The organism is Rhodopseudomonas palustris, assembly GCF_034479375.1.
Classification (GTDB): domain Bacteria; phylum Pseudomonadota; class Alphaproteobacteria; order Rhizobiales; family Xanthobacteraceae; genus Rhodopseudomonas; species Rhodopseudomonas palustris_M.
The window spans coordinates 860,636-917,594 of the sequence record NZ_CP140155.1 but is presented as its reverse complement, the minus strand read 5'-3'; the positions used below and the strand labels follow the sequence as shown (position 1 = coordinate 917,594).

General features: G+C 65.5%; 53 protein-coding genes and 1 riboswitch (2 of these 54 cut by a window edge). Of the genes, 23 read left to right on the top strand and 30 right to left on the bottom strand.

What is annotated here, in order from left to right; genetic code table 11:
* Window positions 1-386 carry the 5' end (the start) of a TonB-dependent receptor gene (locus SR870_RS04030; protein WP_322516763.1) on the bottom strand. The gene continues 1,981 nt to the left of window position 1, outside the view, so the window shows 386 of its 2,367 coding nt (coding positions 1-386); the start codon lies at window positions 384-386; its stop codon lies beyond the left edge, outside the window.
* A 374-nt stretch (window positions 387-760) separates the two neighbouring features.
* Between SR870_RS04030 and SR870_RS04025 the strand changes: the two genes are divergently transcribed.
* The 3 genes from SR870_RS04025 (at window position 761) to SR870_RS04015 (ending at window position 3,758) form a co-directional block, all read left to right on the top strand.
* Window positions 761-1,519 carry a Crp/Fnr family transcriptional regulator gene (locus tag SR870_RS04025; RefSeq protein WP_322516762.1) on the top strand — a complete coding sequence of 253 codons (759 nt, stop codon included), beginning with the start codon at window positions 761-763 and terminating at the stop codon, window positions 1,517-1,519.
* Between the two features lie 75 nt (window positions 1,520-1,594).
* Window positions 1,595-2,176 (top strand): DUF3365 domain-containing protein, encoded by a 582-nt coding sequence (locus SR870_RS04020; protein WP_322516761.1) that lies wholly within the window; start codon window positions 1,595-1,597, stop codon window positions 2,174-2,176.
* Window positions 2,177-2,336: 160 nt separating this feature from the next.
* Window positions 2,337-3,758 (top strand): sensor histidine kinase, encoded by a 1,422-nt coding sequence (locus tag SR870_RS04015; protein WP_322516760.1) that lies wholly within the window; start codon window positions 2,337-2,339, stop codon window positions 3,756-3,758.
* Window positions 3,759-3,792: 34 nt separating this feature from the next.
* Here the strand turns inward: SR870_RS04015 and SR870_RS04010 are convergent, their stop codons facing one another.
* The 4 genes from SR870_RS04010 to SR870_RS03995 all read right to left on the bottom strand — a co-directional run bounded on the left by SR870_RS04010 (window position 3,793) and on the right by SR870_RS03995 (window position 8,398).
* Window positions 3,793-5,814, bottom strand: coding sequence for a hypothetical protein (locus SR870_RS04010; RefSeq protein ID WP_322516759.1), 2,022 nt, complete (start codon window positions 5,812-5,814; stop codon window positions 3,793-3,795).
* Window positions 5,815-5,933: 119 nt separating this feature from the next.
* The gene (locus SR870_RS04005) at window positions 5,934-6,686 is read right to left on the bottom strand and encodes an SDR family NAD(P)-dependent oxidoreductase (RefSeq protein WP_322516758.1); all 753 of its coding nucleotides are present in this window, start codon (window positions 6,684-6,686) and stop codon (window positions 5,934-5,936) included.
* Window positions 6,687-7,988, bottom strand: coding sequence for an FAD-binding oxidoreductase (locus SR870_RS04000; RefSeq protein WP_322516757.1), 1,302 nt, complete (start codon window positions 7,986-7,988; stop codon window positions 6,687-6,689).
* Window positions 7,985-8,398, bottom strand: coding sequence for a GtrA family protein (locus SR870_RS03995; RefSeq protein WP_322516756.1), 414 nt, complete (start codon window positions 8,396-8,398; stop codon window positions 7,985-7,987). The genes SR870_RS04000 and SR870_RS03995 overlap by 4 nt, the downstream gene beginning before the upstream one ends.
* Here SR870_RS03995 and SR870_RS03990 point away from each other — a divergent pair.
* Complete coding sequence (locus SR870_RS03990) at window positions 8,398-9,366, top strand: decaprenyl-phosphate phosphoribosyltransferase (protein WP_322516755.1); 969 nt, start codon at window positions 8,398-8,400, stop codon at window positions 9,364-9,366. The two genes, SR870_RS03995 and SR870_RS03990, sit on opposite strands and share 1 nt — an antisense overlap.
* Before the next feature lie 97 nt (window positions 9,367-9,463).
* Here the strand turns inward: SR870_RS03990 and SR870_RS03985 are convergent, their stop codons facing one another.
* On the bottom strand, window positions 9,464-11,752 hold the full coding sequence (locus SR870_RS03985; RefSeq protein ID WP_322516754.1) for an adenylate/guanylate cyclase domain-containing protein: 2,289 nt from the start codon (window positions 11,750-11,752) through the stop codon (window positions 9,464-9,466).
* Window positions 11,753-12,061: 309 nt separating this feature from the next.
* Here SR870_RS03985 and SR870_RS03980 point away from each other — a divergent pair, with 309 nt between their 5' ends.
* On the top strand, window positions 12,062-12,460 hold the full coding sequence (locus SR870_RS03980; RefSeq protein WP_322516753.1) for a hypothetical protein: 399 nt from the start codon (window positions 12,062-12,064) through the stop codon (window positions 12,458-12,460).
* A gap of 25 nt (window positions 12,461-12,485) precedes the next feature.
* On the opposite strand, the gene SR870_RS03975 is transcribed toward SR870_RS03980, so the two are convergent.
* The 3 genes from SR870_RS03975 to SR870_RS03965 form a co-directional block, all read right to left on the bottom strand.
* Entirely contained in the window at window positions 12,486-14,225 is a 1,740-nt protein-coding gene (locus SR870_RS03975; protein ID WP_322516752.1) for a FecR domain-containing protein, read from the bottom strand.
* An 11-nt stretch (window positions 14,226-14,236) separates the two neighbouring features.
* A complete protein-coding gene (locus SR870_RS03970) occupies window positions 14,237-15,565 on the bottom strand; it encodes a tetratricopeptide repeat protein (RefSeq protein ID WP_322516751.1) in 1,329 nt (442 codons plus the stop codon).
* Window positions 15,566-15,786: 221 nt separating this feature from the next.
* Complete coding sequence (locus SR870_RS03965; protein WP_322516750.1) at window positions 15,787-16,503, bottom strand: Spy/CpxP family protein refolding chaperone; 717 nt, start codon at window positions 16,501-16,503, stop codon at window positions 15,787-15,789.
* Window positions 16,504-16,630: 127 nt separating this feature from the next.
* On the opposite strand from SR870_RS03965, the gene SR870_RS03960 reads away from it, so the two are divergent.
* The gene (locus tag SR870_RS03960; RefSeq protein ID WP_322516749.1) at window positions 16,631-17,116 is read left to right on the top strand and encodes a DUF1772 domain-containing protein; all 486 of its coding nucleotides are present in this window, start codon (window positions 16,631-16,633) and stop codon (window positions 17,114-17,116) included.
* Window positions 17,117-17,121: 5 nt separating this feature from the next.
* Here the strand turns inward: SR870_RS03960 and SR870_RS03955 are convergent, their stop codons facing one another.
* The 3 genes from SR870_RS03955 to SR870_RS03945 form a co-directional block, all read right to left on the bottom strand.
* A complete protein-coding gene (locus SR870_RS03955; RefSeq protein WP_322516748.1) occupies window positions 17,122-17,472 on the bottom strand; it encodes a helix-turn-helix transcriptional regulator in 351 nt (116 codons plus the stop codon).
* Window positions 17,469-17,777, bottom strand: coding sequence for a type II toxin-antitoxin system RelE/ParE family toxin (locus tag SR870_RS03950; RefSeq protein WP_322518182.1), 309 nt, complete (start codon window positions 17,775-17,777; stop codon window positions 17,469-17,471). Before SR870_RS03950 ends, SR870_RS03955 begins: the two co-directional genes overlap by 4 nt.
* An 801-nt stretch (window positions 17,778-18,578) precedes the next feature.
* Window positions 18,579-20,204, bottom strand: a complete 1,626-nt coding sequence (locus tag SR870_RS03945) for a peptide chain release factor 3 (RefSeq protein ID WP_322516747.1) — start codon at window positions 20,202-20,204, stop codon at window positions 18,579-18,581.
* Between the two features lie 153 nt (window positions 20,205-20,357).
* On the opposite strand from SR870_RS03945, the gene sugE reads away from it, so the two are divergent.
* A complete protein-coding gene (gene sugE / locus SR870_RS03940; RefSeq protein WP_322516746.1) occupies window positions 20,358-20,672 on the top strand; it encodes a quaternary ammonium compound efflux SMR transporter SugE in 315 nt (104 codons plus the stop codon).
* Between the two features lie 113 nt (window positions 20,673-20,785).
* On the opposite strand, the gene SR870_RS03935 is transcribed toward sugE, so the two are convergent.
* Complete coding sequence (locus SR870_RS03935; protein ID WP_322516745.1) at window positions 20,786-21,796, bottom strand: inorganic phosphate transporter; 1,011 nt, start codon at window positions 21,794-21,796, stop codon at window positions 20,786-20,788.
* A gap of 14 nt (window positions 21,797-21,810) precedes the next feature.
* The gene (locus tag SR870_RS03930; RefSeq protein WP_322516744.1) at window positions 21,811-22,455 is read right to left on the bottom strand and encodes a DUF47 domain-containing protein; all 645 of its coding nucleotides are present in this window, start codon (window positions 22,453-22,455) and stop codon (window positions 21,811-21,813) included.
* Window positions 22,456-22,976: 521 nt separating this feature from the next.
* Here SR870_RS03930 and SR870_RS03925 point away from each other — a divergent pair.
* A complete protein-coding gene (locus tag SR870_RS03925; RefSeq protein ID WP_322516743.1) occupies window positions 22,977-25,550 on the top strand; it encodes a DUF4407 domain-containing protein in 2,574 nt (857 codons plus the stop codon).
* 123 nt (window positions 25,551-25,673) lie between these two features.
* On the opposite strand, the gene SR870_RS03920 is transcribed toward SR870_RS03925, so the two are convergent.
* The 5 genes from SR870_RS03920 to SR870_RS03900 all read right to left on the bottom strand — a co-directional run bounded on the left by SR870_RS03920 (window position 25,674) and on the right by SR870_RS03900 (window position 29,679).
* Complete coding sequence (locus tag SR870_RS03920; protein ID WP_322516742.1) at window positions 25,674-26,648, bottom strand: branched-chain amino acid ABC transporter permease; 975 nt, start codon at window positions 26,646-26,648, stop codon at window positions 25,674-25,676.
* Window position 26,649: 1 nt separating this feature from the next.
* Window positions 26,650-27,513 carry a branched-chain amino acid ABC transporter permease gene (locus SR870_RS03915; RefSeq protein ID WP_322518181.1) on the bottom strand — a complete coding sequence of 288 codons (864 nt, stop codon included), beginning with the start codon at window positions 27,511-27,513 and terminating at the stop codon, window positions 26,650-26,652.
* 55 nt (window positions 27,514-27,568) lie between these two features.
* A complete protein-coding gene (locus SR870_RS03910; RefSeq protein WP_322516741.1) occupies window positions 27,569-28,315 on the bottom strand; it encodes an ABC transporter ATP-binding protein in 747 nt (248 codons plus the stop codon).
* Window positions 28,308-29,063 (bottom strand): ABC transporter ATP-binding protein, encoded by a 756-nt coding sequence (locus tag SR870_RS03905; RefSeq protein ID WP_322516740.1) that lies wholly within the window; start codon window positions 29,061-29,063, stop codon window positions 28,308-28,310. Before SR870_RS03905 ends, SR870_RS03910 begins: the two co-directional genes overlap by 8 nt.
* Window positions 29,064-29,298: 235 nt before the next feature.
* The gene (locus tag SR870_RS03900; protein ID WP_416221123.1) at window positions 29,299-29,679 is read right to left on the bottom strand and encodes an ArsC family reductase; all 381 of its coding nucleotides are present in this window, start codon (window positions 29,677-29,679) and stop codon (window positions 29,299-29,301) included.
* 193 nt (window positions 29,680-29,872) lie between these two features.
* On the opposite strand from SR870_RS03900, the gene SR870_RS03895 reads away from it, so the two are divergent.
* Window positions 29,873-31,351, top strand: a complete 1,479-nt coding sequence (locus tag SR870_RS03895; RefSeq protein ID WP_322516738.1) for a pyruvate kinase — start codon at window positions 29,873-29,875, stop codon at window positions 31,349-31,351.
* A gap of 171 nt (window positions 31,352-31,522) precedes the next feature.
* Window positions 31,523-33,325, top strand: coding sequence for an NAD(P)/FAD-dependent oxidoreductase (locus tag SR870_RS03890; protein ID WP_322516737.1), 1,803 nt, complete (start codon window positions 31,523-31,525; stop codon window positions 33,323-33,325).
* Window positions 33,326-33,436: 111 nt separating this feature from the next.
* Here SR870_RS03890 and SR870_RS03885 read toward each other — a convergent pair whose 3' ends face one another.
* From SR870_RS03885 to cobF, 3 genes are all read right to left on the bottom strand, one after another.
* Window positions 33,437-33,868 carry a DUF2023 family protein gene (locus SR870_RS03885; protein ID WP_322516736.1) on the bottom strand — a complete coding sequence of 144 codons (432 nt, stop codon included), beginning with the start codon at window positions 33,866-33,868 and terminating at the stop codon, window positions 33,437-33,439.
* On the bottom strand, window positions 33,847-34,329 hold the full coding sequence (gene fldA / locus SR870_RS03880) for a flavodoxin FldA (RefSeq protein ID WP_322516735.1): 483 nt from the start codon (window positions 34,327-34,329) through the stop codon (window positions 33,847-33,849). The genes SR870_RS03885 and fldA overlap by 22 nt, the downstream gene beginning before the upstream one ends.
* Before the next feature lie 403 nt (window positions 34,330-34,732).
* Window positions 34,733-35,494, bottom strand: coding sequence for a precorrin-6A synthase (deacetylating) (gene cobF / locus SR870_RS03875; protein ID WP_322516734.1), 762 nt, complete (start codon window positions 35,492-35,494; stop codon window positions 34,733-34,735).
* A gap of 238 nt (window positions 35,495-35,732) precedes the next feature.
* Here cobF and tcuA point away from each other — a divergent pair, with 238 nt between their 5' ends.
* The 6 genes from tcuA to cobJ all read left to right on the top strand — a co-directional run bounded on the left by tcuA (window position 35,733) and on the right by cobJ (window position 41,293).
* Complete coding sequence (tcuA, locus tag SR870_RS03870; RefSeq protein ID WP_322516733.1) at window positions 35,733-37,058, top strand: FAD-dependent tricarballylate dehydrogenase TcuA; 1,326 nt, start codon at window positions 35,733-35,735, stop codon at window positions 37,056-37,058.
* Window positions 37,045-38,184 carry a tricarballylate utilization 4Fe-4S protein TcuB gene (gene tcuB, locus SR870_RS03865; RefSeq protein WP_322516732.1) on the top strand — a complete coding sequence of 380 codons (1,140 nt, stop codon included), beginning with the start codon at window positions 37,045-37,047 and terminating at the stop codon, window positions 38,182-38,184. The genes tcuA and tcuB overlap by 14 nt, the downstream gene beginning before the upstream one ends.
* Before the next feature lie 142 nt (window positions 38,185-38,326).
* A riboswitch (cobalamin riboswitch) is annotated at window positions 38,327-38,537 on the top strand.
* Window positions 38,501-39,184, top strand: a complete 684-nt coding sequence (locus SR870_RS03860; protein WP_322516731.1) for a hypothetical protein — start codon at window positions 38,501-38,503, stop codon at window positions 39,182-39,184. It overlaps the preceding riboswitch by 37 nt.
* Window positions 39,181-39,810: a precorrin-8X methylmutase gene (locus SR870_RS03855; protein WP_322516730.1), complete on the top strand. Its 630-nt coding sequence runs from the start codon at window positions 39,181-39,183 to the stop codon at window positions 39,808-39,810. Before SR870_RS03860 ends, SR870_RS03855 begins: the two co-directional genes overlap by 4 nt.
* Window positions 39,807-40,535, top strand: a complete 729-nt coding sequence (locus tag SR870_RS03850; protein WP_322516729.1) for a precorrin-2 C(20)-methyltransferase — start codon at window positions 39,807-39,809, stop codon at window positions 40,533-40,535. The genes SR870_RS03855 and SR870_RS03850 overlap by 4 nt, the downstream gene beginning before the upstream one ends.
* Window positions 40,532-41,293 (top strand): precorrin-3B C(17)-methyltransferase, encoded by a 762-nt coding sequence (gene cobJ / locus SR870_RS03845; protein ID WP_322516728.1) that lies wholly within the window; start codon window positions 40,532-40,534, stop codon window positions 41,291-41,293. Before SR870_RS03850 ends, cobJ begins: the two co-directional genes overlap by 4 nt.
* Here the strand turns inward: cobJ and SR870_RS03840 are convergent.
* The gene (locus SR870_RS03840; RefSeq protein ID WP_322516727.1) at window positions 41,260-42,042 is read right to left on the bottom strand and encodes a cobalt-precorrin-6A reductase; all 783 of its coding nucleotides are present in this window, start codon (window positions 42,040-42,042) and stop codon (window positions 41,260-41,262) included. The genes cobJ and SR870_RS03840 overlap by 34 nt on opposite strands.
* Between SR870_RS03840 and cbiE the strand changes: the two genes are divergently transcribed.
* The 5 genes from cbiE to cobA are packed head-to-tail and all read left to right on the top strand — an operon-like array spanning window position 42,041 to window position 46,523.
* Window positions 42,041-43,264, top strand: coding sequence for a precorrin-6y C5,15-methyltransferase (decarboxylating) subunit CbiE (gene cbiE, locus SR870_RS03835; protein WP_322516726.1), 1,224 nt, complete (start codon window positions 42,041-42,043; stop codon window positions 43,262-43,264). The genes SR870_RS03840 and cbiE overlap by 2 nt on opposite strands.
* On the top strand, window positions 43,261-43,653 hold the full coding sequence (locus SR870_RS03830; protein WP_322516725.1) for a cobalamin biosynthesis protein: 393 nt from the start codon (window positions 43,261-43,263) through the stop codon (window positions 43,651-43,653). The genes cbiE and SR870_RS03830 overlap by 4 nt, the downstream gene beginning before the upstream one ends.
* Complete coding sequence (gene cobM, locus SR870_RS03825; protein WP_322516724.1) at window positions 43,650-44,429, top strand: precorrin-4 C(11)-methyltransferase; 780 nt, start codon at window positions 43,650-43,652, stop codon at window positions 44,427-44,429. Before SR870_RS03830 ends, cobM begins: the two co-directional genes overlap by 4 nt.
* Window positions 44,416-45,774, top strand: a complete 1,359-nt coding sequence (locus tag SR870_RS03820; RefSeq protein WP_322516723.1) for a cobyrinate a,c-diamide synthase — start codon at window positions 44,416-44,418, stop codon at window positions 45,772-45,774. The genes cobM and SR870_RS03820 overlap by 14 nt, the downstream gene beginning before the upstream one ends.
* Window positions 45,774-46,523: a uroporphyrinogen-III C-methyltransferase gene (gene cobA / locus SR870_RS03815; RefSeq protein WP_322516722.1), complete on the top strand. Its 750-nt coding sequence runs from the start codon at window positions 45,774-45,776 to the stop codon at window positions 46,521-46,523. Before SR870_RS03820 ends, cobA begins: the two co-directional genes overlap by 1 nt.
* On the opposite strand, the gene SR870_RS03810 is transcribed toward cobA, so the two are convergent.
* Window positions 46,520-47,689, bottom strand: a complete 1,170-nt coding sequence (locus tag SR870_RS03810; RefSeq protein ID WP_322516721.1) for a zinc-dependent alcohol dehydrogenase — start codon at window positions 47,687-47,689, stop codon at window positions 46,520-46,522. The genes cobA and SR870_RS03810 overlap by 4 nt on opposite strands.
* A 333-nt stretch (window positions 47,690-48,022) precedes the next feature.
* Here SR870_RS03810 and SR870_RS03805 point away from each other — a divergent pair, with 333 nt between their 5' ends.
* Entirely contained in the window at window positions 48,023-48,898 is an 876-nt protein-coding gene (locus SR870_RS03805; protein ID WP_322516720.1) for an SDR family NAD(P)-dependent oxidoreductase, read from the top strand.
* Between the two features lie 156 nt (window positions 48,899-49,054).
* Here SR870_RS03805 and guaA read toward each other — a convergent pair whose 3' ends face one another.
* From guaA to SR870_RS03775, 6 genes are all read right to left on the bottom strand, one after another.
* On the bottom strand, window positions 49,055-50,677 hold the full coding sequence (gene guaA / locus SR870_RS03800; RefSeq protein WP_322516719.1) for a glutamine-hydrolyzing GMP synthase: 1,623 nt from the start codon (window positions 50,675-50,677) through the stop codon (window positions 49,055-49,057).
* Between the two features lie 255 nt (window positions 50,678-50,932).
* A complete protein-coding gene (locus SR870_RS03795; RefSeq protein WP_322516718.1) occupies window positions 50,933-52,237 on the bottom strand; it encodes an RsmB/NOP family class I SAM-dependent RNA methyltransferase in 1,305 nt (434 codons plus the stop codon).
* A 38-nt stretch (window positions 52,238-52,275) separates the two neighbouring features.
* On the bottom strand, window positions 52,276-52,698 hold the full coding sequence (locus SR870_RS03790; RefSeq protein ID WP_322516717.1) for an MAPEG family protein: 423 nt from the start codon (window positions 52,696-52,698) through the stop codon (window positions 52,276-52,278).
* A gap of 63 nt (window positions 52,699-52,761) precedes the next feature.
* A complete protein-coding gene (locus SR870_RS03785; RefSeq protein WP_322516716.1) occupies window positions 52,762-53,787 on the bottom strand; it encodes an NADP-dependent oxidoreductase in 1,026 nt (341 codons plus the stop codon).
* A gap of 312 nt (window positions 53,788-54,099) precedes the next feature.
* Complete coding sequence (guaB, locus tag SR870_RS03780; protein WP_322516715.1) at window positions 54,100-55,596, bottom strand: IMP dehydrogenase; 1,497 nt, start codon at window positions 55,594-55,596, stop codon at window positions 54,100-54,102.
* Window positions 55,597-55,811: 215 nt separating this feature from the next.
* Window positions 55,812-56,060, bottom strand: a complete 249-nt coding sequence (locus SR870_RS03775) for a hypothetical protein (protein WP_322516714.1) — start codon at window positions 56,058-56,060, stop codon at window positions 55,812-55,814.
* A gap of 136 nt (window positions 56,061-56,196) precedes the next feature.
* Between SR870_RS03775 and SR870_RS03770 the strand changes: the two genes are divergently transcribed.
* Window positions 56,197-56,959 carry the 5' portion of an MFS transporter gene (locus SR870_RS03770; RefSeq protein ID WP_322516713.1) on the top strand. The gene runs 710 nt beyond the window's last position, so only the first 763 of its 1,473 coding nucleotides appear in the window; the start codon lies at window positions 56,197-56,199; its stop codon lies beyond the right edge, outside the window.

The window sequence follows — 56,959 nt, the reverse complement described above, 5'->3', positions numbered from 1 at the left end:
GCGAGCGTCGGATTGCCGCGATCAGCCATCTCCTGCCGGGACACCAGCGCAACGCCGCCGGGCAGCACCTCGAAGCGCTGACGGACGACATCCGCAGGCGTCACCAACGGAGCCGCCGCCGGGGCCGCAGGCGTCACATCGGTCGCCGCCGAACGCGGAGCCGACGGGCGCTGCCGGACGACGGAGCGCACCGGCTGCCGTGGCGCTTGAACGACGACCGGCTCCAGCGTGATCGTCGACCCGGGCGTCGCCGATTGCGCGAAGCAGGCCTGGCTGGTCGACGACAACAACACGGCGGCGGTGAATGTGCGCACAGATCCTCGGCGACCGGCTCGCCGAATTGCGCTGATCACTCCTTCGGTCTGCGTCTGCCCAGCTACGTTCATCGGAATGCCCCTCATCGTGCATGACGCGGCGTGTCCCCGCCGCGATGCCGTTCCACTGCTTCAAAAATGAAAAGCCGCCCTCGCCCGCAGAACGAAGACGCCTGCGCGGCCCAGCGACGAGTTTGACTTTTCGGATTTGATCTCGATGGCAACCGGGCTTTCTCGATCGCGGCCGACCATACAGATCGGTCGCCGGAGTTTTTTGCTTTGACGCAAACAACTCCCATTCCCGACATGCGATGGATCTGATTGGTGGGCACTGTGACAAATATGTGCGCGGTACTTAGAGGGCTTCAAAATACAACGCGTCATTTCGGCTGATAGGTCAGCAACAGGAGGAAGCGTCCACCCTTGGAAACAGTGGCAGGTCTGGAATGGAAATGGGTGTTCGACGTGAAGCCGTGGCGCACAGCGCATTGTTCTCGCATCTCTCGGAGACGGACGCGGCCTTGCTGCTGAAATCGTCGATCGTCCGGCAGGTCCAGCCGGGCAGCGCCCTCTTCCATCAGGGCGACGCCCCGGAAAACCTTTTCCAGATCGTCGAGGGACTGATCAGAGTCACCCAGATCAACACCGAGGGCGAGCAGATCACGCTCAGGATCATGGGGCCGGGCGATCTCTGCTGCGTGGCCGCGATTCGACAGAATGCCTATCCGGCGACGGCGACGGCTCTCAAAGATACCACCGTGCTGGCATGGCGCGGCTGCACCTTCATCGAAATCACCAATCGGCACCCGGCGATCGCCAACAACGTCCTGGCGATCGTCGGCAACCGCGCGCACGAGATGCTGCAACGGGCCACCGAGATGACCGGAAAGTGCGTCTCACAGAGAATCGCCGCATGCCTGCTCCGGCTGTCCGCGCAGGCTGGAGTCGAAACGAAGGAAGGGCTGCACATCGAATCGCCGGTCACCCGCACCGATCTCGCTTCGATGGCCGGTCTCACCTATTTCACCGTCAGCCGCACGTTGAGCGCGTGGCAGAAGCAGGGCCTGGTGAAGAGCGGCCGTCATCGGCTGACGATCCTGAACATGCCCCGGATTTCGGAGATTGCAGAGCCGCGGCTGGAGCAGATGAAAACGGTCGCCTCCGCGGCCGACGGCGGCGGCGCTTCGCGTCGCATGCCCCGGTGACTTGGTCACAGACGCTGGGCCATGCCTCCCCTAACGCTCAGCCCGTATAGTCATATCAACCAGTGCGGGCTCGCCATGCCGACCAGGGTTTTTCTTGCGATCGTCGCCGCCGCTGTTGTGGTGGCAGCGGCGTTGGTGCTGCGCGGGCGGGGCGAGGACAAGGCCGCGCTCGAGGCGCAGGCGCAAGCATTGATCAAGGATTTCGGCGGGTCGCTGCTCGGCGCGCTCAAGGGCGCGATCGACAGTTCGGGGCCGGTCGAGGCCGTCGCATTCTGCAATAAGGAAGCGCCGGAGATCGCCGCGCAGGCGTCGCACCAAAGCGGATGGACGGTGTCCCGCACCAGCCTGAAGCCGCGCAATCCGGCGGCGGCGCCGGACGATTTCGAGCGCAAGGCGATGTCGGAGTTTGTCGGCCGTATCGCCGCCGGCGAGCCGGTCGCCTCGCTCCGCCACGCCGAGATCGTCGAGCACGACGGCCGACGCAGCTTCCGCTACGTTCAGGCGATCCCGACCGGCGAACTCTGCCTCGGCTGCCACGGCGGCGCCATCAAGCCGGATGTCGCCGCGAAGATCCGCGCGCTCTACCCTGACGATCAGGCCACCGGCTTCACACCTGGCGAGATGCGCGGCGCCTTCACGCTGAACAAGCCGCTTTAGCACCACACATCTCTGCAAACGCGTCGCTTTCGCCACTGCGGATGCCACGCGAGCGGGACAACCTCCCGCTTCCGTCGCGGATGGCTGTTGCCGCAGCGGTTCCAATTGAGCTCGGCGCGCGCGCGCTCTAGGGTGACCAGCCCAGCTCACAACAGTGCCGATGACCCGCAAACCATTCTCAAACTCAACTCTCGCGCCCTGGCTGCTCGGCATCACCCTGCTGCTGTTCATTGTCATCGCCGGTGCGCTGATCCTGAACCTGATGCGGCTGCGCGACAGCTTCTCGTGGGTGCAGCACACCAACGATGCCCTGCTGGCGATTTCAGGCATCCAGCGCGAGGTGCTGGAAGCCGAGACCAATGAGCGCGGCTATCTGCTCACCGGCATCGACAGCTACCGCGAGAATTACAACCATACGCGGGACACACTGGCATCACGGCTCGACAGCCTGCGCTCGATCGTCACCGACAACCCCGACCATGTCGCCAAGGTCGACGATCTCCGTCAGTTGATCGACATGCGCACCGCGCAGCTCGGGCGGGTCATCGAACTGGGGCCGGAGCGTGTCCGCGAGGCGCTCGACATTCTCGAACAGGCCCGCACCGACCGCCTCACCGAACGCGTCGAAGCGAGTCTGTCAGCGCTGACCCGCGTCGAACAGGCCCTGCTCGCCGAGCGCATGTCGCGGCACGACCACGAGAGCCTCGCCGCGGCGCTGATCACCGCATGTCTGCTGATCCTCGCCGTCGCCAGCGCCGCGATCGCGGCGTTTCTGCTCGAGCATCAACGCGCGGCGGCGCGCCAGCGGGAGGCCGACCAGCGGCTGCAGAGCCTGCAGGCCGAATTGATGCGGGTGGCGCGTCTCAGCACCATGGGCGAGATGTCGAGCGCGCTGGCGCACGAGCTCAACCAGCCGCTCGGCGCGATCACCAACTACGTGCAGGGCTCGCGCCGGCTGGTCGAGGCCAGCAGCCATCCCGACAAGGCGAAGATCGGCGCCGCGCTCGACAAGGCCGCGCAGCAGACGCTGCGTGCCGGCGCGGTGATCCAGCGGCTACGCGAATTCGTCGGCCGCGGCGAGACCGACAAGACCGTCGAGAGCCTGCGCGCGATCGCCGAGGACGCGCTGGCGCTCGCCTCCGTTGTCACCCGCGACCGCCCTGTCGACGTCGCGCTGACGCTCGATCCCGCGGTCGATCGCGTCCTGGTCGACAAGGTGCAGGTGCAGCAGGTCTTCCTCAATTTGATCCGCAACGCCTTCGAGGCGATGCACGAACTGCCGGAACGGATGCTCTCCATCACCAGCCGGGCGGTCGAGGACTGCATGATCGAGGTCGTGGTCGCCGATTCCGGTCCCGGCCTCGATCCGCAGATCGCCGACCGGATGTTCCAGCCGTTCGAGACCACCAAGCCCGAAGGCATGGGTATCGGCCTGTCGATCTCCCAGACCATCATCCAGGCCCATGGCGGCTCGATCAACGCCGAACCCGCCCCCGCCGGCGGCACGATGTTCCGCTTCACCCTTCCCTGCGCCGATCCCAGCGCGCACGACCCCCGCCCCGCGGCGGTTTCGGTGTTGTGAGCGACGCATTGAATTGTGAAGCGCCGTTTAGCGTCTAGTCGACGTCATCCATCTTCCGAAGCGAGATGCTCTCGATATTCAGGCCGAGATCGCGCGCATCTTTCGACAGTCCAAGCTTGTTCGGATTTGCCGTCTTTCCGATCTTCAGCGTCACCTCCGTCATGAGGCCGGACGGCTGCCCCTGAATTCTGACTTTCAGTGGCGACCACTCGGATACCGCAGTCACCTTCGCATCGAGCACCAGCCGATCCGCTACGTAAATCTGGACAGGAACCCCTCCTTCAATCATCGGCGCAGATTTCATCATCAGCGACATCTCGTAGTTCACGTTGCGCGCAATCGGAAGGTAGATGTGCGCCTCGCTTCCATCCGTCCAGACCCCATCCCGTAGGAACTCGGCGGTCGGAGGTTCGGAGTACGACGGGCTGCTCCACGCGCCATCCACCGAGGGGTCTCGTCTCGGCACCGGATAAGACCATCCCGCTCCCAGCCATCGTTCGAAGTCAAAATCGGCAATTCCGATCGACGACCGATAGTAGTTCGCTACCACCTCCTCATTGGTTTTAAGAACGTGGTGCAATCCACCGCCACGATGTGCGTATTGGAAGCCCGAGCCAAATCCCATCAGCCAATTGCGCCAATGCCACGGGCGACCTGAGACGAAGTCGTCGATGCCTCGCGAAGAAATGTAGTCGAACAGTCTTCCCCGCGCGATAAACGGCTGGACTTCATTGTTGGCAGCGCCATCCAAGTTGGTGATTTTCAGATGAGGGGAATAATAGGCGGCGATGCCGGCGTCCGTGTACCCGATGCGGGAGCCCGGCGGGAACGACGAGGTCAACAGCGCGAGATCTCGGAGTGCAATTTTCTGCAAGGGCCACAAGCCGTTTCGCACTATGCTGCCTGACGTAAACCAGGCCAGAGTCACCACTACCACGAGCGCTATTCGCCCGAACCACGGCCTCACCACCGAGTCAAGTAACGTCAGCAACGCTCCAATGTTGAAAATGAACATTAGATAGAATGGAGTCGAGTACCATTCGCGCCAAACTAATCTGAACGCATTGGAACCGCACAGCATTGCCAAGTAGGCCGAAAACGCAAGCCATACGGTTAGAACTATCTTACCACCATCACACGACCGACCGCGGAACAATATCCAACCGACTGCCATCCAAGTCGAATAGAACAGAGATGGATGGACACCTAGGCGTTCTCCCATCAGTCTCCATATAAAGTCGCCAAATGCAGCGATCCTGCGCGTCCAGACAGCGTGCGGTGATCCATGAAATGACTGGTATGCCTGCTCAAACAGCAGAAATGTCTTGCCAGAACTTTGAAGTATTCCGCCAAATGAACTCAGATTGAGTAATAGGTACGGCGCAATCACGATCAAAGCACCAACAACCCCAAACAAAGAAAAGCCAAATACTCGACGATGCAATCCAGTCCGCGCAACAATCGCCACCGAAAATGCGAGGGTAAAAAAGACACTGTCCGTCCTGGCGAGGAATAGCAGGCCAAAAAGAACGCCTTGCGTGAAATAGTCAAGACGCCTGTCGAAGGATGACGACGCAAACACCATCAAATTGATTGCCATTAGAAAGATGAAAATCGAGGTTTCGAGATTGTTGAAACTCGTAATCAGCAATGGCGGATAACAGATTAGAAGAATCAGAAGGTAGTATGGATTGATTGTGTCTTGTACTCGCAAAGACAGCTTGAAGAGCAGCAAGAGCGCAGAAATATGAAGCGTTATCTGCACAACATGAATGTGCAAAAACCCGGTCCACATATACGTCAAAGCCGCTACGATCAGAAACCACAACGGGTGAAATCCGTTCGTCTGCGCCACGCCATCGAGCGAGGGGACGCCAAGCTGAACGAACATCTTCGCCGATTGCAGATAGAAGAACGAATCATCCACCAAATAAGGCAAAAGTGACACGTGATCAAAGACATAAAGATACGATACAAAGCATATCAGTACAATCCACGCCATAGCAGCGACTGCCAACGCGATGGGGTTCTTTCGAAGCGAAAGCGATGAATTCACGTCCTCAATTCCTTAATTTAGCCCCACCCACGGGTACTCCAGCTGGCAGAACGAGGCTATCGACCAAAAACCACTGCCCCTCACCAGTCTCGACCGGTCCGACGCATTAATGAAGCCCCTCAGATCTCCAATCTATTGAAGATCACCGACGGAATGTGCCGCACGATGTTCATGATGATTTTCCATTTGCCCGGCGCATAGATAGTCGCCCTTCCGGCGTCTATCCCCGCGACAATCTCGCTAGCCACGCTCTCCACAGATGCCAGCTTTGCGCCCTGCCCCTTGAGGTGCGCCGTCATGGGCGTATCAGTGGGACCGGGTTTGATCAGCACGACGTTGAGCCCCGTCCCGGCGAAGCGGTGCTGCAGCCCTTGAGCGTAGCGTGTGACCAATCCCTTGGCCGCGCCGTAGACATAGTTCGATTTGCGTCCGCGGTCGCCCGCCACAGATCCGATCAGAGCGATCGTGCCGCGATCGGCCTTGGCCATACGTCTGGCAAACGCCTCCGCAAAGAGAACTGGCGACACGCCGTTGATCTCGAGAGCGTCGCGACAGGCCTTCAGATCGCTCTGGCATCCGTTTTGGTCCGGCAAAGAGCCGTGCGCGATCAGCACGAGGTCCACCTCGCCCAGTGCGATGATGTCATCCACGGCCGCCTCGATGGCGACGACGTCGAGAAATTCGGCCGGCACCGTCCGGATGTCGGATTGCGGGCTGCGAACACCTAGATCCGTCGCTGTCCTCTGCAGGCGCTGCGGGTCTCGACCGAGCAGGATAAGATCGGCCGGCCCGCTCTCGACCCACAATCTGGCGCAGTTCTCGGCAATCGCCGATGTCGCGCCCACGATGACAATTCGTTTCCTACTGCTCATTCAACTTCCCATCAACCGACGTGACAGTGCGGAACTGATGCCGGGGTCCCGATACTCCAGAAATTCCGAGAGGCGGGGGTAGCCCACCTCGAACAGGTCACGCGGCATGCGCGCATCCTTGGCCGGGTAGATCCGTCCCTTGGCTTCGCGGACGATCGCATCGAGACGTTCGAAGAGCTTGTGCGTCCGCGGACCATTGTTCGGAAAGTCCAGCGCGAGGGTCACGCCGGACTTCGGGAAGCTGAGCATCCCTGCAGGCGCGCGGTCGCCGAAGGTCTTCAGGACTGCGAGAAAGGAACCCTCTCCTGCACCGGCAATATCTTTCAGCATCGCCTGCACTGCATCCCGACCGCTCTCCGGGGGAAATACGCTCTGGTACTGGAAGAAGCCTGTGGGGCCATACATCCGGTTCCAACCCTGCAGATTATCGAGCGGATAGAAGAAGGTCTCATAGTGAGCGATCTTCCGGCCGGGCTTTCGCATATTCAGATAATGATAGCCATTGTTGAACGCCCGCAGAGTCAGCCGATTGACCAGTGATACCGGCGGGACGACGGGCATGGTCAGTGAGCGCGGCTTGGGGGGCGGGCCGTGACTGCTCGCGACACTGCTTCCGCGCATGAACAATCCACGAGTGTTGTCCCCCGCAACGCAGTCGACCCACGACACCGCATGCTCCCAGCCGGACTCGGATTCCTCGGCAAGCTGAAAGAATTCATCCAAGCTCCCATAGGGAACGGTCTCGGTTTCCAACCATGGGCCAGCAACAGGACGCAGTTGGATCTCGGCTTGCGCAATGACCCCCGTCAACCCCAAACCTCCCACCGATGCCGAAAACCACTCCGGGTTCGTGACCGGACCGCATTGGACGATCTCGCCATTGGTCCGGATCAGCGTAATGCGCTGGACGTGGTCGCCGAATGTCCCGCAGAGGTGATGGTTCTTGCCATGCACGTCGTTGGCGATGCCCCCCCCAACGGTCACCATCTGCGTGCCAGGTGTAACCGGCAAGCTCCATCCACGCGGTATCGCAAGGCGCTGGATGTCCCGAAGCAGAACCCCTGCTTCGCAAACCAGACGACCGGTGGCGATGTCGAACGAAACGAGATGATCGAGACCCGTTGTCGTCCAGAGCGCCCCCTCGGGATTCAAGCAGACATCGCCATAGCTCCGTCCCATCCCGTGAGCGATTCCGGGGAGCGGCTCCCGGCTAACGACGGACTGTATCTGAAATGGGTCTTTCAGAGCGATGACATGATGTGGGTCCGCACTGAGACGCCCCCAAGAGGAGACCGGGATCATGGAGCCTCCGCACGGAAGACAAAGCGCTTGTCGAGGTGGTATTTCGCAATATAGCCAATTGCCAATCCGATGACGCCGCCGACGTAGCGCATCTCCTTGGATCCGAAGGCAACGTGAAAGCCGAACTCCACCAGCCAGAACACGAGGGTCGTCGCTACACCCATCGCACTATAAAGGGCGAATATCCGCGCGTCGTCGGCCGCACCGCGGGTCCGAAATCGAAAAATATAACGCTTGTCGAGAAGGTATTTTGCCATCAGCCCGGCTGCAGTACCCACGACCACTGAAGCCGCGACCGCGATCGCACCTTCAAACAGGCGAACAACAGCGTCTTGCGCAGCGATGTTGATTGCGGTGGCCATCACGGCAAATATGGCGTAACTAATGGCTAGTTTTGTTGAAGCTTCCATTGACCATATCTGTTCGCAGTAATTGTCTTATCAATCTCAGTTGCCGGCATCAATTTACCGGCAACTTTATCCAAAGTGATTTTACGATGCACAATGCCATTCCAGCTCACCCGCCAGTAGCGCAGATATTAGGTCTGATCAAGCTGATGCGGCTGAAGCAGTGGGTGAAGAACGGCTTCGTTCTGGCACCGCTGATTTTTGCGGGAGAGTTCTTGAATCCGACAGCGATCAGCCAGGCGCTGTCGGCCTTTCTGCTGTTCTGCGTGGCTTCGTCGGCAACCTACATCATCAACGATATGCACGACGTTCAGCGCGACCGTCGTCATCCGACGAAGTGCAAGAGCAGACCTTTGGCCGCGGGAAGCGTCTCGACGGCCGCAGCCTTCATCCTGCTTGGATGCCTTTATTGCATCTTGGTATTCGGATGGCTTGTTGCGCCTAAAGTCATACTGGTTATTGCTGCTTATCTCGCACTCAATCTTGCTTACACGTTCGTCCTGAAACATCAGCCTGTTGTCGACATCTTCGTCATCGCTATCGGCTTTGTCCTGCGGGTATACGCGGGAGCGATGGCGCTGGATGTTCCAGTATCATCATGGATGTTCATCACCACGCTCTGTCTCGCGTTGTACCTCGCCGCTGTAAAGCGACGTCAAGAACTCAGTCGAAGCGGAACGGAAGGGCGCAAGGTGCTTGAAAGATATTCCGTGGCGCTGGTAGATCGATATGCTGAGATGTCCGCAACCGGAGCGCTGTTGTTCTACAGCATGTTCGTGATGTCGGCCAAGCCAGCGCTAGTGATCACGGTCCCTCTGGTCCTGTTCGGCCTGTTTCGCTACTGGTTCGTCGTTGAAGCGTTCGATGGCGGCGAGTCCCCTACTGATGCTCTGCTTACCGACTGGCAATTGCTGGTCACGGTATTGCTTTGGGGAGTTGCTTGCGGCTGGGCCCTGTGGCCGGCCGGCTGATCCTATCATCATCGATCCCGCCACCCCTGGTTAGGCAGCATTCCATCGGCGGGACCGCTCAGAATTCTATACTTGCACGTCAGTGTTGGTGTGTTGGTCACCGCGCCCGCATTGCGGCCGTTGCCTGCACCCCACCGATCGCTCCCACCCGTTCCGCGAAGTGATCATACAGCCCCGCCAGCGTCGGCGGCGCGGCGGTGCGGCAGGCCGCGACTGCGTCGGCCGCGGCCGTCGCGTCGGCTGCGGCCAGCGCCTCCAGCAGCAGCCGGTGCCGCCGCTTCAGTTCGGCGCATTGCGCCGTCGCGGCGAACGTCTCGTCGCCGGCGAGCGCGTAGAGCCGCGTCGGGCGGGATTTGCCTTTCAGCATGATCTCGCCGGCTTCGAGCAGCGCGATGTTCGGTGCGGCGCGGGCGACGTCCTCGGAGACTAACAGGTCGGTGCCGAAGCTCTTCGACGCGCTCTCGATCCGTGCCGCGACGTTGACCACGTCGCCCATCGCCGAATAGTTGAACCGTTTGGCCGAGCCCATGTTTCCGACGCAGGCCGCGCCGGTGTTGATGCCGACACCGATCCGCACCACCGGATCGGCGAGCCCGCGCGCGGCGAAGCCGAACGCGTCGGCGTCGTTGAGCTGTTCGACCACCGCCCGCATCTTCAGCGCGGCGCGGCAGGCGCGTGCGGCGTGATCCGGCACGTCGACCGGCGCGTTCCAGAACGCCATGATCGAGTCGCCGATGTATTTGTCGATGGTGCCGAGCTCGTCCTGGATCGCATCCGACAATGGCGACAGCAGCGTGTTGATGAAATCCACCAACTCGGTCGCGCTCAGCGTCTCCGAGATCGGCGTGAAGCCGCGCACGTCCATGAACATCACGCTGAGGTCGCGGGTCTCGCCGCCGAGCCGCATCGCGTCGGGCGCCTGCTCGAGCTTGGCCAGCAGCTCGGGGGCGAGATATTGCCCGAACGCCTGACGCGCGAATCTCTTCTCGCGGTCGGACGCCATGTGCAGCACGCGCTCGACCGCCACATAGGTCAGCAGCGTCGCCAGCGACGGATACACCGGATCGATCAGCAGCCGGAACTGCGAGAACGCGATCCACGATCCACCGATCGCGGCGAGAAACACCACGCCGCAGGCGATCAGCGAGAACCGCGCGCCGGCGATCAGCAGCAGCGCCGCGACCAGCGAGCCGAGCAGCAGCGTCAGCACAATCTCGAAGCCGTCGGCCCAGTCCGGCCGCTCGATGAAATCCTGCGCGATGATCTGCTCGATCATCTGCGCCTGGATCGCGACGCCCGGCACCACCTGGCCGAGCGGCGTCGCCCGCGCATCCAGAAGGCCGGCGGCGGAGGTGCCGACGAGCACGATCATGCCCTCGAGCTGCTCGCGCATCTCGGCCTCCTTCGCCGGGTCGAGCACGTCCTTGACCGACACGTAACGGTCGGGGCGGTCGCGGTTGAAATACACCCAGGCCTCGCCGTCATGCGTCAGCGGCAGCTTGAACTGGCCGACCCGCATGTCGAGCAGCGCGGCGCGGCCGGTGTCGGCGTCGCCGCTGGCGCCGGTGCCGCGCACCACGATGCCCTTCTGGTTCTGCACCACGCGCAGCGCCTCGATCGCCAGGCTCGGATAGACGCGCGCGCCGTCGGACATCAGCATCGGCAGCCGGCGGACCACGCCGGACCGGTCGCGCGCCGACAGATTGATCGCGCCGATTCCGGCGGCGGCCTCGTCGAGCAGCGGAAGATTGGAGACCGCGCCCCGGAACGGCGGCAGCACGGCGGCGGGCGTCACGCCGACCGCGGCGAGGCCCGCCTTCACCGACGGCCGCGTGGCGTTGGCCAATCGGATCGCGGCGAAGCCGAGCACCGTCGGCGTCTTCTGCATCGCCTGGGCGAAGCTCGCATCGTGATCCGGCAGGCTCTTCAGCAGCGCCACGGTGAGATCGCGGTCCGGCAGATCGGCGTCGCCGAGCTCGGTTGCGAGGCGGCCCGGCGTGGTGCGGTCCGGCTCCGAGAAGATGATGTCGTAGGCGACCACGCCGGCGCCGAGGTCGCCGAGCCGCTTGGTCAGCGCGGCGAGCCGGGTGCGCGGCCACGGCCATTGCCCGAAGGCGGCGAGCGAAGCCTCGTCGATATCGACGATGCGCACCGGCAGATCGGCATGCGGCCGCGGCGACAGCCGCTGATAGGCGTCGAAGGCGCGTTCCTTGGTTTCGTGGACCAGCCGCGGGTCGTAGGCGCGCAACGCGGTCAGCGCCAGCAGCGTCAGCAGCGCCGCGGCCACCGCGCGCATGGATTTACTGCGCATCCAGCGGCGCAGCCGCGCCCGGCCACGTAGCAACCCGTTCCAGATCGGCTGCGTCGAAGCGTTCAGGCGGCGCATCGCAGCGCCTCCCCGCAAAGCCCGCGGCCGCTGCTCACGCCCGCGTCTTCGCAACGCAGTCTGCGGCGGCGCAACAACGAGAGGAGTGAGCTATCCGGGAACTGGCGCATCGACGGAACGTTACCTGATCGTGGACGGGTCCGTGAAATTTGCATCACGGGCCGTTACCGGCCCGTGGCGATGTTTAGAAAGATCAGTCACGGCCCGCCACCGCTTTAACCGGCGCGAACTGGACGACGCCTAGCATCGTCCGGGCAGTTGCGCGACAACGGAGGTCATGCGATGCGTCGGATCGGCTCCAAACGGCTTATGGCCCCGCTGGCCGTACTGCTGGCGCTGCCGCTGGCCGCCATCACGATCTATGCCGGCACGACGCGGGCGACCGGCCATCCGCCATTGCAGCAGATTGCCGACGAAGCCGCGATCGCCGGTGTCCACGCTCTCGCCGCCAGCAATCACCAGACCCCGGCAGGCCGCGCCGCGGTTTCGACCGCAGCCGCCCGGCGCGTAATCGGCGATCGCTCCGCCACGATCCGCGCGGTCACGCCGTCGCCCGACGAGTTGAAAGTCGCGGTCGAGCTGGTCGATCCGGCGACAAGGGCCGAGGCCACCGCCACCGCTCGCTACGTGCCGCCGAGCATGGGGCTGGCCCCGCAACAGGCCGCTTCCGTGTCCAACTCCGCCACCCCGCTGGGGCATCGGTTCTGAACCGGCGGTCCGGCCGGCGGCGCGATTACTTCACCTGCGCGGCGAAGATGCCGCCGCCGAGATAGTTGGTGCCGGTGATCGACACGCTGCCGCCCATCTCGCTGGCCGGCCCGGCCACGCCGCGGAAGAAGCTGCCGGTCAGCGCCATCTGCCGCGCGCCCGCATCGCCGGCGAGCGAGCCGGCGAAATTTCGCGGATCCTGCATGAACTGCACCTGGCCCGCATAGTTGGTGTTGTCGAGGCCAGTCACGGTGACGGCGCCGGTGCGGTTGCCGAAATTCACCGTGTTTTGGAAATTGCCGGTCGCGACGTAGGTATCGCTCTGGTTCTCGATCGCCGCGACAACGTGGCCGCTGTAGGTCGCCTGCCCGCTCAGCGGGACCTCGCCCGCGGTGGTCGGACGGCCGGCGACCCAGAAGCCGACGATGCTGTCGAAATAGGAATATTGCGTGCTCTGGCTCGCCCATAGCCCCCAGCGGGTGTAGTCGCACTCGCAGAAATTCGTCGTCGTCGAGCCGTTCTCGGTCGCGTAATAGCGCGCCTGCTCGCGGGTGACGGTGAGCATGGCGCCGGTCTGATTGGTGATCGGAAGATCGTTGATCTTGGACAGCGGATGGCCGCTCTTGTCATGCGCCGCCGCCGCGCCGAAATTGTTGTAGTCGCCGTAGGCGCTCTGGGCATCGAGGCTCGGATCCGTCGAGCCGAACTGATAGTCGAAGGTCGTCGGCAGATAGTATGTGTTCGGGCCATGCGCGACCTCGCCGCTGAGATTCGCCTGCACGCGGTTTCCGGCCGCGTCGAGCGCGATCGTGGCGGTCCCGACCGCGGTGCCGGTCGAAGCCGGCGTGTTGTAGGTCGATCCATTGACGACGGTGTGCATCAGCCCGCCGAGGAAGCCCGACAGCGTCAGCGACGGCCGCGGATTGCCGGCGTCCGGCGAAATGTCCCGCGCCGTCCGCTCGGCCGCCGCGGTCTGCGTCGAATTCTGCACCGACTGATTCAGCGTCGACGCCGCCTGGTTGATCGGCGGGATCGCCGGCGGCGGAGGCGTCGGCGTCAGCGAGCCGGCCACCGCACCGCCCGGCGTGCCGGTGGCGCGGTTCTCGGCGCGCTGGACGTTGCCCGGGGACGCTGCGCCGCGGGCGACGCCGCCGGTCTGGCCGCTGCCGCTCTGGAACATCTGGATCTGGTTCAGAACGAAGTTCGGCGGCGGCGGGCCGGGCGGCGACGGCGGCTGGCCGCCCTGCAGCGAGGTGTATTCGCCGGCCCCGAGCGTCACGGTCGATCCGCCGGAGCTGACCGTCGAAGAGCCGTAGCCGGCATAGACGTGGTTGGCGCCGATCAGCGCCACGCCGCCGCGGATGCCGACGGTGGCGGACGCGGTCTTGATCTCGGCGTCGCCGGTGTGGCTGATCTGGCCGCCGACGAAGCGCAGCGCGCCTTTGCCGAGCGTCGCCGCCAGCTTGCCGCTGCCGGCGTTCGGATCATAGACGTATTCGTCGATCGTCAGATCGCTGTTCGGGCCGATCGTCATCGAGGTCTTGTCGATGAACAGCAACTGCACCGAGCCCGCATTGGTGGTCCGGATCCGCTCCTTGTGGGTGATCGACGCGCCGATGGTGATGGTCCGCATGTTGGCGGTGGCGTTGGGATTGACCGCCGAAGCCTTGCCGACTTCCTGCGCGAGCGCGCTGCCGGACAGCATGGCCGCGGCCAGCGCCGCCATCGTCCCCTGCCCGATCCGCTGTCGCAAAATCCGTCGCATCGCCGATCTCCTCAGAAACGCAGCGTCGGGCCGATCGAGGCCGACAGATTGTTGGTGCGGTAGTTGGGCAGATTGGAGTCGATCTTGGTGTAGGTCACCTGCGTGCGCAGCCCGATATTGTCGATCAGTTGCGCATCGAAGATCGCGCCGTAGCGATATTCCTGGTCACGCCGCACGATCACCGGATCGACGATGAAATTCGGCGCTTCGTAATTGGCCTGGCTGAACCCCGCCGTCGGCGCGAACACGAAAGCGCGCTGCGCGCCGAACACCGTCGCGACGAACTCGATCGGCAACGCGACGTCGATCGAATAGCGCTTGTAGCTGTTGTAGTCGGCGATCGCCTTGTTGCCGTCGAAGCCGGCGCGGGTGGTCCAGTGCACCCCGCCCCAGCGGAAATCGGTCAGCACCGCCGCTGTCAGCAGGTCGCCGGTCTGGCTGCCGGCGGTCGGGAAATAGGTCGAATCGCTGAAGCGGCGGTGCCGCGTCTCGACATAGCCCTCGACCATGCCGAGGCCGCCGAGCTGCGTGCGCGCCGACAGGCCGCCGCCGAGCGCGTTGAAGTAGCTGTAATTGCCGAGCCAGACCTTGTCGCCGATGCCGTAATACTTGAACGACGAATTCTGACCGAGGCCGACGCGATGGCCGGCGGTGATCTCGACAAAGCCCAGGTTGAACTGGCTCAGCGTCATCTGCCGCGAATTCAGGCCCAGGAACGTCGTCTCGATCGCGTCGCCGCGCAGATTGAGCTTGTAGGCGTAGCTCGCCGCGACGGTCTGGAACGTGCTCCAGTCCGGCTTGCGGCCGAAGCTCGGATCGAGAATCGCCTCCTGCCCGAGCGCGCGCACCTGCAAGCCGTTCGGGCCGATATTGGCGTTGGTCTGATAGCGCATGCCGGCGTGCAGGAACACGCTGTACTCGTATTTCGACAGCCGGCGATCGATCTCGGCGAGATAGGCCATCACCTGGACGCGGATGTCGTCGGGCACGTTGCCGCCCTTGATCGCGTCGATCAGATAGCCGCGCGCGATCTCGTAGGACGCGAGCTTGAAATACAGCACGCCGAGTTCGAGCTTCACCCGCGGCAGATCGGGATTGAAGAACAGCATCCGCTCCAGCGCGCCGATCGCCGCCTCGTAGTCGCCGCGCTCGACCGCCGCGCGCGCGAATTTGAAGCTGACGTCGAGATCGGCCGGCTGCTGATACATCTGCGCGAACAGCGCATCGTAGTCCGGCTGCGTCGCGGAGACCGGAACCGGCCCGCTTTGCTGCGCCGCAGCTCCCGACACGGCGACGCCGATCGCCGCCAGCGAGCCGAAGATGATTGCCCGAAACGTCACGCCTGCACCCCGAAATCAATAGTCTCGAAACCGATTGTTCGATCGTTCAAGTCAATTGGTCGGGATTTTGCGGGCAACGTTCGGCCAGCGGTACCATTTTTTGCGCAAACGGACCGCGTTTGCCCCCCGCCGTGACTTTTGTGTCACGCCGGGAGCATGGAAACGTCCTGAAATCGAACGACGTCACATAAAACGCCGCGGGATTGAGCAGCAGCGCCGGCTCAGTCGAGCCCGCGTTCGGTGCTGAGCCGCACCATCTCTGTGACGAAGATCGCTTTCTGCTTGTCGTCGAGCGTGGCGAACAGCGGCTCGGCGGCGTCGGCGACGGCGCGCTGGTCGGCGCCGCGGTCGTACAGGAATTGCGCCTCGTTGCGCATCTGCTCGACGATGTCGTCGGGCGGATCACGCTGCGCGCGCGCCTTGCGCAGCGTCAGCCGTTCGGCGCCGTGCTGGCCGAGATAGTGCATCGCGCTGGAGAACTGTCCCCAGTGCTTGTCCTGCTCCGGCGTGAGCTTCAGCTCGCTCTTGATGCGTTCGATATTGGCGTCGGAATTGGCGACGATCTGCTCCGGGGTGAGTTCCGCCGGCGCCGCCTTGCCCTTGCCGGCCTTGGCGTCCCGCGCCTCCTTGCGCGTCTGCGTCGCCGATTTGGGCCGCTCCGCCGGCTGCTGTTTCGCCCCGACCGGCCCGCGCGCGGTGTTGCCGCCGGTGACCCCGGTCAGCACCCCGCCGACCACCCCCACGACGCCGCCGATCGCGCCGCCCAGCACGCCGCCAACGGGACCTGCCGCCTTGTTGCCTTCGCGCGCGCCCTGCTCGACGCCCTTGACGAGGCCCTGCGCCTGCACCGCTGGTGGCAGCGCCGCCAGGACGGCCAACGCGGCGGCAACCGCGACGACGAGGGAAACCGGGCGAGGTGGCATGTCAGGTCCGTGCATTTAAAATCTCCTCGTCCGCGCGGGACGCCGCGCGGCGCAGGATTGTATCGACGCTTCAATTCGGTTGAAAGTCAGGCAGAGCAAGGCGGCGCCGCAAAGCCCGGCCTCGCCAAAGGGAGATGTCGCCATGACGCAGCCCCTCGTCACCGCCCTGCTGTGGTTCGGCGCGATCGGCTGCGGCCTGATGGCCGGCGTGTATTTCGCGTTCTCGACGTTCGTAATGACCGCGCTGGCGCGGCTGCCGCAGGCCACCGGCATCGCCGCGATGAACGCGATCAACGCCGACATCGTCCGCTCGCTGTTCCTGCCGCTGTTCTTCGGCACCACGCTGGCCGCAGCCGCGCTGGCGGTGATCGGCGCGCTGCTTTGGGGCGAACCAGGCGCCACCGCGATGGCCGCCGGCGGCGCGATCTACGTGCTCGGCATGTTCGTCGTGACGATCGCGCGTAACGTCCCGCTCAACAACGCATTGGCTCCGGCTGATCCGGAGAGCGCAGCGGCAGCTGAGCTATGGGCGACGTATGTGCGCGATTGGACGTGGTGGAATCACGTGCGTACGGTCGCGTCGACCGTGGCGTGCGGGATGTTCATCGCGGGGCTTGTGGCGGGGTGAGCTGATCAGCTACGAGCAGCTCCGGCATGAACGACCACCGACATTCGGCCGGCTCCCACCTTCGTCTTTCGACGCGAGGCCGGCTTGACCGTGACCTCCACGTCCTGACCAAGAATGGTCAGAAACTCCATGAGCCGACCGACGGAAATCGAAGTCGGCTTACATCGCATCAGCGCCGACACCTGAGGCTGCGTCGTGCCGAGCAACTTCGCCGCAGCCGCCTGCGTCATGGCGCGCTCGGAGAGTAGTCTGTAGATCTGTATCGTCAGCTTGGCCTTCAGCAATTCCTGCTCGGACTCTTTGAAGCCCAAATCGGCGAACACATTGCCGCTGCTGTCTTCGTGGGTCTTCATCATTTCGTTTCCTTGTGGAGAGACTCAGCCAGTTTCAACCGCGTCTTGATCAACTCCATGTCGTGTCGCGGAGTAGCAATTCCTCGTTTCGACTTCTTCTGAAACACGTGCAGCACGTAGACGACCGTTTCGAAACGGACGGTATAGGCGGCACGGTAAGTGCCGCTTCGGTCGTCCTCGATCAGTTCGAGCACGCCTGCCCCGCCAAAGCCGCTCAGCACTTTGGCGATCGGCGGCACAACTCCCATCTGAGCTGCGAACAGAGCGGTGCCGAAGCTGCGACGGACCGCTTGCGGCAAAGCTCGCATGTCGCGCCGGGTGGACGCGATCCACACCAGTCGCTTGGGTGCCGGTTTGGTCACGCGAGCATTATATAGTTATTTGTATAATCGAGTTCAACGAAATCTGTTGCCGGCTGAGTGCCGGAAATGATCTTTCCCGGCGACTTGACAGTCATCGAACTTCAGATTATATTCCTATCCATCCCGTTCGCGAGGGGCGCTTCTCGAGGGCGCTTGCGAGGCGGAGCGGGATACGGCGTCCGCGCGCGGGGTTCGCACCCTCGCTCCCGGAGGCTTGGGGTTCCCGTCCGGGCCCACTACGGGGCTCTGCCGCTATCGTCGGCTGGACGCGGGACAGGCGAACGGCGGGAAACCGCCGGGATGGAGCGCCGAGGCGCTCTGGCCACGTCCCCGGAAGAACGGTCCCCTCGCCTAAAACCGCCGGGGTGGCGCGCCGCAAGGCGACGCGCGGTTCGCGATCTTCGTCCCTCGCGCGGGCGAAGGCCGGATCGCGACACTAACCAACGCCGCGCTTTGCGGCGCGCCGCCGCCCCTCACTTTGGGGCGGCTCTCCGGGCACAACTCGGGCGCGGACGCGCCGCGAGGCTGCGGATGTGTGGCTGTTTGAAGCTGTTGCTCGAAGATCGGATGCGCCGCCAGGACGCGACCATTCACCCCGCACAGGCCTCATCCTGAGGAGCGCTGCGAAGCCCGCAGGGCGAAGCTGCGCGTCTCGAAGGATGCGTAGCGAGGCCGTGCCACCTCATGGTTCGAGACGCCCGGCTGCGCTGCGCTACGCCGGGCTCCTCACCATGAGGAACAAAGCCCTCACGCCACCTTCTTCACGTCCTTGATCTCGGAGAACACGATGCCTTCGGCGCGGTCTCTGGTGTAGCCGAGATAGAATTCGTTCTTGGCCAGATACACCGGGTCGCCGTCGACGTCGTCGGCGATCGAGGAGTTGTTCGCCGTGATGAAGCTGTCGAGCTTTTTGCGGTCCTCGGCGGAGATCCAGCGCGCGAGCTGGAATTCGGAGACCTCGAAATCCACCGGGAGCTGATACTCGGCTTCCAGCCGCGCCTTCAGCACGTCGAGCTGCAGCGGGCCGACGACGCCGACCAGCGCTGGCGCGCCGTCGCGCGGGCGGAACACCTGCACGACGCCCTCTTCGGACATCTGCTGCAGCGCCTCTTTCAGCTTCTTGGCCTTCATCGCGTCGCCGAGCCGGACGCGGCGGACGATTTCCGGCGCGAATGACGGCACGCCGACGAAGGTGACGTCCTCGCCCTCGGTCAGGGTGTCGCCGATCCGCAGCGTGCCGTGGTTGGGGATGCCGACGACGTCGCCGGCGAAGGCTTCGTCCGCTACCGAGCGGTCCTGCGCGAAGAAGAATTGCGGCGCCGACAGGCTCATGTTCTTGCCAGTGCGGACCAGCTTGGCCTTCATGCCGCGGGTCAGCTTGCCGGAGCAAAGCCTTGCGAAGGCGATGCGATCGCGGTGGTTGGGATCCATGTTGGCCTGGATCTTGAAGACGAAGGCGCTCATCTTCGGCTCGTCGGCCTCGATTTTGCGCAGATTGCTCTCCTGCGCGCGCGGCGGCGGCGCGTAGCGGCCGAGGCCTTGCAACAGATCGCCGACGCCGAAATTGCGCAGCGCCGAGCCGAAATACACCGGCGTCAGATGGCCCTCGCGAAACGCCTCCAGATCGAACGGCTTGCAGGCCTCGGTGGCGAGTTCCAGCTCTTCCTTCACCGCGCCGACGTCGAGATTGGCGTTGCGCTTGCCGAGATCCTCGATCGCGATCTGCTCGGCCGCGCCGGTCTTGGCGCCGCCGCCTTCGAGCAGCCGCACGCCGCCGGTGAGCACATCGTAGGTGCCGAGGAAGTCGCGGCCGCGCCCGACCGGCCAGGTCATCGGCGTGGTGTCGAGCGCCAGCGTCTTCTCGATCTCGTCGAGAATGTCGAAGGTGTCGCGGCTTTCGCGGTCCATCTTGTTGATGAAGGTGATGATCGGAATGTCGCGCAGCCGGCAGACCTCGAACAGCTTTCGCGTCCGCGCCTCGATGCCCTTGGCGGCGTCGATCACCATCACGGCGGAATCGACCGCGGTCAGCGTGCGGTAGGTGTCCTCCGAGAAGTCCTCGTGGCCCGGCGTGTCGAGCAGGTTGAACACGAGGTCCTCGAATTCGAAGGTCATCACCGAGGTGACCACCGAGATGCCGCGGTCGCGTTCGATCTTCATCCAGTCCGAGCGGGTGTTGCGGCGCTCGCCCTTGGCCTTGACCTGGCCGGCGAGATTGATCGCGCCGCCGAACAGCAGCAGCTTTTCGGTCAGCGTGGTCTTGCCGGCGTCGGGATGCGAGATGATCGCAAAGGTGCGCCGCCGCGCCACTTCATGGGCGAGCGAAGACGGGGGCTGGGACGGCGCGTCGGTCGAAGTGGCAATGTCGGACATGGATTGAGGCTGTGACAAAGAAAGCCGGCGCAATCAAGGGCGAAGGCTTCGAACATCCAGCGGCGCACGGAGTTGCTGAAGCGCCTTCACAGCCTCATATAGGATCGCAGGAGCAGTTTCCAAGCATCTGAAATCTCTACAGGAGTGGATCGAATGGCGTGGGGGTTATTGGTCATCGCCGGGCTGATGGAAGTGGGCTGGGCGATCGGCCTGAAATACACCGAAGGTTTCACCCGCCTGGTGCCCTCGGTGCTGACCATCGCGGCGATGATCGTCAGCATCGGACTCCTCGGGCTGGCGCTGAAGACGCTGCCGATCGGCACCGCCTATGCGATCTGGACCGGAATCGGCGCGGTCGGCACCGCCGTGCTCGGCATCGTGCTGTTCGGCGATCCGGCGACGGCGGCCCGGCTGTCCTGCATCGGCCTGATCGTCGCCGGCATCATCGGGCTCAAGGTGGTGACGTAAGCGCAAGTCCTCGATTCCGTCATTGCGAGCGAAGCGAAGCAATCCAGGGCGTTGTGCACGGAGCTTCTGGATTGCTTCGTCGGCTTCGCCTCCTCGCAATGGCGAGGGACGGTTCAGAACGCCGGCAGCAGCCGCGTCGCCCAATAGGCCGCCGCCGCGACGATCGCCGAGGCCGGGATCGTGATCACCCAGGCATAGACGATCGAGCTGGCCACGTTCCAATTCACCGCCGACATCCGCCGCGCCGCGCCGACGCCGACGATCGCGCCGGTGATGGTGTGGGTGGTCGACACCGGCACGCCGAGGAAGGTGGCCATGAACAGCGTCGCCGCGCCCCCGGTTTCGGCGCAGAAGCCCTGCATCGGCGTCAGCTTGGTGATCCGCAGGCCCATGGTGCGCACGATCCGCCAGCCGCCCATCAGCGTGCCCAGCGCCATCGCCGCCTGGCACGACAGCACCACCCAGAACGGCACCGAAAACTCGCTGCCGAGATAGCCCTGCGAATACAAAAGCACCGCGATGATCCCCATCGTCTTCTGCGCGTCGTTGCCGCCATGGCCGAGCGAATACAGCGAGGCGGAGACGAACTGCAGAATGCGGAAGGCGCGATCCACCGCGAATGGCGTCGAGCGCACCGCGGCCCAGGACACGATCGCGACCAGCACCAGCGCCAGCAGAAAGCCGACCAGCGGCGACAGCACGATCGCCAGCAGCGCCTTGGTCAGCCCGCCCCACACCGCAGCCGACAGCCCGGCCTTGGCGAGGCCGGCGCCGAGCAGCCCGCCGATCAGCGCATGCGACGAACTCGACGGAATCCCGAGCGCCCAGGTGACGATGTTCCAGACGATCGCGCCGACCAGCGCCGCAAAGATCACCGACGCGTCGATCACGCTGGGATCGATGATGCCGGTGCCGATGGTGTTGGCGACGTGCAGGCCGAACACCAGAAAGGCGATGAAATTGAAGAACGCCGCCCAGAACACGGCGTATTGCGGACGCAGCACCCGGGTCGAGACGATGGTGGCGATCGAATTTGCGGCGTCGTGCAGGCCGTTCAGAAAGTCGAACAACAACGCGACGGCGATCAATCCGACCAGAATCGGCAGTCCAATCGAGGCATCCACAATGCGGCCCTGCCCTAGACTTGCTCGATGACGATCGAATTGATCTCGTTGGCGACGTCGTCGAACCGGTCGGCGACTTTCTCGAGATGGTCGTAGATTTCAGCGCCGACGATGAAGTCCATGGTGTTGGCGTCGCGGTGCTTGAGGAACAGTTCCTTCAGCCCGATATCGTGCAGATCGTCGACCCGCCCCTCGAGCTTGGTGATTTCCTCGGTCATCGCCGTCAGCATCTGCAGATTGGGCCCGATCGACTTCATCAGCGGCAGCGCCTTGCCGACCAGATTGGCACTCTCGACCAGGAGCGTGCCGATCTCGCGCATCGGCGGCTCGAACTCGCGGACCTCGAACAGGATCACCGCCTTGGCGGTCTGCTGCATCTGGTCGATGGCGTCGTCCATCGAGGTGATCAGGTTCTTGATGTCGACGCGGTCGAACGGCGTGATGAAGGTGCGGCGCACCGCGGTCAGCACCTCCCGGGTGATGCCGTCCGCCTCGGCCTCGAAATGGCTGACGCGCTGGCAGTGTACCAGCGTCTCGTCCCCGCCCCGCAGCATATCCTGAAGCGCCTCCGCACCTTGGACCACGGTCTGGATATGCAGGGCGAACAGGTCGAAGAACCTCTCCTCCCGCGGCAGAAGGGCTCGAAAGTAACGCAGCATATGGAGTTATCCGATTGACGGGACTGGGGATCGGGCGTCGGCCCGCGTCACATCCGCGTCATAAATCATTTCGAGCGCTGGCAGGCAACCGCCCATTCCGCAACATGCACCGCGTCGGCGGGCTGCAGGCCGCTCGGGCCTTTCAACGAATTGCAGGCGCGACGATGGCGTCTCAGCGCAGCGCAGACCCGGCGGCGCCACGCGCGAATCACTGCAGCCGTCGGGCCGGGCCGCTCGCCGAGCCAAGTGATTCGCAGTGGTATCGGAGGACAGAACGCGATCCTGTCAACGACACCTTACGGGAATTTTTTGAGGCTGGCGGAAACCGCGATGCGACCCGCCGCGACAGCTAACTTCTCGCCTGACTATCACAACTTAGCAGCCACTGCTGAGCCGAATTCAGAGCCGCTCGACGCGGCCTGTCCGACGCACTGCGTATTGAATTGTCGGAGGCTCTGTTAGACTCGCGTTAACCTTGTCATTTCCAACCGCGGCGCTTATCACCGCAGAATTGGGCGGCCATGATTCAACGCGCACTTGGTGTCATCGCCGGCGTCGATCGCAAGACGCTCTCGACCTGCCCGGCCTCCGACAAGCTGTGGGCCGCGCATCTCGGCGCCTCGCTCTGCCTGTCCTTCATCGTCGTGCTCGGCGTCTCGTACCACGCCACCGGCTACATGATCGCGAGCGTCTGGACGCGGCTTCTGGTGTCCGGCGTGATCGCCCTCACCGTGCTGATGTTCGACCGCGCCCTGTGCCAGTCGGACTGGTTCTATCAGGGCACGCTGTGGAACACCGCGCCGATTCAGTCGAGCGCCGAAGCCAAGCAGACGGCGTGGCGCTTCGTCCGGGTCGGCATACGCCTGTTGATGTCGTTCGGGCTGGCCTGGGTGATCGCGATGTTTCTCGAACTCGCGATCTTCTCCGGCACCATCAACGAGAAGATCGAGGCGGATCGCGTCGCCGCCAATCAGCCGATCTACACCAAGATCGCCCAATACGAGGCCGGGCTGAACGCCGAGGCCGCTCGCCGTCAGGCCGGCATCGACGCCCTGCAGGCACTGCACCGCGACGCCCTCACCGAAAATCCGGCAGCGGAGCCCAACCTTCAGACCCGCAACGACGACATGGAGCAGCAGATCAAGGCGCTGGTCGCGCGCGAGGCCGATATCCGCGCCGACATCGGCCAGATCGACCGCACCATCCAGCGCTACACCGCCGACATGAACGCCGAGGAGTTTGGCCAGAAAGCCGCACCAAACAATTCCGGCCGCCCCGGCGCCGGCCCGCGCTATGAATTCGCCAAGAAGCAGAGGGACTCTTTCATCGCCCAGCGGGCGACGCGCGAGGCCGAGATCGTGCAACTCCAAGCCAAACGCGACGAGTTGCGCGCGGCGCAATCGAAGATCGCAGCCGAGGCGCTGCTGGTGCGAGATCAGGAGCGCGTCGCGATCAAGGCCAAGGCCGATGCGCTGCAGGCCCGGATCGACGCCGCCCGCGCGGACCTCAAATCGTTCGAAGCCGAAAAGGTCACCAGCATCGCCGATTTCCGCAGCAAGGCGCTGGCCGAATCCTACTACCAGGAGAAGAAGGACAGGATCGATCCGCTGACCCGGATCGCCGCCTATCAGGAATTGAAGAACGATCCGAAGGACGGCGCCACCATGACGCTGTTCTCGTGGATGACGCGGATGTTCATCATTTTCCTCGAAATCGTTCCGGTGATCGCGAAGATCTTCTTCTCGCCGCCCAGCGTTTATGCCGCCAAGATTCAGGCTCAGGTCGAGCGCGCGCGGCAGCGGATCGAGAACAACGAAGACCTCGACGACGACAAGCCGGCCGAACCGGCGCCTGCTCCGGCGATCGCCGCGATCACCCTGCCCGCCATGAGCCTCGGCGCCGTCGAGATGAAGCAGCCCGTGCAGCCTGAACGGCGGCGCACCGAACCGAGGCGCGCGCCCGCCGACGACCGGATCGATCGATCGCGCGAACGCGACGATGGCCGGCGCGAATATGCGCGCGATTTCGACGGCGACTTCGACCGCCGGGACTATCCGGCGCAGACCTACGCCCGTGACCTTGACCGCCGCAGCTACGCCCATGACGACCGCGACGGTTACGACCGCCGCGATCTGCATCGCCGCGACTTCGACCGGCGTGATGTCGACCGCCGGGACTATCGCAGCCGTGACGACGAGATGCCGCGACACGAGATGCCACGCCGGCGCGCCGCGCAGGTCGTCGCCCGCGACCATACCGCCCGGAACGTCAGGGTCGGCGACTTCTTTGCGCCGGAACATGACGAGCCGGAATTCAACGCCAGCGAGTTCAATACCAGCGAGATCGACGTCCGCGACCTGATCATGCCGCGGCGGGGCGCGCCGCGCCGCGAGACGATGCACCCCGAGGCAGCGCGCGAGAGCTTCGGTGTCCGAACCGCCGCCCCAATCGTGCAGGAAACTGTCGCCGAACGTCCCGCGCCGCCCTCTTCAATTGCCGCTGATCTGCAAACCAGCGAGTTGGTCCGGCAGGTGCTGGCCGAACCAGCGACGCGGCCGATCGAGGCTGCTGTGATCGACGATCTGCCGCCGATGCCGCCGCGCGCAGCAGCCGCTCTGCCCCCCGCAACGGCGGCCCAGCCGGATCCGATCCAGACCGCCGTCGACGCCGATGCGACGCCTGACGCCGGGACGATCGAACCGGGCGCCATGCAAGCCGACACCGGCGAAGCCCTCGCCCCATCGGCCCCGGTGGCGGCCAACAAAGTCGTAGCGGTCGGTGCGACTCCCGATGCGACCAGCGGCGCAATCGAAAACGCCCCGCCGCAAGCATCCGTTCCGACCGCGTTGATTGACCCGGCCACGCATCCGGCAGAGACGATGCATGGCGAAGCCGACCCAACCGGGCACGACGGCCAGCTCAGCGTCACCGGGAACCCGACACTGAAATTCAGCGCCGATGTCGAGAAGCTGATGAGCGAAGCGGTCGAACTGTCCAAAGCGCGAAAGAAGGCCGCCCGCATCCGGCGCGACCAAGCGGTCACCGCGGAACATGCCAGCGAGGCCGAGCTGCCGCTCGGGCCCACGCCAAAATAAGAGATATTTCCGAAGGCATAGCCGCTTCGGTTAAGCATCAACGACAGACCGCCGCGCAACGATGATTGCGCGGCGGTTTTGTCAGGAGGGTAGCGCCGATCGATCCCGCGCCCGGTGGTCCGCTTACAGCGACCGCTTGAAGTAGTGCCCGATCTCGCCGACGATGCCGCGGCGGAAGGTCAGCACGCAGGCGACGAAGATCACACCCTGGATCACCGTGACCCACTGGCCGAAGCCCGCGAGATATTGCTGCATGGCGATGATCACGAAGGCGCCGACCACCGGACCGAACACGGTGCCGAGGCCACCGACCAGCGTCATCAGCACGATTTCGCCGGACATCGACCAGTGCACGTCGGTCAGCGAGGCGTTCTGCGCCACGAACACTTTCAGCGCGCCGGCGAAGCCGGCCAGCGTGCCCGACAGGATGAAGGCCAGGAGCTTGTAGTGGTCGGTCTTGTAGCCGAGCGAGATCGCGCGCGGTTCGTTCTCGCGGATCGCCTTCAGCACCTCGCCGAACGGCGAGTTGATGGCGCGGTAGATGATCAGAAAGCCGAGCAGGAAGCCGACCAGCACCACGAAATAGAGCGTGGTGGAGTTCTGCAGATCGATGAAGCCGAACATCTTGCCCTGCGGAATGCCCTGGATGCCGTCTTCGCCGTGGGTGAAGGGCGCCTGCAGATAGATGAAGTACAGCAGTTGGGACAGGGCGAGCGTGATCATCGCGAAATAGATGCCCTGGCGGCGGATCGCGATCAGGCCGGTGATGACGGAGAGCCCGAAGGCCGCCGCGGTGCCGACGACGATTCCCAGTTCGGGCGGCAGCTCCCACACCTTCAGCGCGTGGGCGGTGACGTAGCCGGCGGTGCCGAGGAACATGGCGTGACCGAACGACAGCAGGCCGCCATAGCCGATCAGCAGATTGAAGGCGCAAGCCAGCAGCGCGAAGCACAAGCCCTGCATCACGAAGAACGGATAGACGCCGGTGAACGGCACCACCGCGAGCACGACCGTCATCAGCGCGAAAGCGATCATCTCGTCGCGCACCGGGCGGCGCGTCGACGGGGCCGGAACGGAGTTTTGCGTGATCGTGCTCATGTCAGGTCGCCCGTCCCGTCAGTCCCGAGGGTTTGACCAAGAGCACCAGCACCATCAGGACGAATACGACGGTGTTGGAGGCCTCGGGGTAGAAATATTTGGTCAAGCCCTCGATCACGCCGAGCGCGAAACCGGTGATGATCGAGCCCATGATCGAGCCCATGCCGCCGATCACCACCACCGCGAACACCACGATGATCAGGTCCGCGCCCATCAGCGGCCGGACCTGATTGATCGGCGCCGACAGCACGCCGGCGAGCGCGGCGAGACCGACGCCGAGCCCGTAGGTCAGCGTGATCATCCGCGGCACGTTGATGCCGAAAGCGCGCACCAGCGTCGGATTTTCGGTCGCAGCGCGCAGATTGGCGCCGAGCCGGGTGCGCTCGATCAGGTACCAGGTGAGCAAACACACCACCAGCGAGAACACCACCACCCAGCCGCGATAGATCGGCAGGAACATGAAGCCCAGATTCATCCCGCCCCGGAGTTCGTCGGGGATCGCGTAAGGCAGGCCGGAGGAGCCGAAATAGTTCTGAAACAGGCCCTGGATGATCAGCGCGACGCCGAAAGTGAGCAGCAGACCGTAGAGATGGTCGAGCCCGGACAGCCATTGCAGCAGCGTTCGTTCCATCAGCATGCCGAACGCGCCGACGATCAGCGGCGCCAGGATCAGCGCCCACCAATAGCCGATGCCGAACAGGTTCAGCAGGAAATAGGCGCAGAACGCGCCCATCATGTACAGCGCGCCGTGGGCGAAGTTGATGATGTTGAGCATGCCGAAGATCACGGCGAGGCCCAGACTCAGAAGTGCATAGAACGAGCCGTTGATCAGCCCGACCAGAAGCTGCGCCAACAGGGCCTGGATATTGATCGACATAGGGTTCCCAGCTCTCAGCGATATCAGAAGAAGGGCACGGCGCTCACACGCCGAGATAGGTGTGAAGCTTGTCCATGTTGGCCTCGAGCTCCGAATTGGCGAAGCCGTCGATGATCTTGCCGTGCTCGACCACGTAGTAGCGATCGGCCACCGTCGCGGCGAAGCGGAAGTTCTGCTCGACCAGGAGAATGGTGAAGCCTTCCTTCTTGAGCCGCGCGATGGTTTGCCCGATCTGCTGGATGATCACCGGCGCCAGACCTTCGGTCGGCTCGTCGAGCATCAGGAAGCGCGCGCCGGTGCGCAGGATGCGCGCGATCGCCAGCATCTGCTGCTCGCCGCCGGACAGTTTGGTGCCCTGGCTCTTCAGTCGTTCGCGCAGGTTGGGAAACAGTTCGAAGATCTGGTCGAGCGACAAGCCGCCCGGCCGCACCTGCGGCGGCAGCATCAGGTTCTCGCGGACGTCGAGGCTGGCGAAGATGCCGCGCTCCTCGGGGCAGAACGCAATGCCGCGACGCGCGATCTTGTCCGACGAAGCCCGGCTGATGTCGTGGCCGTCGAAAGTGATCGTGCCGGTGCGCTTGCCGATGATGCCCATCACCGATTTCAGCGTCGTGGTCTTGCCGGCGCCGTTGCGGCCGAGCAGCGTCACCACCTCGCCGGTGCGGACCTCGAAATTCATGCCGTGCAGGATGTGGGATTCGCCGTACCACGCCTGCAAATCGCGCACGCTCAGCAGCGCGGTGCCAGCGGGCGCCGAGGCGGCGCGGTCCAGAGTCGTCGTCTCAGCCATGCCCAGCTCCGAGATAAGCTTCCTTGACACGCTCGTCCTGGGTCAGGTCGTTGTAATGGCCTTCGGCCAGCACCTGGCCGCGGGTGAGCACGGTGATGACATCCGAAAGATGGGCGACGACGCTGAGATTGTGTTCGACCATCAGGATGGTGTATTTCGCCGAGATCCGCTTGATCAGCGCGGCGATCTTGTCGATGTCCTCGTGGCCCATGCCGGCCATCGGCTCGTCGAGCAGCATCATTTCCGGATCGAGCGCCAGCGTGGTGGCGATCTCCAGCGCGCGCTTGCGGCCGTAGGGCATCTCGACCGCCGGCGTGTCGGAGAACTCGCTCAGGCCGACGTCGTCGAGCAATTCGCGCGCCCGATGGTTGTAGCGGTCGAGCACGTTCTTGGAGCGCCAGAAATCGAACGAACTGCCGTGCTGGCGCTGCAGCGCCACACGAACGTTCTCCAGCGCTGTCAGATGGGGAAACACCGCCGAAATCTGAAACGACCTCACCAGCCCGAGCCGCGCCACATCGGCCGGCGCCATCGCGGTAATGTCCTGCCCCTTGTAGAGAATCTGGCCGGCCGACGGGTGCAGGAATTTGGTGAGCAGGTTGAAGCAGGTGGTCTTGCCGGCGCCGTTCGGACCAATCAGTGCGTGAATGTGCCCACGTCGCACACGCAGATTGACGTCGCGGACGGCGAAGAAGCCGGCAAACTCCTTGGTCAATCCGTGCGTTTCCAGGATGATATCATCAGCCAAGAAAATCGTCCCCCTGTCGGTCCCGCGGCGAAGGCACGCGCACGGCCGACTTTTTGTTGCTATCCGGTGCCGGGCACCCTGGCAGGTGCTGCTGGCCCGTCTTTCTCGGCAGACTATGCCGCTATTCCCAAGCCGCGCGCAAGATGCAATGCAGGCAAGCGTTTATGAGCACCCGGGTGTGGAAAACAATCCGGCACCCGCACACAAACGCGCGATGAAGGCGACGCGCCGTCGCTCATCCGAACGCCTTTGCATAGGCCTCGGGCCGAAACCCAACGAGCAGAGTCGCGCTTGTCTCCAGCACGGGCCGCTTGATCATCGATGGCTGCGCCAGCATCAGCGCGATCGCCTTGGCTTCGGTGAGTTCCGCCTTGTCGGCATCGGGCAGCTTCCGAAAGGTCGTGCCGGCGCGATTGAGCAAATTCTCCCAGCCGACCTGCTCTGCCCAACGCACGAGTTGCGCCTTGTCGATGCCTGCGGCCTTGTAGTCATGGAAGACGTAGGCGACGCCGTGCCCGTCGAGCCAGGCGCGTGCCTTCTTCATGGTGTCGCAGTTCTTGATGCCGAAGACGGTGACGGACAATACGGGCCTCGCATACGAGTTGAACAGACGCATTCAGAGCGGCCACCACGTCCCCGTCAAGCAATCGAATTCAGACCGCTGTGGACGGCGCAGGACGGCCGGGACAGCGGATGAGCATAAGGTCGCAGCCCGCGGCCACGACGCTGTCACAGGAGTTACATGGACGGCCCCTAGACGGGCTGGATGCGGTCGATGGTTCGGCCGCCCGCGATTCAAGAGCGCCGCCATGTCGACCGAAATCGTCCGCCTGAAGCAGAAACTCGACCGGCTGATCGCCGAGATCGAGGCCGACAGCCGGCCGCGCACCACCGGCTGGGCCGAACGGATCGAACGCCCCGGCTTCGCCGCCAGCGCCGCCAATCTCGCGCATTATCTGGCGCTGCGCCGGCACGATCTGCGGCCGCTGCAGCGCACGCTGATGACGCTCGGGCTGTCGTCGCTCGGCCGGCTGGAAAGCCGGGTGATGCCGACGCTGCTCGCGGTGCGCGCCACGCTGGCCGCCTTGTGCGGCGAGCCGGAGGCGCTGCGACCGTCGCCGCGGCAGTTCTTCGCGGGCGAGCACGACCTCGCCCAGCGCAGCGAGGAACTGTTCGGCGCACCATCGAGCGGCCGCGCCACTGCGTTACTGGTGACCTGCCCGAGCGAAGCCGCCGACGATCCGTCGTTCATGCTGCGGCTCGCCGAGCGCAAGGTCGAGGCGGTGCGGATCAATTGCGCCCACGACGATGCCGATGCGTGGCAGCGCATGATCAACCACCTGCACGTCGCCGAGGAAGCCACCGGACATCGGATGAAGATCCTGATGGACATCGCCGGTCCGAAGATCCGCACCGGCGCCGCGCGCGCCCCCGAGGGGCGCGAACGCATCCTCACCGGAGACCTGATCGCAATTGTCGCCGCAGGTTCGCTGCACCGCATCGACGTCGCCGAGGATCACTTCGCGGTCGAATGTACCCTGAGCGACCCGCTGATCAACAGCGCGGTCGGCGCGCGCGTGTTCGTCGACGACGGCAAGCTCTGCATCCGCATCGAGCGCAAGACGCCGTGGGGACTGGTCGGGCGCGTCACCTCGACCTCGGACAAGGGCCTGCGGCTGAAGCCGGAAAAGGGTCTCAACTTCCCCGACACGCTGCTCGATATCCCGGCGCTCACCGCCAAGGACCGCACCGATCTCGATTTCGTCGCCGACCACGCCGACGGCATCGAATTCTCCTTCGTGCAATCGGTCGCCGACGTCGAGACGCTTCAGACGGCGCTCGCCGAACGCCGGCCGGACGATTGGCGCAAGCTGTCGCTGGTGCTGAAGATCGAGACGCCGGAGGCGGTCGCCAACCTGCCCGACATTCTGGTGCAGGCGGCAGGCCAGCAGCCGACTGCGGTGATGATCGCGCGCGGCGATCTCGCCGTCGAGATCGGCTTCGCGCGCCTCGCCGAAATGCAGGAGGAAATTCTGTGGCTCGGCGAAGCCGCGCACATCCCGGTGATCTGGGCCACGCAGGTGCTCGAACAACTGGTCAAGAAGGGCACGCCCTCGCGTGGCGAGATGACCGACGCGGCGATGGCTGCGCGCGCCGAATGCGTGATGCTCAACAAGGGCCCCTATCTGTTCAAGGCAATCACCGAGCTCGACACCCTGCTCGGCCGGATGGCCGACCACCAGCACAAGAAGACGCCGCAGCTCCGCAAGCTGCAGAGCTGGGGCTAGCGCCAGCGTCGCCGGACCGCTGCGGCGCCGCACTGAGTGCGGCGCACAACTACGCATCATCACGAATTCAACATCGTCCCGCTTCGCGCTCGCACTCCCGGCGCGCGGTGATAGGATCGGCGCAACGAGACCGCAGCGTCACGTCGCGACAACTATCAACGGGAGGACATCATGCTCGACACCGCGCCGAACGGCAAAGTCACGACCCTGCTCGCCCTGCTGGATGAAGCGCTGAGCGCCAACGATCCCGACCGCGCGGTCGAGCTGTTTCAAACCGATTGCTACTGGCGCGACCTCGTCTCCTTCACCTGGAACATCAAGACGATGGAGGGCAAGGATCAGGTTCGCGACATGCTCGCTGCGAGGCTCGCCGATACGCGTCCATCGAACTGGCGGATTGCAGACGGCGAGGACGCCACCGAAGCCGACGGCATCGTCGAAAGCTGGGTTCAGTTCGACACCGCGGTGGCGCGCGGCTTCGGTCATCTGCGACTGAAGGACGGCCGGATCTGGACGCTGCTCACCACCATGGCGGAGCTGAAGGGCTTCGAGGAGCCGCTCGGCTTCGATCGCCCGATGGGCGCCAAGCACGGCGTCGATCCGACGCGCAAGACCTGGAAGGAAGAGCGCGACGCCGAGACGGCCGAACTCGGCAACAGCCGCCAGCCCTATTGCGTCATCATCGGCGGCGGCCAGGGCGGCATCGGACTCGCCGCCCGGCTGCGCCAGCTCGGCGTGCCGACCATCATCATCGAGAAGAACGAGCGGCCCGGCGATAGCTGGCGCAAGCGCTACAAGTCGCTCTGCCTGCACGATCCGGTCTGGTACGACCACCTGCCCTATCTGCCGTTCCCGCCGAACTGGCCGGTTTTCGCCCCGAAGGACAAGATCGGCGACTGGCTGGAAATGTACGCCAAGGTAATGGAGCTGAACTACTGGGGCTCCACGGTCTGCAAGCGCGCTTCGTACGACGAAGCGAAGCAGCAATGGACCGTGGTGGTCGAGCGCGACGGCCAGGAGATCACCCTGACGCCGAAACAGCTCGTGCTCGCCACCGGCATGTCGGCGAAGCCGAATATGCCGCACTTCGAGGGCATGGATCTCTTCAAGGGCGACCAGCACCACTCCTCGCAGCATCCCGGCCCGGACGCCTACAAGGGCAAGAAGGCGGTGGTGATCGGCTCCAACAATTCCGCGCACGACATCTGCGCGGCGCTGTGGGAGGCCGGCGCCGACGTCACCATGGTGCAGCGCTCGTCGACCCACGTCGTGAAGTCGGACTCGCTGATGGAATTGGGCCTGTCCGCGCTGTATTCCGAACAGGCGGTAAAGAACGGCATCACTACGGCGAAGGCCGATCTGATCTTCGCCTCGCTGCCCTACAAGATCCTCCACGAATTCCAGATCCCGGTCTACAACGCGATTCGCGAACGCGACGCCGACTTCTACAGGCGACTCGAAGCCGCCGGCTTCATGCTCGACTACGGCGACGACGATTCAGGCCTGTTCATGAAATATCTGCGCCGCGGCTCCGGCTACTACATCGACGTCGGCGCCTGCGAATTGATCGCCGACGGCCGCATCAAGCTGAAGAGCGGCGTCGGCGTGACGCGGCTCACCGAACATGCGGTCATCCTCAGCGATGGCACCGAACTTCCCGCTGATCTCGTCGTCTACGCCACCGGCTACGGCTCGATGAACGGCTTCGCCGCCGATCTGATCTCGCAGGACGTCGCCGACAAAGTCGGCAAAGTCTGGGGGCTCGGCTCGAACACCACCAAGGACCCGGGACCCTGGGAGGGCGAGCAGCGCAACATGTGGAAGCCGACGCAACAAGAGGGACTCTGGTTCCACGGCGGCAATCTGCACCAGTCGCGGCACTACTCGCAATTCCTGGCGTTGCAGCTCAAGGCGCGGATGGAGGGCATCCCGACGCCGGTCTACGGGCGGCAAGCGGTGCATCATCTGAAATGAGCACACGTGCGGGGCCGCGGCCAACCGGCGGACGCGGCCCAGCCGCAATGGCGGCGTCGTTGTCATCCTCATCCAGCAATGGAATGACGATGCCGGACGCCGCGAATTGAGCTAAAGCGCCAGCGCGTTGTGATCCGCAGCGAGCGCCAGCGGCGTTTCGGCAGTCACTGCGAGTGGGGTCTCCGTCTCGACCGCGTCCCCGCAACGCCCGAGAAAACGTTCGCACTGCATTTCGCGATCGTAGCCGAGCAGGATGCCGAGCATGAAATCATGCTCGGCCGACAATTCGCACAGCGGCCCCACCAGGAAGCGGCGGACCGCCTTGACGGCCAGCCTGCTGCCGAACACCACGTTCACCCGATCGGGGCACGCCTCGTGGACGTAGTGCGCGATGCCCCGCCCCTGAAGGCGCCCGAGCACCGGAGCGGCGGCTTCGACCGTCATGGTCATCAGCGCCAGCGGCCGTATCCCTTTCGAGAGTTCGTACAGATGATGATTGAAGATCTGCAGCGCCGCGCAGTTCAGCTCAGCCGACTGACCCATTCGGTGATCCTCTTCTCGGTCTTCGATGACTGGTTGTCCTGGTCCAGCGGCAACCCGACGAACTGACCGTCCCGCTCCGCCCGCGAGCCGGTGTGGTCGTAGCCGGCGGTCGCGGTGAACCCCACCACGGTCGCGCCCTGCTCGGTGACGAGGTCGTACAGAACGCCCATCGCATCGACGAAGCAGTCCGGATAGCTGACCTGGTCGCCGGTGCCGAACAGCGCTACTTTCTTTCCGGCCAGCCTAGCTTGCTGAAGCTTGTCGAGATGAGCCTCCCAATCGGTCTGCAGATCGCCGGCGCCGTAAGTCGGCGATCCGAGAATCAGCAAAGTGCAATTCTCGAAATCAGCAACGCTCGCGGCCTTGATATCGATCGCCCGGCCATTGGTGTGTTTCGCGATGCGGTTCGCGACCGCTTTCGTGGCTCCGGCATCGGAGCCGAAAATGATGTTCACGCTCATGGGTCTCTGGACAGCTCGAGGAAAAAACGAGAAGCCGGCATCGCAATGATGTCCCGCGGCTCTCTGTGGAGTCGAAACAATCGGACCCTACTGTCTCGCTATTCCCGTCTCAAATTCAAAAATGCATCTTCTGCGCAAGTTTTGATCAGACTATTGCTATACTAATTCCAAACTAACTCGGTGGAGCATCTCTGCCTGCTAACTAAGCGCGTCGAACCCGCTTCGCGAATACCGGCGAACGTCCGGATCCAGAGGCTCGACGTGACGCCGCGCAATGAATCTGATGCGTCACGATCATTCCTAGGTGCCGGAATACCACGTCGAGCACGCACGACGGAGCAGATGCGACGAAAGTCTGCATCTGCTTGCCACATTCCAGCCGCCCGGAATCTCCGAAGACGCGCTACGCGCCGCCGTCGGAACGCCGCAGCAGATAGGCATCCATGATCCAGCCCTTGGCCTCGCGGGCTTCGCGCCTAACGCGCTGAATGTCGGACGCGACATCGGCGAGTTTTCCGGCGATCAGGATCTCGTCCGCCATGCCGAGATAAGCGCCCCAATAGATATAGGTGTCGCCGGCGTCGATCTTGGCAAAGGTCTCGTCGCCGTCCAGCATCACCACCGTATCCTCGGCGGCGTGATGCGCTGCGCCTAGCTTTCGTCCCGTCGTGATCGTGACGGACTCGCCGATGCGGTTGAGCGGGATGCGATGCCGCGCCGTCAGCACCTGCACGGCGCTGATGCCGGGGATGATCTCGTATTCGATCGGCAGCCCGTCCGCGCGCAGCCGATCCAGAATTCGCAACGAGCTGTCGTAAAGCGTCGGATCGCCCCAGACCAGAAACGCTCCGCAACCATCGTCGGGAAGCTCGTCGATCAGCACCTGCCGGTAGCGCGCGGCGATCTGCGCATGCCAGTCGTCGACGGTCGCGCGATAATCGCCCGCGGGCGCGTCACGCTGTGGGATGTCGATGGTGACGAAGCGAATCTCCGGCCGCGTGATGAAGCGCCGGCAGATCTGCTCGCGAACCTCGCGCAGTTCGGCCTTTTCGGCGCCCTTGTCCGGCAGGAAGAACACGGTTGCGCGATTGAGCGCGTCGATCGCCTGCACGGTGAGGAAATCCGGGCCGCCCGGCCCCATTCCGATCAGAAGAATCTTGCGCATGACTGATGTCGCTCGTGCGCTCTCATCGGCCGGAGAGCCGCGACCGTCACGACGAAGAGAGGCTTGGGAAGATGAAGCCAGAAAAGCACGAGGACTCGCCAGGCGCAAGCTTCGGCGCGATTGACAAGCGGCGCAACGCGGGTCCTAAGACGAATTGAGCAAGCGTCGCGCCGACCGGAACCGGCGAGCCCGGCGGTGGCAACCTCAATCGACGAAGTCCGTCGGGAGTCGCGGTGAATTGAGTTCGACGTGGGATGTCGTGGTGATTGGAGGCGGTCTCGCAGGGCTGTGCGCAGCGATCGCCGCGCGCCGCGCCGGTGTCTCGGTTCGTCTGCTGGAATGCGCGCCCAGCGCGTTCCGCGGCGGCAATGCCCGCCATGCCCGCAATTTCCGCGTCGTGCACGAAGCGCCCACACGCTACGTACCCGACGCCTATCAGGCGCGAGAGTTTCTCGATGACCTCGCCCGCGTGACCCAGGGTGACTCCAATCCGTGCCTTGCCCAACGTCTTGTCGCGGAGTCGGAAACGATCGCAGCGTGGCTGATGGCCAACGGGGTTCCGTTGCAGCAGCCGAATGTCGGCGTCGTGCCGTATTCCCGCCGCACCGTGTTTCCGCTTGGTGGCGGCAAGGCGATGATCAACGCGCTCTACTCCACGGCGACCGACATCGGAGTCGCGATCAGCACCGACAGCGAAGCTCGTTTGTCACGGCAATCCTCGAACGGCAATTGGAGCATCGACCTCACGACGGCGACTTCAAGCCCGTCGTCGATCGACGCCCGCACCATTGTGGTCTGCGCGGGCGGCGCCGGCGCCGATCCGGCCTGGCTGCGATCCCACTATGGAGACGCCGCCGACGGCTTCATGGTCCGCGGCACGCCCTACGCGAACGGGCGCATGCTGGCCGATCTGATCGCGGCCGGCGCGGGCACCGTCGGCGATCCGACGATCTGCCACATGGTGGCGGTGGATGCGCGTGGACCCCGGTTCGACGGCGGCATCGTCACCCGGATCACCGCGATCCCGTATGGAATGGTCGTCGATGGTTCGGCGAGGCGGATCGACGCCACCGGCGCCGGCGCCGAACCGACCCACTATGCCCGCTGGGGACCGCGGATCGCCGCCTGCGCCGGTCAGACGGCCTATCTGATCCTCGACGCCGATGGCCTGCAGCGCGCCGCGCCGCAAGCCTTTCCGCCGATCAGCGGCGCGACCATCGCCGACCTCGCCGAAGCGCTCGGGCTCGATCCGGCGACGCTCGCGCAGAGTGTGAACGCCTTCAACGCCGCACTGCCCGCAGGCGCTCACCCGATCGCGTCCGCAACGTTCGCTGCCTATCCGATGCGCCCCGGCGTCACCTTCGTCCACCATGGCGTCGCGGTCGACGACCACATGCGAATTGTCTGGGCCGACGATCGCCGCAACGACACTCTGTTCGCGGCGGGCATGATCATGGCGGCCAATGTGATCGGACGCGGCTATCTCGCCGGCCTAGGCCTCACGCTCGCGGCGGTGTTCGGGCGGCTTGCCGGAACGGAGGCGGCGCGTCATGTCCACGGCTGATACGTCGACGGACGAACTGACCGCGGAGGCCGAGCGCGTGCTGCGGATCTGCACGGCCTGCATGTATTGCGACGGGCTGTGCCCGGTGTTCCCGGCAATCGACGACAAGCATGAATTCCGGCTCAGCGATCTGAACTATCTCTCCAATCTCTGCCACAACTGCCGCGGCTGCTGGTACGCGTGCCAGTATGCGCCGCCGCATCCGTTCGCGGTCAATCTCCCCGCCACGCTAGCCGCCGTCCGACGACGCTCCTATGCCGACCATCTGTGGCCGCCCGTGCTCGGCCGCGCTTTCGGCTCGCCGGTCACGGGCATTGCGGCGATCGTGAGCCTCATCGTGCTCGCCACGCTGGCTTTCGTGCTGCTGTCGAGCCCGCCTGCGGCGCTGTTCGGCGCCGACGACAGCGAGGGCGCGTTCTATCGCGTGCTGCCGTGGTCGATCATGGCCGGCGCCGCCGGCGCGTCGCTGCTGTGGGCGGTGGCGTGTATCGGACTGGCGACGCTGCGGTTCTGGCGCACGATGGCCCCCGACGTCCCGCGCGGCGCGCTGCTGCGCGCGCTGGCGCCCGCGTTACGCGACATCGTCACGCTGCGCCATCTCGGCGGCGGCGGGCCGGGCTGCAACGATGTCGGCGAACGCACGTCGCATCACCGCAGGCTGTTTCACCACGTCATGGTCGCGGGCTTCGCCGGCACCGCGCTGTCGACGGTCTCGGCTGCGATCTATCATCACGCGCTCGGCGTCGCCGCGCCCTATCCGCTCGCCAGCCTGCCGGTGCTGCTCGGCCTCGTCGGCGGGGTCGTCATGCTGGCCGGCATCGCCGGCCTGCTCTGGATCGAACATCGCGCCGACACCGAGCCTTCCGACCGGACCGAAGTCGCACTCAACGTCACCTTCCTGATTCTGCTCGGCCTGGTCACCCTCAGCGGTCTGGCGGTGCTGGCGTTCCGCGAAACGCCGGCGATGGGGCTGCTGCTGGCCGGCCATCTGGGCCTCGTGTTCGGGTTCTTCGTCGTGCTGCCGTTCTCGAAGGCCGTCCACGCCCCGTTCCGGGCCGCCGCATTACTGCGCGCGGCAGCCGAGAAGGCCGCGGCGGGTGCAAGGAGCAAACGCGATCGCGGCTGACCGGCCTTGATCGCAACGGGCCAGCCGCTGCCGCAACCCGGCCAATCCGTCTTGATCCAGCTCAAGCACTGGCTGATTTTATTGCATCCCGGCGGGCTTCTGCGCGACGCAAGCTCGATTGACACATCTGCGTTTTCGGACCAAACATCGCGCTGCCGACGGTTCCTGTCTTCGGACGGGACTAAGAGGGAATATCGGAAGTCATCGCCCTGCGCAGGATGATGACGGAGCCGAAGCTGCTCCCGCAACTGTGAACGGCGAGCCACCGCAACACGCCACTGGACGTCGTCCGGGAAGGCTGCGCTGGCCGTGACCCGTGAGCCAGGAGACCTGCCGTCGCCTGCTGATTGACGCCATTCCGGGCGGGATGTTCCGGGGTGAAGTTCGGCCGTTCGGAGTGCAGGTCCGTTCGCCGGTTTCGCATCATCGCATCGCGCGATGGTCAACCGACGGACTTGGCACGATGCCGCTCTCGATTGTTCGCTCCGATGGGCCCGACGCCCTCGACGCGTCCGACTGCTCCCCTTTGTCCGCCGATCTCGTCGTGCTGTCGCTCTCCGACGCCGAGCTCGCGCGCTACGCGCGCGCGTGGTTCAACGCCGGCCAAACACTGCCGAAGCTGTATCTCGCAAACCTCGCTCGGCTGTCGCTCGATCAGCACTTTCTCTCCGCAGCCGTGGCGGCGCGCGGCATGCTGATCCATCTGGCGCACAGCGCCACTGAATGGCGCGACGGCATCGACACCCTCACCGCGGTCGCCCGGGACCGGCGGATCGCGCTCGCCGTCGTCGCCGATCAGCCCGACCCGCGACTCGACGCGATGTCCAATCTGCCGCGTTCGACGCTGCGCCGACTGGCCTCGCTCTGCAAAGGCAGCGACGAGGCGGCCGCGCGCGCGGTGCTGACGCAATTGTCGCTCGCGGCCGGCCTCACCATCGAGCCCTGGCTGGACCAGCCGGTGCCGCCGATCTCCGATCAGAACCGCGAGGCGGTACGATGAACTACACCTACGAAACCAACGGCGACGCGATCTATCGGCAGTCGTTCGCGATCATTCGCGCAGAAGCCGAGCTCGATCGCTTCGACCGCGACGAAGAGACGGTCGCGGTGCGGATCATTCACGCCAGCGGCATGGTCGAGGTGGCGAGCGACATCGTCTTCACCTCCGGTTTCGTCACCGCGGGCCGCGCGGCACTGCAGGCCGGCGCGCCGATCCTGTGCGATGCGCAGATGGTCGCCAATGGCGTGACCCGCAAGCGGCTGCCGGCCGACAACGAAGTAATCTGCACGCTCGGCGATCCCCGCGTCCCCGAGTTGGCGGCCAAGCTGGGAACCACGCGCTCCGCCGCCGCGCTCGAATTGTGGCGCGAGCGGCTCGACGGCGCCGTGGTGGCGATCGGCAACGCGCCGACCGCGCTGTTTCGGCTGCTCGAAATCCTCGGCGAGCCCGGCGCGCCGCGGCCTGCTGCGATCGTCGGCATTCCGGTCGGTTTCGTCGGCGCAGCGGAATCCAAAGAGGCGCTGCTCGAGGCCTCGCCAACACCGTGCGTCATCGTCCGCGGCCGCCGCGGCGGCAGCGCGATGACGGCGGCGGCGATCAACGCGCTGGCGAGCGAAGTCGAATGACCCGGCCGACCGTCTATGGCGTGGGCGTCGGCCCCGGCGATCCGGACCTGATGAGCGTGCGCGCCGCACGGCTGGTCGGCGCCGCCAAGGTCGTCGCTTACTTCCGGAAGGCCGGCCGCGCCGGCCACGCGCGCACCATCGTCGAAGGCCTGCTCGCCGACGGCGTCGTCGAGGAGCCGCTCGACTATCCGGTGACGACCGAAATCCCGCTCGACGATCCGGCCTACGCCGCGACCTTGCGCAGCTTCTACGAGGACTGCGTCGCGCGGTTGTCGGCGCATGTCGCGCAAGGCCGCGACGTCGTCGTGCTGTGCGAGGGCGACCCGTTTCTCTACGGCTCGTTCATGCACCTCTACACCCGGCTGATCGGCGACGTGCCGGTGGTCGTGGTGCCGGGAATCTCCGGCATGGCGGCGTGCTGGACGGCGAGCGGCACGCCGATTACTTACGGCGACGACGTGCTGTGCGTCGTGCCGGCAACACTGAATGCGACAAGGCTCGCCGAAACGCTGAAGACCGGCGACGCCATCGTCATCATGAAGCTCGGCCGCAATCTTCCCAAAGTGCGGCGTTCGCTCGAAGCCGCCGGCCTGATCGACCGTGCGGTCTATGTCGAACGCGGCGCGATGCAGGGCGAGACGGTGATGCGGCTCGCCGACAAGCCCGACGATCAGGCGCCCTACTTCTCGATGATCCTCGTCCATGGACAGGGACGACGACCATGAGCGGCTCGGTCGTCGTTGCCGGCCTCGGCCCGGGCGCGCAGGAGCTGATCACACCCGAAGTGACCGCGGCACTGGACGCCGCGACCGATCTGGTCGGCTACGCACCCTATGTCGCCCGCGTCGCCGCGCGCGACGATGTCCGCCGGCACTCTTCCGATAATCGCGAGGAGATCGATCGCGCCTCGTTCGCGCTTCGGCTCGCGAGCGAGGGTCGGCATGTGGTGATCGTGTCGTCCGGCGATCCCGGCGTGTTCGCGATGGCGGCTGCGCTGTTCGAGGCGATCGAGGCCGGCGATCCGGCCTGGCGCGATCTCGACATCCGGGTGCTGCCCGGCATCAGCGCGATGTTCGCCGCTGCGGCGCGGATCGGCGCGCCGCTCGGCCATGATTTCTGCGCGATCAATCTGTCGGACAATCTCAAGCCGTGGGAGACCGTCGAGAAGCGGCTGCGCGCGGCCGCCGAAGCCGACTTCGTGATCGCGCTGTACAATCCGATCTCGAAGGCCCGGCAATGGCAGCTCGACCGCGCGTTCGAGTTGCTGCGCGGCATCCATGCGGCGTCCGTGCCGGTGATCTTCGCGACCGCAGTGAGCGCGCCGCACCAGCGCATCGACGTCGTGCCGCTCGGCGATGCGCTTCCGAGCCGTGCCGACATGCGCACCGTGGTGATGATCGGCTCGTCGCAGACGCGCCTCATTCCTCGTGCCAACGGCGGCAACTACGTCTACACACCGCGCTCTGCCAAGGCCGCGTCATGACCGAGCCACGCCATCACCTCGGCGACCGTGGTCGCAGTGAGCCGCGCAGGCACAGCCGGACGCCGGACCATCACCACCGGCAAGCCGAGGTCGCGCGCCGCCTCGATCTTGGCCACCGCCGCATCGCCGCCGGCATTCTTGGCGACGACGATCTCGGTGCGATGCGCCTGCAGCATCGCCCGGTCACTGACCCGGTCGAACGGCCCACGCGCGACCACGACTTCGACCTGCGGAAACGGCAGCGCCGCGCGCGGCGGATCGACCAGGCGGACCAGATAAGCGTGCTGCGGATGCGCGGCGAAGACATCGAGATGCTGCCGGCCGGTGCCGAGGAACACGCGACGCGGCGCAGCGCCGAGCGCCTGCGCTGCCGCTACCAGATCGTCGACCTCGATCCAGCGATCGCCCTCACCCGATTGCCATGGCGCGCGCTCGAGTGCGAGCAGCGGCACGCCGGCAAGATCACAGGCCGCGGCTGCATGGCGGCTCATTTGGGCCGCGAATGGATGCGTGGCATCGACGACGCGGTCGATCCGCTCGGCGCGCAAGTAATCGATCAATCCGCGCACGCCGCCGAAGCCACCGACCCGCCACGGGATCGGCGGCGGCTTGGGATTGTCGGTCCGCCCGGCGAACGACAGCACGGCCTCGATGCGCGGCTCCGCGGCAATCGCCGTCGCAAGCCGCGTCGCATCGGCGGTGCCGCCGAGGATCAACAGGCGGGTGCGCTGGGCGGAGTGGAGCGTCATGACGGCCACCGATGACACGACGACGCCGTGGCTGTCCATCGTCGGAATCGGCGAGGACGGCCTCGCGGGCCTGTCCGACAAAGCGCGCACGCTGCTGGCGAAGGCCGATCTCGTGATCGGCGGCGAGCGCCATCTCGCGATGGTTGCCGCGCTTGGCAGGCCGACGCTGCCGTGGCGCGTGCCGTTCGCAGCGTCGCTGCCCGATGTGCTGGCGCAACGCGGCCGCAACGTCGTCGTGCTGTGCTCGGGCGATCCTTTCTGGCACGGCGCAGGCTCAGTGCTCGCGGAGCATCTCGCACCGACCGAATGGACCGCCCTGCCCGCGCCGTCGACGTTCTCGTGGGCCGCCACGCGGCTCGGCTGGCGACTGGAAGAGACCGTCACGCTCGGCCTGCATGCGCAGCCGGTGTCGATGCTGCGACCGTATCTGCGATCCGGCGCCCGCCTGATCGTGCTGGTTCGGGACGGTCCCGCCGTCGCGCAGATCGCGGCCTATCTGGCATCGCTGGGATTTGGCGCCTCCGATCTCGCCGTACTCGAAGCGCTCGGCGGCCCGCGCGAGCGCATTCGCCGCGCAGCAGCGGTGAACTATGCACTCACCGACGTCGCCGCACCGGTCGCGATCGGCATCGACGTGGTTGCGCAACCCGATTCCGCGATCATCCCGCGCGCGAGCGGCCTGCAGGACGAGCTGTTCCAGAACGACGGCCAACTCACCAAGCGCGCGATCCGCGCGGTGACGCTGTCGAGTCTGGCGCCGCGCGGCGGCGAATTGTTGTGGGATATCGGCGCTGGATCGGGGTCGATCGGCATCGAGTGGCTGCTGGCGGCGCGCGGCAATCGCGCCATCGGCATCGAGGCACGACCCGACCGGCTGGCTTGCGCCCGCGCCAATGCCGATGCGCTCGGCGTGCCCGATCTCGATCTCAGGCTGGGTGAAGCACCCGACGCACTCGCCGATCTGCCGACGCCGGACGCCGTGTTCATCGGCGGCGGCGCCGGGCGACCCGGGGTACTCGATACGGTGTGGCATGCGCTGCCGTCCGGCGGACGGCTGGTCGTCAACGCCGTGACGCTCGAAACCGAGGCGCTGCTGATCGCCTGGCACGGCCGCCACGGCGGCGAGTTGCTGCGGCTCGGCGTCGAACGCGCCGCGCCGGTCGGCGGGCTCACCGCCTGGCGCGCCGCGATCCCGGTGGTGCAATGGAGCGTCCGCAAATGACGCGCATCGTGATCGGCCTCGGATTTCGCGCCGCCGCCCCTCAGGCGTCGATCGCCGAAGTCATCGCCGCTGCGCGCGGCGCCGCTATGCCCGCACAACCGACGCATCTTGCCGTGCCCGACGACAAAGCAGTGCATCCGCCGTTGATCGCAGCGGCGACAGAAGCGGCATTGCCCTGCCTCGCGATCAGTACGGCTGCGATCCGGAGCGTCGCCGGTCGCATCGCGACCAACTCACCGCGCGTTGCACGCGCCCGCGGTGTCGGCAGCGTCTGTGAAGCGGCGGCGCTCGCCGCGGCGGGGCCTGCCGCCCGCCTTGCGGTGACGCGGCTGATATCAAGCGACCGCCAGGCGACCGCCGCCGTCGCCATCGAGGAGCCACCGCAATGACGGTCCACTTCATCGGCGCCGGCCCCGGCGCGCCCGACCTGATCACGGTGCGCGGCCGCGATCTGGTGATGCGCTGCCCGGTCTGCCTCTACGCGGGATCGCTGGTGCCGCGCGAGCTGATCACGCTGTGCCCGCCGGATGCCCGTGTGGTCGACACCGCGCCGCTCGATCTCGACGCGATTACCAAAGAATTCGTCGCCGCCGCCGAGGCCGGCCACGACGTCGCGCGATTGCATTCCGGCGATCTGTCGGTATGGAGCGCGATGGGCGAGCAGATCCGCCGGCTCGAGGCTCACGGCATCCCCTACACCGTCACGCCCGGCGTGCCGTCATTCGCTGCCGCCGCGGCGGCGCTCGGGCGCGAACTGACACTGCCCGAAGTCGCCCAGACCGTGGTGCTGACGCGCACCTCGGGCCGCGCTTCCGCGATGCCACCTCGCGAAAACCTCGAGGCCTATGCGGCGACCGGCGCGACGCTGGCGATCCATTTGTCGATCCACGTGCTCGACGCCGTCGTCGACAAGCTGCGCCCGCACTACGGCAACGATTGCGCCGTGGCCGTCGTCGTTCGCGCGAGCTGGCCCGAAGAGCAGATCATCCGCGGCACGCTCGCGACGATCGCCGCGCAGGTGGCGGAGGCCGGCATCGATCGCACCGCGCTAATCCTGGTCGGGCCGTCGCTCGCAGCGAGCGATTTCCGCAATAGCGCGCTCTACAGCACGGACTACGACCGGCGCTATCGTCGTTCCGCGGAGGACGATCGTGCCCGCGACTGATCGCGATCATGCCGCGACGCGTGCGCGGCCGCAGGGGCTGATCATCGCGGCGCCGTCGACCAACAGCGGCAAGACCACGGTGACGTTAGCGCTGCTCGCCGCGTTGCGTCGCCGCGGCCGCATCGTCCAGCCCTACAAATGCGGCCCCGACTACATCGATCCGGCGTTCCACGCCGCGGCCACTGGCCGGCCTTCCTACAACCTCGACTCGTTCGCTGTCACGCGCGGCCGGATCGCCGCATTGCTCGATGAGGCCGGCGGTGCGGACCTCTGCATCGCCGAAGGCGTGATGGGGCTGTTCGACGGCGGCAGCACGACAGGCGCGTGGGGCAACGGCGCAACCGCCGATATCGCCGCGGCGACCGGCTGGCCGGTGGTGCTGGTGATCGACGTCGCCGGCCAGTCGCAATCGGCCGCCGCGCTAGCGCTCGGCTTCGCGAACTACCGGAGCGACGTGAAGCTGGCCGGCGTGATCCTCAACAACGTCGCCAGCGCGCGGCACGAGGCGCTGGTCCGCGCCGGCTTCACGATGCAGAGCATTCCTGTGCTGGGCACGCTCGCACGACATGCCGGCAGCACGATCAAGAACCGCCATCTCGGGCTGGTGCAGGCGCGCGAACACACGCAGCTCGACGCGCGGCTCGCTGCACTGGCCGCACTCGCCGAACAGGGCATCGACCTCGACGCGCTCGAACGCGCCGCCGCTCCGTCACAGTTCGACACCGCGGCGACGCCGCGCATCGCGCCTCCCGGCCAGCGCATCGCGCTCGCCAGCGACGATGCCTTCTCCTTCATCTATCCGCATCTGCTCACCGGATGGCGCGCCGCCGGCGCCGAGATCGTGCCGTTCTCGCCGCTCGCTGACGAAGGACCCGATGATACTTGTGATGCGGCCTGGCTGCCGGGCGGCTATCCCGAACTCCATGCCGGCAGGCTCGCCGCGGCCACACACTTCAAGTCGACGCTGACCCGCTTCGCGCAGACGCGCCCGGTGCACGGCGAATGCGGAGGCTACATGACGCTCGGCGCAGGCCTGATCGACGCCGAAGGGCATCGCCACGCGATGGTGGGACTCCTCGGCCTCGAAACCGATTTCGCCGAGCGCAAGCTGCATCTCGGCTATCGCGTCGCGACCCTGCAGACGCCCGCCGCCGGCCATCCCGCCGGCTGCGTCCTGCGCGGCCACGAATATCACTACGCCCGCGTGCTCAGCGTCGCCGACGACCCGCTCGCAGACATCCGCGACGCAGCCGGCGCGCCGACCGGCGAGACCGGAAGCCGCCGCGGTCATGTCACCGGAACGTTTTTCCATCTGATCGACGTCGCGCAGGAGCTCGCCAGTTGATGACGACCTCGCCTCCCTCCCGGTTCACCCCCGGCAGCGTCGCCCTCGTCGGCGCCGGCCCCGGCGATGCCGACCTGCTGACGTTGCGCGCGGTCAAGCGCCTGCAGCAAGCCGATGTCGTGCTGTACGACGATCTGGCCGGCGAAGACTTCATGTCGTTCCTCAAGCCGGACGTCGAGCTGGTCGCCGTCGGCAAACGCGCCGGACATCCGTCGCCGCGGCAGGACGAGGTCAGCCGGCTGATCGTGGCCCATGCCGGGCGCGGCAAGCGCGTGGTGCGGCTGAAGGCCGGCGACCCTGCCGTGTTCGCCCGCTCCGACGAGGAACTACGCGCCGCCCGCGACGCCGGCATCGATATCGAAATCGTCCCCGGCGTCACCACCGCGACGGCGGCCGCCGCGGCGATCGGCGCATCGCTGACCAAGCGCGGCGTCGCCCGCCGCGTCCAGCTCGTCACCGGCCACGACGTCGACGGCCGTCTGCCGGGCGATCTCGACATCGCGGCGCTGGCCGATCCGGCGGCGACGACCTGCATCTATATGGGCAAGGCGACCTTTCCGGCACTGGTCGAACGCCTGATCGCCCACGGCATGAGCCCGCAAACGCCGGCCGCGATCGTCGAAAGCCTCGGCTCGCCGGAGACGCGGATCTATCGCGGGACGATCGCCGAGACCGCGGCCCGGCTCACCACCGATCGCCCGCACGGCGCTTGCATGATCATCTACGGGCTGGCGCTCGAAGAAAGTTAGGGCTTCATCACCACCTTGATGCAGCCGTCCTTCTTGTCGCGAAACGTCTTGTAGAGGTCGGGGCCCTCGTCCAGCGTGGCGCGATGGGTGATGACGAAGGTCGGGTCGATCTCACCCTTCTCGATGCGGGACAGCAACTGCGGCAGATAGCGCTGAACCGGGGTTTGTGCCATCCGGAACGTCAGGCCGCGATTGATCGCAGACCCCATCGGGATCTTGTCGAGCAGACCGCCATAGACGCCGACGATGGAGACGGTCCCGAAATTGCGACAGCAATGGATCGCCTGCCGCAGCACGTGCGGCCGATCGGTGCCCATGAAGGTCGCCACCTTGATCCGATCGACCACGGCATCGAGGCCGGAGGTGGTCTCCGGCTCGGTGCCGACCGCGTCGATGCAGGCGTCGGCGCCGCGGCCCTGGGTCAGTTCCTGAATGCGGTCGTAGACGTCGTCGTGCTTGAAGTCGATCGTGATCGCGCCGGATGCGCGAGCCATTTCCAGCCGTTCCGGCACGGTGTCGATGGCAATGACGCGCTCGGCGCCGAGCAGGAACGCGCTCTTGATGGCGAATTGTCCGACCGGCCCGCAGCCCCAGATCGCAACCGTTTCGCCGCCTTGCAGATCGCAGAAATCGGCCGCCATGAAGCCGGTCGGAAAAATGTCCGACAGGAACAGCGCCTGCTCGTCGGTCATGCCATCCGGCACCTTGATCGGACCGACATCGGCGTAAGGTACGCGCAGATATTCCGCCTGCCCGCCGGCAAAGCCGCCGAGCAGATGCGAATAGCCGAACAGACCGGCGGGCGAATGGCCCCAGAGTTTGGCGGCTTGCTCGGCATTCGGATTGGAGCGCTCGCAGCCGCTGAAGAAGCCGCGCTTGCAGAAGAAGCATTCGCCGCAGGAGATCGTGAACGGCACCACCACGCGATCGCCGACCTTCAGCGCCTTGTTGTCGGCGCCGACCTCGACCACCTCGCCCATGGTTTCGTGACCGAGCACGTCGCCGCTCTGCATCGACGGCATCACGCCGTCGAACAGATGCAGGTCGGAACCGCAAATCGCGCACGCGGTGACCCGGATGATCGCGTCACGTCCATGTTCGATCTTGGGATCGGGCACGCTTTCGCAGCGGATATCGCTCTTGCCGTGCCAGGTCAGCGCCTTCATCGTTACCTCCGCTCGTGTTCATCAGCGAGAGAAACGCGAGACGTGATGGTTGTTCCTCAATGACTCGACGATTGCAGCGCCATCGAATGAAGCTGTCGTTCAGACCGGCGGGAAACTTGCGCAAGATCATTGCTCCCAATGAGCAGGCGCGTTCGACTGTCGCCCACGCGCGACGGAAGAATGTTCCTCGACGCGCGATCTCGATTGTTCGTCGGACCGGTGGAGCTTCGATGACGTCGCCTGACCGATCCGCCGGAACACGATCTTTCGCGAACTCGCTCACATCTGGAACCCGTGCGGGGGTGCCCCTGCTGCCTGCAGAAGGTTGAGCCGATGATTTCGAACCGTGAAGGGAAACGAACCGCTCTGGTGACCGGGGCCAATTCGGGTCTGGGCAAAGCCATCGCGACGGCATTGGCGGCGGAGAATACGCGCGTTGGCCTGGTGGTACGCGACCGCGAACGGGGCGAGACGGCGCTTGCAGAGATCAGGGCCGCCACCGGCAACGACGACCTGCATCTGTTTGTCGCCGATCTGGCCGACCAGTCGGCGATCCGTGCAATGGCGCAAGCCGTGCAGCAGCGTTTCGAGCACCTGCACTTGCTGGTGAACAATGCCGGCACCGCCTTCCCAGAGCGGCGGCTCAGCCCCCAGGGGATCGAGTGCGCGCTGGCGGTGAACCATCTCGGCCCCTTCCTCCTCACCAACCTGCTGCTGGATCTCCTCAAAGCCAGTGCCCCGGCGCGGATCGTCAATGTCGGCACGCGGATCAGCACCGCGCTGGATTTCGGCGATCTGAATTGGGAGCGGCGGCCCTACCGCATGATGCAGGGCTACGGCCAGTCCAAGCTCGGCAATCTGCATTTCACCTTCGAGCTGGCGCGACGGCTGCAAGGCAGCGGCGTGACGGTCAATTGCGTCTTCCCCGGCGTGTTCAAATCCAACCTCGGCGGCACCGACGGCGCCCAGGGGTTCTTTCTGAAGCTGTTCGCCCGATTGGGAGGCTGGGCGATCCCGTCTGCGGAGCGGGCGGCGCGCCGCGTGCTGTATCTCGCCGACGCACCGGAACTGGCCGACGTAAGCGGCCAGTATTTCGGCGACCGAAAGACCATTCCGGCCCCCGCCCAGGCGCTCGACGCGGACGCAAATCGTCGGGTGTGGCAGATCAGCGAAACGCTCACGGCAGAGCAAGGCACGGCAGGCGGCTGACGGCGGTGTGACGGGATCACGATGCGCCCGGGCGTGCGACCGCCGCTCCAAGCCATGATCGACAGACAGCCCCGATCGAGGAGAACGGTTTTTAGTCTTGAGCCCGTTGGATCGAGCCGTGGCGCAGTTTTCGAGTAGCCCTAGAGATGGGCAAAATCATTCCCACTCGATTGTCCCCGGCGGCTTACTCGTGACGTCGTACACCACGCGGTTGACGCCCTTGACCTCGTTGATGATCCGGGTCGCGGTGGCGCCGAGGAAGTTCATGTCGAAGGAATAGAAGTCGGCCGTCATGCCGTCGGTCGAAGTCACCGCCCGCAATCCAACCACGTACTCATAGGTGCGGCCGTCGCCCATCACGCCGACGGTCTTGACCGGCAGCAACACCGCGAAGGCCTGCCAGATCTGGTCGTAGAGTCCGGCCTTGCGGATCTGGTCGATGTAGACGGCGTCCGCATTGCGCAGGATCTCGAGCTTCTCGGCCGTGATCTCGCCGGGGCAGCGGATCGCGAGGCCGGGGCCCGGGAACGGATGACGGCCGACGAACACGTCGGGCAGGCCGAGCTCGCGGCCGAGCGCCCTCACCTCGTCCTTGAACAATTCGCGCAAGGGCTCGACCAGCTTCATGTTCATGCGTTCGGGCAGGCCACCGACATTGTGGTGCGACTTGATCGTCACCGACGGGCCGCCGGTGAACGACACGCTTTCGATCACGTCGGGATACAGCGTGCCCTGCGCCAGGAAATCCGCGCCGCCGACGACCTTGGCCTCGGCGTCGAACACGTCGATGAACAGCTTGCCGATGATCTTGCGCTTCTGCTCCGGATCGGTGACGCCATTGAGCGCGCCGAGGAAGGTCTCGGACGCATCCACATGCACCAGCGGGATGTTGTAGTGGTGCCGGAACAGGTCGACGACGGTCTTGGCTTCGTCCTTGCGCAGCATGCCGTGATCGACGAACACGCAGGTGAGCTGATCGCCGATCGCCTCGTGGATCAGCACCGCGGCGACCGCCGAGTCGACGCCGCCGGACAGGCCGCAGATCACCTTGCCCTGGCCCACCTGGGCGCGGATCTTCTCGATCGCCTCCTCGCGGAAGGCGCGCATCGTCCAGTCACCGGTCAGCCCCGCAACCTTGCGGACGAAATTGCGCAGGAGTTTCGCGCCGTCGGGCGTGTGCACCACTTCGGGGTGGAACTGCATCGCATAGAATTTGCGGGTGTCGTCGGCGATCACCGAGATCGGCGAGCCCGGCGCCTTGGCGACGCCGCGGAAGCCGTCCGGGAGCTTGGTGACGCGGTCGCCATGGCTCATCCAGACGTCGTACTGGCCGCCCTTCTCCCATACCCCGTCGAACAGCGCGCAATCATCGGTGATCTCGATCGTGGCGCGGCCGAATTCGCGGTGGTGGCCTGCCTCGACGGTGCCGCCGAGCTGCTTGGCCAGCGTCTGTTCACCGTAGCAGATCCCGAGCACCGGCACGCCGGCTTCGAGGATCGCCATCGGCGCGATCGGCGCGTCGGCGTCCAGCACCGAAGCCGGGCCGCCGGACAGGATCACGGCCTTCGGCTTCATCTCGGCGAAGGCGGCCTCCGCCTTCTGGAACGGCACGATCTCGGAATACACGCCCTCCTCGCGGACGCGGCGGGCGATCAGTTGGGTGACCTGCGAGCCGAAATCGACGATCAGGATCTTCTCGTGGATCGCGGCGACATGCGGCGAGGTGTCGGCGCCGGAGGGGACGACGGACGAAGCGGAGGATGTGCTGGGGGCTGTCATGGGCAGCAAATACGCGACCCCGGCCCGGCTCGCAACGGGGAAAAACGGCCGGCGGGCGTCATGCACCGGGAACAGCGCCCTCCTGGAAACCGCCGTGATACAGCCCCGCCCCCCGCCGTCATCCTGAGGCGCTCGCCGTCTTCGGCGAGCCTCGAAGGATGCTGTTCTGCGACCTCTTCGCCCGCGACGCCGTCGCCCTTCGAGGCTCCCGCCGCGCGCGAAGCGCCCGGCGCTCGCACCTCAGGGTGACGGCTCTCAGGAGCCTTGCTTGCGCAGCACCGACACGAAAAACCCGTCCGTTCCGGTCTTGCGCGGGGTCATCAGCAGGCCTTCAGGCGAGGTCCGGACGGCGGCCAGGAAGGCCTCGGCCTTGTCCCACAGCGCGGCGGCGACCTCCGCCGGCGGGGTGACGGCGAAGTCCGGGTGCGCGGCCGTGAACGCCTTGATCTGGCCGCCGTTCTCCGCCGGCAGCACCGAGCAGGTGACATAGGCGATCCGGCCGCCGGGCTTCACCAGTGCGGCGGCGCGCGCCAGCACCTCGGCCTGGTCCTTCAGCCGGATCTCCAGCGCACCGGGGCGCATCCGCCATTTCGCGTCGGGGTTGCGACGCCAGGTGCCGGTGCCGGTGCACGGCGCGTCGACCAGCACCAGATCGGCGGAGGCGTGGATGTCGGACAGGGTATCGGCCGGCCCCTTCGGAGCCCGAATATCGCAATTATGCACGCCGGCGCGCGACAGCCGCTCGTGGATCGGCGCGAGCTGGCGCTTGTCGGAATCGGTGGCGATCAGCCGGCCCTTGCCCTGCATCATCGCCGCCAGCGCCAGCGTCTTGCCGCCGGCGCCGGCGCACAAATCGATCACCTGCTCGCCGGGCTTGGCGGCCGACAGCAGCGCCGCGAGCTGCGAGCCCTCGTCCTGCACCTCAATGGCGCCCTTGATGAAATCCGGCTCGGCCTGCACGCCCGGATTGCGGGCGTCGGCGCCGAGTTCGATCCGCAGGCCGATCGGCGACCACGGGGTCTCGGACGCGCCGAGGTGCTTCAGCGACGCCAGCACCTTCTCGCGCTTCGCCTTCAGCGTGTTGACGCGCAGGTCGAGCGGCGCCCGGCTGGCCATCGCGGTCGCTTCTGCAACCCGCTCCTCGCCGAACACCTCGGCCAAGGCGCCGTCGAGCCATTCCGGATAATCTCCGGCGATATGCGGCGGAGCGGCGTCGAGCGTGCGCCCGGACAAGGCGGCGTGCTCGGCGTCGGTCAAAGGCTCCGGCGCGAACCGGCCGCCGTCACACAGCGCCGCGATCGCCTCCGGTGTCATGCCGCGTTCGAGCTTGAGCATGCCGAGCACCCGCGCGCGGGCGCTGTCGTCGTCCATCAGGAAGGCGCTGGAGGCGCGGCGGCGCAGCACGTCCCAGACCACGCCTGCAATCGCGGCGCGATCGCCGGAACCGGCATAGCGATGCGCCGTGCCCCACTCCTTGAGGGCCTTGGCGGCGGGAATGCGTTGGCCGTCGATGGTGGCGATCAGGTCGATGGCTGCGGACAGCCGTGCGGCGGGGGTCATTGCAGTCTTTCACGGTTCGGGAACGCGCGCGACCGATATCAGATCAGCAGCAGCATGCGCAGCGCGAAATACACCCACATCGCCAGCAGCACCAGCGCGCCTGCGAACCAGGCCGTCGATCGCTGCCCGAGGTCGTTGGAGCTGACGAAGATGCCGGCATGGGCGAACCGCGTCACCACGAACACCCAGGAGAGCAGCACCAGCACCAGATCGATCCGCCGCAGCGGCAGTCCGATCGCGATCAGCGTATAGAACAGAATTGGCAGTTCGAACTGGTTTCTGTAGCAGTTCGCGACCTTCGTCGCGCGCTCCGGCCAGTTCGGCTGCCCGAGCGCGATGTCGCGGATCTTGGTCTCGCGTGACACCAGCGCGCGCCGCCGCTCCCAGAAGGTTCCCAGCAGCAGCGCGAAGGTCAGCCCGATCAGCACGAACACCGGCAGCAGCACCATCTGGACCGACATCGCGACCTCCTGTTGAAGAGAGCGGCGCGGACCTCGGCGGCAGCCGAGGCCCGCGTTATCTTGTCAGGCCTTGTCGGGTCCGACGCGGACCAGTTGCTTGCCGAAATTGGCGCCCTTCAGCAGGCCGATGAACGCCTCCGGCGCGCTCTCGACGCCTTCGGTGACGAACTCCTTGTACTTCACCTTGCCGTCGCGCACCCACTCCGACATATCGCGCAGGAACTCCTGCCGGCGTCCGGCGAAATCGCTGACGATGAAGCCGCGGATGGTGAGACGCTTGGTCAGCACGTGGCGCATCAGCGCGGTGGCCCATTTCGGCGTCGGCGGCGCCTCGAACGCGTTGTATTGCGCGATCAGTCCGCACACCGGCATCCGGGCGAAAGCGTTGAACAGCGGAAACACCGCCTCGAACACCTCGCCGCCGACATTCTCGAAATACACGTCGATGCCGTTCGGGCACGCCGCCTTCAGCTTGGCGGCGAGATCCGGATCGCGATGGTCGAGGCAATCGTCGAAGCCGAGTTCGCTCTTGACGTAGTCGCACTTCGCCTTGCCGCCGGCGATGCCGACCGCGCGAGCGCCCTTGATCTTCGCGATCTGGCCGACCGCGGAGCCGACCGCGCCGGAGGCGGCTGCGACGACGACGGTCTCGCCTGCCTTCGGCTGACCGATGTCCAGCAGGCCCGTATAGGCCGTCATGCCGGGCATGCCGAGCACGCCGACCGCGGTCGAGATCGGCCCCAGCGACGGATCGATCTTGCGCAGCGGCTTGGCGTCGGCGACGGCGTGGGTCGCCCAGCCGCTGTGCGCCAGCACGATGTCGCCCTTGGCGAAGCCCGGGCTCTTGGAGTCGAGCACCTCGCAGACGGTGCCGCCTTCCATCACGCCGCCGACCGGCACCGGCTGCGCGTAGGACGGCCCGTCGCTCATGCGGCCGCGCATATAGGGATCGAGCGACAGCCAAATCGTGCGCAGCAGCACCTGGCCCTCACCCGGCGTCGGCGCGTCAAAATCCTCGAGGCGGAAATTCGCCGCCGTCGGCTCTCCCGTCGGACGCGAGGCGAGAACGATGCGCTTGGCCTTGGACATTGCGTTTCCTTCTTTGTTGTTGATTGGAGAGTTGTAGGCGACCAATCCGCATTCGCCAACTGCGGCAGACGGGACGCAAGCCTGCGCCGCTTTCGGGCATCAAGACGCCCGCCTCGCTCGTCGCTCCGGCGTACAGACCACACACCGTCACGCGCTCGTCATTCCGGGGCGCTCACGAAGTGAGCGAACCCGGAATCTGAAACGGGCACTGACCGCGTTCATCTCTTCGAGATTCCGGGTTCGCGCTGCGCGCGCCCCGGAATGACGAACGAGAGTTATCTGCGACTATTTGAGACAATTACCAGCTCGGCCCTACGCCCCACCCGGATAGTTCGGGCTCTCGCGGGTGATGACGACGTCGTGGACGTGGCTTTCGCGCAGGCCGGCGCCGGTGATGCGGACGAATTCGGCCTTGTCGTGGAATTCGGCGATCGTGCGAGCGCCGACATAGCCCATCGCGGCGCGCAGGCCGCCGGCGAGCTGATGCATCACGTTGCCGACCGGGCCCTTGTACGGCACCTGGCCTTCGATGCCTTCCGGCACCAGCTTCAGCGTGTCCTTGATGTCCTGCTGGAAGTAGCGATCGGCCGAGCCGCGCGCCATCGCGCCGACCGAGCCCATGCCGCGATAGGCCTTGTAGGAGCGCCCCTGCCACAGGAACACTTCGCCGGGTGTCTCGTCGGTGCCCGCGAGCAGCGAGCCGACCATCGCGATATCGGCGCCGGCCGCGAGCGCTTTGGCGAGATCGCCCGAGTACTTGATGCCGCCATCGGCGATCACCGGGATGTCGGCCTTCTTCGCCGCCTCGACCGCGTCCATGATCGCGGTGAGCTGCGGCACGCCGACGCCGGCGACCATCCGCGTGGTGCAGATCGACCCCGGCCCGATCCCGACCTTGACGGCGTCGGCGCCGGAATCGATCAGCGCCTGCGCGCCGTCGCGCGTCGCGATATTGCCGGCGATCACCTGCACCGCATTGGAGATCCGCTTGATCCTGGTCACCGCTTCCAGCACGCGCGCCGAATGGCCGTGCGCGGTGTCGACCACGACGAGGTCGACGCCGGCCTCGATCAGCCGCTCGGTCCGCTCGAAGCCGCCCTCGCCGACCGTGGTCGCGGCGGCGACCCGCAGCCGGCCCTGCGCGTCCTTCGACGCCAGCGGATGCGCGACCGCCTTTTCCATGTCCTTGACGGTGATCAGGCCGACGCAGCGGTACTGATCGTCGACCACCAGCAGTTTTTCGATGCGGTGCTGATGCAGCAGTTTCTTGGCCTCGTCCTGGCTGACACCCTCGCGCACCGTCACGAGATTCTCGTGAGTCATCAGCTCCGACACCTGCTGCGACGGATCGGTGGCGAAACGGACGTCGCGATTGGTCAGGATGCCGACCAGCTTGCCCGGGCTGCGACCCTCGGCACCGGTCACCACCGGAATGCCGGAAAAGCCGTGCTGGTTCATTAACGCCAGCGCGTCGGCGAGTTTCGCTTCGGGGGCGATGGTCAGCGGATTGACCACCATGCCGGATTCGAACTTCTTGACCTGGCGGACCTGGGCGGCTTGGCCCTCGGGATCGAAATTGCGATGAATCACGCCGATGCCGCCCGCCTGGGCCATCGCGATCGCCATCCGCGCCTCGGTGACGGTATCCATGGCCGAGGCGATGATCGGGATGTTGAGCGCAATCGCGCGGGTGATCCGGGAGCGAATGTCGACGTCGGACGGCAGCACGTCCGACGGGCCAGGCTTCAGCAACACGTCGTCGAACGTGTACGCTTCCTGAAACTGCCGTGATCCGTTCAATGACGCCATTGCCAACTCCGTTCAGCGGCAGGTTGCGCCGCGTTCAAGCTCGGGAGACGGGAGCCGCGTTCGGCGCCACAGCGGCAGCGCCGTCGAATCGAGCCCGTCGGGAGGGTTGGCGGTGGTCGATAGCACGGGGATATGACGAATCAAAGGGGCCGCGCCCCTTCAACCACGGCTTTTGTGCGCACCCGCGATGCGTGCACCGCGGGACCTCGCGCCCCTCAGCGCCGATAGGCCGGCGGCGGGCCGTGCTGGCGGATCGCCTCGACCACCTCGCGGTGCATCCGCTTCTCCTGCCGCATCCGCACCGCGATCAGCGCGTGCAGCGACGGCAGCAGCCACAGCGGACTGAAGATCAGCCCGAGGATCACGCACACCACCAGCAGCGCCAGATTGAACACGGCCGACAACGGCTGGCCGTTGAGCAGCAGGCCGAGCGGCGGCAGGAAGGCGGCGAGCAGGTAGATCATCGGCGGAACTCCCCCACACGGGCTCCGGCCATGCGTGCGCCGGTCACGCAAGATTTAGGTGCCTCTGCGCCGTCCGCAATGGCGGGCGCTGCGACGCGATGCTACAGGCGGGCTCCCTTCCCCGCCGAAACTCTGCATGAACAAAGAACGACTGATCCCGCTGATCGTGGCCGCCGCGCTGTTCATGGAGAACATGGACGCCACCGTGATCGCCACGTCGCTGCCGGCGATCGCGGCCGATATCGGCACATCGCCGCTGACGCTGAAGCTCGCGATCACGTCCTACCTGCTGTCGCTCGCGGTGTTCATCCCGGCCTCCGGCTGGACCGCCGACCGGTTCGGTGCGCGCACCGTGTTCTCGGCGGCGATCGCGGTGTTCATGGTCGGCTCGATCGGCTGCGCGCTATCGCAATCCATTACCGATTTCGTCCTCGCACGCATCCTCCAGGGCCTGGGCGGCGCGATGATGACGCCGGTCGGGCGGCTGGTGCTGCTGCGCTCGATCGACAAGAGCGCGCTGGTCGGCGCGATGGCGTGGATGACGGTGCCGGCGCTGATCGGGCCCGTGATCGGCCCGCCGCTCGGCGGCTTCATCACCACCTACTTCTCCTGGCACTGGATCTTCCTGATCAACATCCCGATCGGGCTCGCCGGGATCTTCTTCGCGCAGCGCTACATCGATCCGATCCGCAGCGAAAATCCGGAGCGGTTCGACCTCTATGGCCTGGTGCTGGCCGGAATCGGGCTCGCCGGCATCGCCTTCGGCCTGTCGGTCGCCGGGCTCGGCCTGCTGCCCTGGCAAGTGGTGGTGGCGCTGATCGCGATCGGCACGATCTCGATGACGCTGTACGTCCTGCACGCCCGCCGGACCGCCTCGCCGGTGCTGGATTTCTCGCTGC

Bases quoted from the DNA above. Each gene is read 5' to 3' on its own strand.
- SR870_RS03795 (WP_322516718.1), bottom strand. From the start codon at position 52,237: ATGACCCCCGCCGCACGGCTGTCCGCAGCCATCGACCTGATCGCCACC.
- SR870_RS03955 (WP_322516748.1), bottom strand. From the start codon at position 17,472: ATGATGAAGACCCACGAAGACAGCAGCGGCAATGTGTTCGCCGATTTG.
- tcuB (WP_322516732.1), top strand. From the start codon at position 37,045: ATGTCCACGGCTGATACGTCGACGGACGAACTGACCGCGGAGGCCGAG.
- guaB (WP_322516715.1), bottom strand. From the start codon at position 55,596: ATGGCGTCATTGAACGGATCACGGCAGTTTCAGGAAGCGTACACGTTC.
- SR870_RS03850 (WP_322516729.1), top strand. From the start codon at position 39,807: ATGACCCGGCCGACCGTCTATGGCGTGGGCGTCGGCCCCGGCGATCCG.
- SR870_RS03925 (WP_322516743.1), top strand. From the start codon at position 22,977: ATGATTCAACGCGCACTTGGTGTCATCGCCGGCGTCGATCGCAAGACG.
- SR870_RS04015 (WP_322516760.1), top strand. From the start codon at position 2,337: ATGACCCGCAAACCATTCTCAAACTCAACTCTCGCGCCCTGGCTGCTC.
- SR870_RS03920 (WP_322516742.1), bottom strand. From the start codon at position 26,648: ATGAGCACGATCACGCAAAACTCCGTTCCGGCCCCGTCGACGCGCCGC.
- SR870_RS03895 (WP_322516738.1), top strand. From the start codon at position 29,873: ATGTCGACCGAAATCGTCCGCCTGAAGCAGAAACTCGACCGGCTGATC.
- cobF (WP_322516734.1), bottom strand. From the start codon at position 35,494: ATGCGCAAGATTCTTCTGATCGGAATGGGGCCGGGCGGCCCGGATTTC.
- cbiE (WP_322516726.1), top strand. From the start codon at position 42,041: ATGACGGCCACCGATGACACGACGACGCCGTGGCTGTCCATCGTCGGA.
- SR870_RS03965 (WP_322516750.1), bottom strand. From the start codon at position 16,503: ATGCACGGACCTGACATGCCACCTCGCCCGGTTTCCCTCGTCGTCGCG.
- fldA (WP_322516735.1), bottom strand. From the start codon at position 34,329: ATGAGCGTGAACATCATTTTCGGCTCCGATGCCGGAGCCACGAAAGCG.
- cobJ (WP_322516728.1), top strand. From the start codon at position 40,532: ATGAGCGGCTCGGTCGTCGTTGCCGGCCTCGGCCCGGGCGCGCAGGAG.
- SR870_RS04000 (WP_322516757.1), bottom strand. From the start codon at position 7,988: ATGATCCCGGTCTCCTCTTGGGGGCGTCTCAGTGCGGACCCACATCAT.
- SR870_RS03945 (WP_322516747.1), bottom strand. From the start codon at position 20,204: ATGTCCGACATTGCCACTTCGACCGACGCGCCGTCCCAGCCCCCGTCT.
- guaA (WP_322516719.1), bottom strand. From the start codon at position 50,677: ATGACAGCCCCCAGCACATCCTCCGCTTCGTCCGTCGTCCCCTCCGGC.
- SR870_RS03885 (WP_322516736.1), bottom strand. From the start codon at position 33,868: ATGGGTCAGTCGGCTGAGCTGAACTGCGCGGCGCTGCAGATCTTCAAT.
- SR870_RS03980 (WP_322516753.1), top strand. From the start codon at position 12,062: ATGGCCCCGCTGGCCGTACTGCTGGCGCTGCCGCTGGCCGCCATCACG.
- SR870_RS03790 (WP_322516717.1), bottom strand. From the start codon at position 52,698: ATGTCGGTCCAGATGGTGCTGCTGCCGGTGTTCGTGCTGATCGGGCTG.
- SR870_RS04005 (WP_322516758.1), bottom strand. From the start codon at position 6,686: ATGAGCAGTAGGAAACGAATTGTCATCGTGGGCGCGACATCGGCGATT.
- sugE (WP_322516746.1), top strand. From the start codon at position 20,358: ATGGCGTGGGGGTTATTGGTCATCGCCGGGCTGATGGAAGTGGGCTGG.
- SR870_RS03890 (WP_322516737.1), top strand. From the start codon at position 31,523: ATGCTCGACACCGCGCCGAACGGCAAAGTCACGACCCTGCTCGCCCTG.
- SR870_RS03995 (WP_322516756.1), bottom strand. From the start codon at position 8,398: ATGGAAGCTTCAACAAAACTAGCCATTAGTTACGCCATATTTGCCGTG.
- cobA (WP_322516722.1), top strand. From the start codon at position 45,774: ATGACGACCTCGCCTCCCTCCCGGTTCACCCCCGGCAGCGTCGCCCTC.
- SR870_RS03775 (WP_322516714.1), bottom strand. From the start codon at position 56,060: ATGATCTACCTGCTCGCCGCCTTCCTGCCGCCGCTCGGCCTGCTGCTC.
- SR870_RS03910 (WP_322516741.1), bottom strand. From the start codon at position 28,315: ATGGCTGAGACGACGACTCTGGACCGCGCCGCCTCGGCGCCCGCTGGC.
- SR870_RS03975 (WP_322516752.1), bottom strand. From the start codon at position 14,225: ATGCGACGGATTTTGCGACAGCGGATCGGGCAGGGGACGATGGCGGCG.
- SR870_RS03810 (WP_322516721.1), bottom strand. From the start codon at position 47,689: ATGAAGGCGCTGACCTGGCACGGCAAGAGCGATATCCGCTGCGAAAGC.
- SR870_RS03855 (WP_322516730.1), top strand. From the start codon at position 39,181: ATGAACTACACCTACGAAACCAACGGCGACGCGATCTATCGGCAGTCG.
- SR870_RS03900 (WP_416221123.1), bottom strand. From the start codon at position 29,679: ATGCGTCTGTTCAACTCGTATGCGAGGCCCGTATTGTCCGTCACCGTC.
- SR870_RS03830 (WP_322516725.1), top strand. From the start codon at position 43,261: ATGACGCGCATCGTGATCGGCCTCGGATTTCGCGCCGCCGCCCCTCAG.
- SR870_RS03930 (WP_322516744.1), bottom strand. From the start codon at position 22,455: ATGCTGCGTTACTTTCGAGCCCTTCTGCCGCGGGAGGAGAGGTTCTTC.
- SR870_RS03950 (WP_322518182.1), bottom strand. From the start codon at position 17,777: ATGCGAGCTTTGCCGCAAGCGGTCCGTCGCAGCTTCGGCACCGCTCTG.
- SR870_RS03785 (WP_322516716.1), bottom strand. From the start codon at position 53,787: ATGTCCAAGGCCAAGCGCATCGTTCTCGCCTCGCGTCCGACGGGAGAG.
- SR870_RS03840 (WP_322516727.1), bottom strand. From the start codon at position 42,042: ATGACGCTCCACTCCGCCCAGCGCACCCGCCTGTTGATCCTCGGCGGC.
- SR870_RS04025 (WP_322516762.1), top strand. From the start codon at position 761: ATGGAAATGGGTGTTCGACGTGAAGCCGTGGCGCACAGCGCATTGTTC.
- cobM (WP_322516724.1), top strand. From the start codon at position 43,650: ATGACGGTCCACTTCATCGGCGCCGGCCCCGGCGCGCCCGACCTGATC.
- SR870_RS03960 (WP_322516749.1), top strand. From the start codon at position 16,631: ATGACGCAGCCCCTCGTCACCGCCCTGCTGTGGTTCGGCGCGATCGGC.
- SR870_RS03985 (WP_322516754.1), bottom strand. From the start codon at position 11,752: ATGCGCCGCCTGAACGCTTCGACGCAGCCGATCTGGAACGGGTTGCTA.
- SR870_RS03805 (WP_322516720.1), top strand. From the start codon at position 48,023: ATGATTTCGAACCGTGAAGGGAAACGAACCGCTCTGGTGACCGGGGCC.
- SR870_RS04020 (WP_322516761.1), top strand. From the start codon at position 1,595: ATGCCGACCAGGGTTTTTCTTGCGATCGTCGCCGCCGCTGTTGTGGTG.